The organism is Mojavia sp. (genome assembly GCF_059505145.1).
This window is the reverse complement of record NZ_JCACKA010000089.1, coordinates 1-48,203: the sequence shown is the minus strand read 5'-3', so window position 1 is coordinate 48,203 and position 48,203 is coordinate 1. Positions and strand designations below refer to the sequence as shown.

The window sequence follows — 48,203 nt, the reverse complement described above, 5'->3', positions numbered from 1 at the left end:
ATCAGGCTGATGCTCAAACGGCTGGCACATTTATAGATCCCAAATGGGTTCTATATTCTGGATTATATTGATCAAAGCAAAACTCTGGTGATTAACAGCCCCAGTGGTATCCGAGGAGCAAACGAAAAAATGTATGCTCTGCAATTTCCCAAAGCAATTCCAGAAACGATTGTCAGTGCTGATAAGCAGTTTATTCGGCAATTTGTCGAAGCAAAAGGGGCAGCAGTTATCAAACCACTTGGTAATAAAGCTGGGGAAGGAATTTTATTTTTACAATCAGGCGATCGCAACTTCAACTCCATAGTTGAACTTAGTACTCTCCAAGGTCGAGTACCAGTTATGGTACAAACCTATTTACTAGAGGCAAAACAAGGAGACAAACGAATTATCCTGCTTAATGGCGAACCGATTGGTGCTTTAAATCGTCTTTCTAGTGGGAATGATTTTCGCAATAATATGGCAGCAGGTGGTACAGTCGCTCAAACTGAAATTACTCCAAGAGAGCATGAAATTTGCGCTCAATTAGCTGAAAGATTACGCAAAGACGGTTTAATTTTTGTTGGTATTGACGTAATTGGTGGCTACCTTACCGAAGTCAACGTCACTAGTCCAACCGGAGTTCGTGAAATAGAACGATTAGATAATACTCGCCTTGGACATCAGATTATTCAATGGGTCGAACAGGTAACTGTTTAAGCGGGTTTAATTAGTAGAAAACACTTTTGCTCAATCAATAGACTTCTTGCAAAAGTTAATTTAATGAAAATTAAAACATTGTCTTGGAAAGTTATGTTTGGAGAAAACCTTTTTTACAAAGTTCAAATTTCTGACGAAAAGCTGCTTTGCGTTTAAGAGGATGTTTTAAAAGTCCTCTTGTTGGTAGCAAAACGTTTCAGATCCCCCTAAATACCCCTTAAAAAGGGGTATTTTAAGAATTTTTCCTCCTTTTTAAGGGGGGCTAGGGGGGATCAACAAGTGTTTAAAATCACAGCCAAATACTTTTCAAACAACCTCTAAGGAGGAAGCCTCCACTCTGACTTTTCGCAGATAAATGCAAATGAACACCAATAAATTATCTGTGTTTATCGGTGTTTATTTGTGATTCTAAATAAAAAACTAGGATTTTTGCAAGACATCCAATCTAATAATGAAGCAAAAAGTGAAGTAGCAATTACTAGTTATTGCTCAGGATCATCACAGGAGACAGCAACTTTTGGAATTAAACAAGGAGCAGATTTACGAGAGGGTGCATTACTAATAGCTGTTTTCATAAATTTCAGGACATTACGTTGCTGATACTTAAGGGTTGTTAGCACGGTTAGTATCCGAGCAACAAAAGCACTTCCCGGTTAAGTCTAAGAACTAAAAATCTTCCATCCGCAAAATTTACTCAGCATTTATCTAGAAAATGCACCACTATTCTTTAAGCCACGGCTTGAGGTCGTTTTTTTGAGAGTCTGACGAATTGTTTCGTCAGAAATCGAATCAACCACACCAGTATTCACTAAATGATCTGCCAACAGTTGCATTGTCCAACGCACACACCCAGAGGGTGGGTCAGAACAGGCTGTGGCAATTAAAAATGCTTCTTGTTTGTTTTCAAGTTTGTGAGGTTTCGGTGGATGAGGGCGTTCGTTCAGTGCAAAGCCTAACCCACCTATGACAAATTTTTCTCGCGTCCGCTCCACTGTTGAGATATGAACTCGAACAGTGGAGGCGATTAGTTGATCTGTTTTTCCTTCAGAAGCCATCAGAAGAATATAAGCGCGGGTCATGGTTCGTGCTTTATGTTTACCTTTTTTAATTAGCGCTTGTAATTGATAAACTTCATCTTCAGTTAAATCAACAATGTACTTCTTTGCCATACTCTTTTCTGATTTTTAAGTAGCTTATCAGTAACACACTACCTAGCAATGTCCTTTGCCAAACTATTAGTCTCGTCGTCTCAGCAAGGATTATGAATGTCTTACTGAAACGAATGAAGCTTATCTAAATTTGAAAAATTGGTTTTGATGAAAGTGTATCTCGTTATTTAAATCAAGCTGTTATACCGCTGTGAACAACATCAAAAACCCAGAAAAATTCGTCTTAAACCAGCTGTAATCATAAACAATGGCATATTGTCCTGCTGAATTGCTGCCTTAAAACTAGGGCGATCTTTAAGATTTTGAAAATATCTTGCAATTTCAGATTGCGAATTGTCTTCCCATAGATAGCCAAAATTTAATTCATTTAAGCGATTGAGAACAGCTGTCCATACAACATCAGCTAGGGAATAAGTTTCACCGCGCAACCATTCAGTTTCACTCAATTGGTGTTCTAGTTGCTTCAACAAAGGCTGAATTTGTGCATTGATATCAGCAATTTTCTTGGAATCCTGAATTGTTTGGTTCCACTGTTTCACATCCTGCAACTTAGTAGCATATCTTTCTTTCAATTCAGGATTCGCTTGCATGAGTTGAGGAATAAGCTTTTCTTTAATTTGAACTGAGCGTCGTAACACGATGCCATCAATTCCTCTGTAGTTGCCGTACATCACTTCTCGCATAGGAAAACGATTCTGGAGATCAACCCATGCATCCATTCTTTTTCGCAAAACTAATTCATTCGGAATCAAACTCGGATTAGGAAATTGTTCATCTAAGTAACGAATAATCATTGCTGAATCACAAATTACTTTGCCATCATGGACTAGAGTTGGAACAACACCTTTGGGATTGAGACGGATGTAGTTAGGCTTCAAGTTTTCAAAGGTCAGAAGATTAATCAGGCGATCGCTCCATTTGAGATTTTTCTCCGCCAAAACTAGCTTCACCTTTTGAGAGCAGAGTGAACCCGGAAAGTAGTAGAGTTCAAGCATTTTAATTTACTTCTCCTCTCATGCTCGTGACATCAGGTTTAGATGACAACAGTTGTTATGTTAGATAAGATAACAACTGTTGTGATAACATGTCAACAGATTTAATTTTATTTTTTACTGACTCTTGGAACACGAGCAAAACAATGAGTTATAGCGATCGCCGTCTGGAAGTGACTGAAGCAACATGGCGCGTAATTATTCGTGAAGGACTTGATCGCGCCAGTATGCGTGCGATTGCTCAAGAACTTGGCTGTACTACAGGTGTTCTTACCCACTATTTTCGAGATAAAGACGAACTGACGCTTTTTGTACTGGAACGAGTGTTTGAAAACCTATTTAGGGACATGAAAGCTTGTACAGAAGGACTACACGGAATTGAGCGGTTTGAGCAAATGATTTTCGCAGCGCTACCTTTTGAACTTAGTGGTGGCCAAGGTTGGCAAATTTGGATTGCCTTTCTAGGGTATGCAATTGGGCGTGAAAAGCTAATTCAGGAACATCGAAAACGCTATGAGTTACTACATCAGTTTATTTGCAAAGAGTTTACTGATTTGCAAACCACAAAGCTGATTCGAGAAGATATTGACTTAACGCTTGAAGCAAATGCACTGATAGCACTCGTCGATGGTATTGGGACAGGGTTTGTCATTAATCCTGAACAGTTTCATCCAGACCAGCAGCGATATCTTGTGCGACGATATATTAAAACTTTACTCGCAGTCTCTTAAGACACCATTTAACTTTAAATACTAAGCTCGGCTTTATCCAATTAAGCCGCATAAACCGCTGTGACTCCACACTTAGTGATACCAAGTTGCGAGCGAAACAAAGTGGAGCGAAGCAATCTCCCCTAACGAAAGATTACTACAACAGAACGCAACTTGTATGAGCCAATCTGCCAAGCTATTTAGGTCAGATGTGAATGTCGAAAACACTCTTACTGATGACTCATCTCTTCCTTAAGGAACGCACACGTAAATTTCTTGTGCCCCCATATCTAGCCCTGCTGCATTCAGATTAAGCTGCACAACGACCCAGCATTGAATGCTACTCTGGCTATACTTTTTGGATTTTCAGCAGAAAAATTCTAAGAAGCTACATCTGATTCCTCAGTTTCTAGCTGTTGCTTTGCAGCTACAGCATCCAGTTCCTCAATAAAAGCATCAATTGCTTTGGCTGCGGACTGCTTGCCTACTTTGAATTTAGAAAGAATGCTTGAACGTATTGCTTCATAGTCTGGTATGACTTGCTGTTCAACAGAAACAGCCTCTTGTGTAGGTAGGGCAACTCCACCCAAACGCTCATCTATTAAACCCTTGATCTGGGCTATTGCATCTGTTAGTTCCTGTCTTAGTATCTGTTTTATGTCTTCATCACCAGCTGGTGTAGATGAAGTTAAAGCAATCACTTGTTGTCTAACTATCTCCTGAATCTCATCACCACCGGATAATGTCAGCCCAGCTTTAGATTGACCCAGAATTCCCTTGAGCAACCTTGTCGCTGTTTGATTTAATGATTCATTTTCGGAAATCTGCATTGCTGAGAGTGCTTTGATTTCAGCATCATTTAACTGGATTGAAATTGTCACCTTAGCCATACTCTCAACTCCTGTAAAGTTTCATATTTAACAATGAATTCTTGCCTACTAACATTTGTATATAGTTTCTTTGACAGTAGTTTGCTTGCTTGTATATAGGCTATGTAGACAAATTATTTACTAATACAACTACTAATACAACTACAAATACAATTACAAAAACTTCTTGATCTCAACAACTTTTATTGCAGATTCTTTAGTTTAACTTAATTATAACGCACCTTTACCTGACCTCTATGCTTGAAATAGGGGCACAGGTATTAAGCCCCTATTTCAACTTTTTATTCTCGAATCATTTTTAGTTCTGCAATAGAGCGGTTTTACATGAAAATAGGTGTATTGCTTCTGTTGCTAGTTGACATCATCACTAGCTTGAAGTTTTTACCATCCATCACAGTAATTATCTACTCGAATGTCCCGCCAAATATCTGATACGTCCCACCCGGAGTTTTCTATTGATTTAACTTCCAGCCTCTCAAACATTGGAGAATAGCGATAGTTAGGAGTATACTCAGGCTTTTTATTATTCTCTAGTTTTTGCTGAACCTCTGTTACTGGTTTTGGAGCCTCAATAATTTGAGCTTCCGGCTCTAGCTTTTGGGTTAACCCTGTTGTAACCGTCTTTTTTAGGATGGGTTTTTCTAATTTCCTGATGACTTTCATATTTCTCTAAAATTGACAAATCTACGACTGTAAAAAAGCAAATGAATAAAAATCCAGGAGTCAAATGTCAGAAATTTAATAGTGGGGAGTTTAATTACCGCCACTAATTTAATACAGCTAAATTTTTGATAGCTACATAATGTTTAGCTATTAGATTCATTCACTATTCAGACTTAAATTATGACTTCTGAATTTTTGATAAGCTTTCTTTGGGAATCTGAAGAGTTCAGAAATTTGTAAAAAGAATTAACATTGATACCTTAATTTATAATGAACTACTTTTACACTGCTCACAAGTCGTTAAAACTAGAACTTGTTTGTTCGGTTCGCTGCACTGTCAAGTACTCCTACCTCAATTACAAATCCCTCCTGCTGCTCTCCCATAGCACCTCACCTTACCCTAACCTTTGGACAGCAGAGCTACGCACAATAACCTCCGGCATCACCAGCCAGCATAAGGTTATGCGTTTATCCCCGCAAAATCCTAAATCTACAGGTTTAGAACATTACCTAAAAATTCTTACCTGAGATGGGTTTAAAGAGCCTGCAAATACCTTATTGTGAGTAATTTCTAAATTTTGAGGAAGCTGAAATGACCTACTCAGATAATCAGAAATTAACGACTGAGGATGTCGAAGTTACCAACGAACTATTTAAAAATAGTTCTGAGTACCAAGATTTGAGTGAACAGGGGCAGCAAGATGATTATTTTGATGCTGATCTCAATCGGGCACGTAACGCAAAGCAAAAAGACACTGCTAAGAGTTTGCCCAATGATTTGACACAGCCTCCAACATCGTAAATTTACTGTTTCTATCAATACCTTCAGAAATTTATCAACAAATGACAAACCAAAAAGTCGTGCTAGTTACAGGCGCATCATCCGGGTTTGGACAGTTAATCGCTCAAAAGCTTGCTTGTGGTTACTGTGTCTTTGGTACTAGTCGCAAAGAACATCCAACTTCACAGGGCGTGGAAATGTTGACGCTGGATGTTACGTCTGACTCTTCAGTAGAATCGTGTATTAATCAGTTGCTTACACAGACTAACCGCATTGATTTACTTGTGAATAATGCTGGACAAATTCATGCCAGCATGATTGAGGAAACTTCTTTAGAACAAGCCAAGGAGATTTTTGAGACGAACTTTTGGGGTGTTGTACGTGTTACTAATGCTGTCTTGCCCGTCATGAGACAGCAGCGTAGTGGGCATATTATCAATATGAGTTCAGTGGCAGGATTGATCGGCGCGCCTGGCCAAGGTTTTTACTCTGCAAGCAAATTTGCACTTGAAGGTTATAGTGAAGCATTAAGCGTGGAACTAGACCCATTCAATATTAAAGTGTCTTTAGTTGAGCCTGGTTACTTTAAGACCAACTTCAACCAAGCCATGTTACAGCCTACCGCAATTCATAGTGATTATGACACTGTACGCGATGTAATTCGCTCATCTGTCGATCAAGCAATTGCACAAGGTGACAATCCTGACAAGGTTGCACAAGCGATTGCTCGTATTGCTTCGAGCTCCTCACCACGATTACGCTACCGTGTTGGCAATGAGGCACAATGGTTGCCTAGACTGAGAGCAATACTACCTGATAAGTTGTTTCGATTTAGTGCGCGCAAACGCTTGAACCTGCCTTAAACCATAGCACTATTTAACTTGGTAACTACATTCGGAACTACAGTTGCGCCCCACAGTAGTAATGTATGACATTTTGTGGAGGGCTTTCACTCGACTGTAATTGTTTACACTGGTTTAATTGACTTGGAAGTGGCTTGGTAAGACAGTAATTTATGTTTGTTAAAATTCAGGGTTCAAACTTAGTCAGTTGGCGTCTCAAACGATTGCACTCATCAAGCAGTGTATTAAGTTCCGCTCTTGCGTTTGTTTAGTTAGTTCCGGCAATGAATGAGATAGCTGGTCGGCTGTACTTAACCTTTCAATTGCCGCTCCAATTAGATAGATAAGCTATAGGTTTTCACGCTAACACGCACACTGCACTGCACCCCTAACATTTCCTTGTTGCTGTCGAAAGCAAATACTCCCGCATCAGGGCTGCTGTTGAAACTGTTGTTTATCTTTTTTGGGAAGCGATCGCATCGCGCCATAACCAAAATAGTAAAAATCCCCGCACTCAAGGCAGGGAAATATGGCTTACTCTAAGCAGTTTTTAATACAAATGTATTATGCATAGTTGCTCAAGGCAAGCGATTGCTCTGGTCAAGAAAGGGATGGAGGGACAACGAGGTAGAGGGACGACGAGTTGGGGAGTAATCACAAATTGCAACTATGCCCCAAGGCTTCTGTTTGCAGAACAGCAGAGGTCGTTCAATAGACTTTCGACTGTTGACGGTACATAACATCTGAGCGTAAAACGTACTTTCGCCTTGCGTCAGGAAAACTATAAAACTCAAACTTGGTTACCATACTAATAAGGTTGCGATCGCCACAAACTTGATCACAAGGGTTCTCTCGCGTCAGGTAAGGCACTTGCCAATAATAAAATGCACTCGTCCGTATTAACAATATTGTTGCCAGAGCCGAGATATCTTGGTGCTTTCAACCGAAGGTCGCGCATCGACGGCCATTGCATTTTATTTCTTGGATCTCCCTGATCAGGTGATCCCCAAAGTTAAAATACGCTCTATGCTTTTGCAAGACTTCGCCTTTCCATATTTGGGAAATGCTAAAGGTGGCCCTACCAGCCGCGGCACTGATTACTCTGCCAGTGAAGACAGCCGTTGCATTATTCAGGGCAACTTGTGGTGACGGGAATTCTAGACATCGGCAAGCATATGCTGGTTTATTAGTAGTGACTAAGATAGTGAACAACAAAGAAACTGCCAGCAGTAAAACGATTGCTTGCTTGAGTATTCGATTCACAAAGCGCCTTGTATTTCTGCCCATTTCTATAATTGACAATTAATATGTTATGGGCATTATAACTGCTAGCTGTTTGCTGTTTATTTTTTACTAGTTTATTTATATAAAAGTCAATAAGTTTACTTAAAATTGCGATTGCAGCGTTATCTGGAGGTCACACTAGAGCAGAAGCGAAAAGCCGATTCGGTAATTGGGTTTTAGTCGAATGGTACGAAGAGCGCGCGTAATTTGTGCAAAGCTTGCTCTTTAAGCAGGGACGAACAAATAAGTGTATAAAAAAACTGAAATAGTCAGAGATACTAACAATTACTCTTTGCTCCCCCAGCTTATCTTCGTCTTCATGACATTCCCCATAGAGCTGATGTTAGCCTGGGATTAAAGTAGTGCTTAGGGTTAACCAACAATCACTATTCAAAGCCTCCCGCATCGCTGTTTCATCACTAAAAGCCTGCCGCACAAGTCGTCCCTCATATACCAGCTTGATTTCGCTTTGCTGAAATGCCCAAGGAGACATGATCAGTGTAAAATGATTATCTTTGTTTTCTACCAAAGTTAACTTTAACGTCGTTGTGCCATTGTTAGTTGGTACTTGAGTGATATGTTGTTCCCCTACTTTCGCTACACATAAGATTATCGAAAGCGCATCCCATGTTGCCACCAACTTTTGATTGCGTTCAATCACCTCTGGCGTTGCGTAAGGTGCGTAATATTTATCTTTTTGAAGAGTATCAATAATTTGTTTTTGAAAAGCGTATTCGTTGTTCAAAAAATCTTGCACAATTTGAGCAGATTTAGGTGAGTTTTGCCAGCTTGTAAATCTTTCATACAATCCTGTACCATGAAGTGAAACCAGGAGCGTTGCATATCTACCTAAAGGCAATGCTAGCTGTTTCGCAGTTGACCAAATATCTATATGTACTTCGGTTGGAAGTTCTGTGAATTTATAAGGGTAGCCAGTTTCTGGGTTAAGTGTAGGTTTTTGTTCCCATTGCAGCCAACCAATATCGTGTTGTTCTGCGGCAAAACAAACTTCTTGTTTGGGGACAAACTCACCAAATTGTTCGTTTCCCCAAGCTCGTGCTAATTGACCTGAAAGCCATGCATGATGTGGTTGAGTAATACAAATTAGTCCATACTTGGATGAGCGATGCAGCATAAGTTAAAATCTGAAGATATTTCTTGCCTTTCAAATTACACCTGTCTTAGGGTCATTCGCTATTACCTAAAGGTTAAATCTTCAAACAAACATCTACTAAACGAATTGGTTGGTTATTAACTCAAGAGCAAAGCTACCATTCGTTTTAGCACCAACAATCCCATCTGCCACAAGCTCGTTATGACTTTTCACAGCAGCAAACTTATGTTTCAATTCCTGATCGGGATTAAGTGAAATTTCTATGTAACAGTTCTAATGAATAGCATGAGTATCCTTGTTCAGCCGCCCGAAAGACAAATAACGATGCGACTGCATGATAATCGTAGGCTTGCATGGTATGAATGGGGGCTAGCCCTGTCAAGGTGACATTAAAGCATCTCTAAAAATGTCAAAAACTGCTCCCTTGCTATCAAAGCAATGGGATATTTTTTTTTAAGTCCCTTACTTGTGAGCGTGAGGAATATTGCAAGCTATAGCGTTTTGCCATGAACCACGAGCTTTTGCAGTGGATGCATTAGCTGTGAGTACCACTTCTCCCTTTTTATTCACCGACCAGCCGCTTGCTTCTACAATACGTTCTGGCATATTGCTAATTGGCTTACTAATAACCGATGAACTGTTACGTAGGCGTAGCCCGTCGAAGACATCACCTTTTGGCTTGAGCGATACCCAACTTACCTCCACTCCATCAGGAGCAGCTACATCCTTCGTAGGATTGGAAGGTAAACCACCGCGTCCGGTGATGATAAAACTACTTTGAGCATAATCCGGAGTATCGCAGACTTGGGCTATTTCAGTGTCTACGCCTATTGTGGGTAACTCTACTAAACCACTATTAGGGTCAATATCAAGTGTGTTGAGTTCTATTGTGCCGTCTACACCAAGCTCAGAACTGGCAGTAATGTCGCTTAAAGGAGTTTTTTGGTCACGGGGTCGAATACCAAAGATACCAAAAGCTTCAATATCGACTCTCCCACCTTTGCCTGTATAAGCATTAGCGGTGATATCACTGTCTTCTGAGGGGATAGCAATGATGAAAGGAGCTTTGATAGTGATATTACCGCCATTACCGGCTTTTTTTTGCTCACCTGCGTTAGTAGATATTTTACTGCCGCGGCGCAACATCAACATATTTTGCACTTGTAGCGTAATGTTGCCGCCTTCACCCGATGAGGCTGTTGCCTCTAGTGATCCTTCCTTGTCCAAACGAATCGAGTTGGCTTCAATTTCTAGGTTGCCTGCATTCCCTGTGCCTGCACTAAGCACACTTATTTTAGCCCCATCTTGAACAATTAAATTCCCAGTTTTAATCTTGACTGTTCCTCCCTGACCATCGCTCCCCTCACTAGCGTTAGCATTCAAGGTGCTGTAACTGTTGTTAGGCGATCTGCCACTTAATTCTAATGATTCAAAGGCGGTCACTCTAACATCTCCACCCGGTGCTTTACCCCTAGTACCAGCTGATATGGATGCCCCATTATAAAGAGTTAATCGCGCAGTTGTAACTTCTAAGTTTCCAGAAGCATCCGCATTGGAGGAAATGCTAAATAATCCAGTATTAAATAATACGTCTGGTGTTTGAAATGGCAAGGTTCCAGACTTTAATCCTTCGCTGCCATTTAATTGCACAGATTGTGAGGCATCTATATTCAGATTACCCGTCTGGCCTGCTCCAAGGCTTAATGCTGTTACTACCGCATAATCACTCAAAGTTAAACGCTTACTTTTGAGTATTACATTTCCTGCTTTTCCAGTTGCACCAGCCCCACTTAGCGTTCCTAAAACGGATGTACTCAGTTCCACAATGCCAGAATTGAGCGTAATAGTCCCTCCTTGACCTCGATCAAATGTAGGAGAAAGAACGAATATGCCATTATTGGCGCTAAATTTTGGAGTTTTAATTATTATGTCCCCCGCACCACCAGAATCAAAACTTGCAGTAAAGATACCGTAGGGAAGTAGAGAGGGATTTGTTATATTAGCGACCGGATTGCCCTTATCGTCCTTGGCTTTTATGCCGGCAAATCTTGTTATGTCCAAAATATACTCTTTTAGACTTTGATTCTGACTTCCACTTAAGTTTAAAGACTCGGAGGCTTTCAGCGTTACTGTCCCTCCTGGCTGTGAGCCGAAAGTAAAAGACACAATGCGTGACCTATCAGTAAGGCTCACCTTTTTGCCTTGGACTTGAATAGCACCACCTCCTGCCCCACTTGCATTGACTATACTTTCTTGAGAGATTTGAATATCTTTGAAGTTGTGTACACCTTGATAATTTAAAATCCAGCCTTTGTCTGTTGAGTCAAGCTTGACCAGACTATCGCCAGCCACACTGCCTAGTTCAATTCGTCCCGCTGTTGCCGTTGGAGTATCTCCGGCTGTTAGAATGCTTCCTAAGAGCGTTACATCTCCGCCTATAAGTGCCAGAGTGTTACCGGGCTTTACCTGCAAACCAATTTTATTATTACTAGTAGCTTGGGATTGATGGACAATACTTCCTGGATTTGCCCCATACTGTAAACCTATTGGTAGATTGACACTCAGCAAGGGTGCAGACTGAGGATTAGTAGCACTAAACTCCAAGTTATCTGGAAACTTTAAGCTACTAGCAGTACTTGCTAAAAATGAACCGCCAATTTCTAAACGAGCATTTTGACCAAAGATAATACCATTTGGATTAATCAAAAACAGGTTAGCAGTACCATTAGCTTTGATTAAACCATTGATGTTAGAAACTGAGCCACCCGTAACTCTACTAATAATGTTTTGAATATCTGTACTATTGTTAAATAAAGCAGTATGTCCAATCGGAACAGAGAACTCTTTAAAACTGTGAAACAAGTTACCACCACGCTGTGTTCCTTCCAGAATATTAAAGGTATTATTCTCTTGTATAACCTTTGAGTTATTAGGTAAATTCTCATCTGAGCTAATTTGGGCAATTGCACATTTGCCAGATAAAATACTAGCTCCGCTTACGGCAATACTCAACAAAGCAACCCAATAAGTCAATCTCAATTTAATCAAAACTATACCTCTACCTTAATAATAAATATTTTTGAAAAGAGGATTTTAAAAATCTTCGTAATTTAATTAGTATCTTGTTTGTTACTTAATAATGCTATTTATAACTGAAATTTAGTTGGTATTTAATCATAAAAATACTAAAGGTTAAATAACGAAATTCAAAGATTTGCCACAGCGACACTTCCTTGTTGATTTAATAGATATATTGCTAATAGTTTTGCAAGAAGTTATTTCAATAATACAGCTATTTGATTGATAGTAAACTATTTATTAAGTAAATTTCAAGTAAAGAAATTAGGTTGAGTACCAACAATAAGATTAATCTCTTCGCTTACGTGCGAAATGTGGGCTGATTTATTACTTGGGATCGCGGCTACTATGATTTCAACCCAACGCTCAACTTTTTCGCTAAAAATTAAAATTTTTACATAACCTTTATATTGAGCCGATATTTTTAAGTTACTGCGATCGCTACCCCCCTCTTATTACGGGTGTTCCTAAATACAAACTAACTTTAGACTGTTCATAAACACGAGCTTTCAACAATGCCTGGATTCTTCGCTCTACTGCCATTTCTAAGAAAAGTCTAATTAATAGGTCTGAGCTATTAGTATTCAAAAGAAGCTTACTGTTACTTTAGGGAACTAGAATATTTACCGAATATACAGCTGCACTCCTTACAAAAATAACTTGCTCTTTTATTAAGATTATAAAGTTTTATAATTACTTTTAATTTCTGCGAAAACTTTGATTTTTAAAACGATATCACAACAGAAGCAGTAAGTAAGGTAAACAGTAAAAGTTCATCAATAAGTTGCCAAAGCATTAGTCTAACTATGCTGTACCTAGAAATTTGAAAAATATGCCTTTGCTCTAATAAAGTTAGCTCATAGCTTACTTTTATTGGCCATATTCTCATCACTCTAGGCAATCTAATGTTCAATCTTTAAGTTCCAAAAGTTGATTTTAGGACTTATTAGATTGTCTCTAAATAGCTCCACCTGAAAAAACAGCCAACCGGAAGTTATCTGTTTGCCTCAAAGACTTTCAGTGTGGGTGGCATAGTCCTAAAACAGCTTTGCCAAGGTTGGCTGCTTTTAATGTCCATGTACTTATCTGCTATCGGTCTATCACATCATTACTTTGAGTTAAAAGGAAAAATATATGGCTGTAAATCCAATATCAATTCAGGAAGACGTACTTCCAGGTCTAAATGCTAATGTCCTGGCAAATGACATCCCTGTTAGGGTAGTTAGAAATGTGCAAGATAATCTTCTCAGGTCTGGCACTATTTCAACTACTATAGTTCGGCAATTGGAAACAGCTATTCTAGAGTCAGATCCTCGTTCTGGGGCTGGTCGAATTGTTGGTAAACCTGAGGACGATTTCCTCGCAGGTACGCCTGAGAGCGACCAAATTTTTGGGCAAGCTGGCAACGATATTATCATAGCTTTGTCCGGTGATGACCAAATCTTTGGTGGCAATGGGGCTGACTTAATAGTTGCTGGAGCCGGAATTGACAACATTGAAGGCGGGAGTGGTGATGACCAAATCTTTGGTGATGCCGGGAATGACGTTATTAATGGCGGCGATGGTGTTGATGTAATCAATGGAGGTGATGGCAATGACCGTATTATCGGTGGCAATGGAGGAGACCGAATTTTCGGTGATGCGGGAAATGATTGGATCAATGGTAATGCAGGAGCTGACAATATTAATGGCGGGGATGGCGCAGACATAATTTATGGTGATGCGGGGAATGATCGAGTTTTTGGGGGCACTGGAAATGACGACATCTATGGTGGCAGCGGTAACGACGCACTCAACGGTGATGCTGGAAATGATGTTGTCGAAGGCGGGATTGGCAACGATACACTTTTTGGTGGAACCGGGATTGGAAATGACACCCTTAGTGGTGGAGATGGTAGAGATTTACTGATTGGTGGAGTTGGCAACGATTCCCTATTAGGTGGGAATGGCAATGATCGCTTGATTGGTGTTGAACCTTTTGCCCCAGGATTTGGATTTGGTAATGGCGAACTTGATACTTTAGCTGGCGGGGTAGGAAGTGATACCTTTGTTCTGGGAGCAGGTAGTGAAGTTTTTTATGATGGTAATGGTCAAAGCGACTTTGCCTTGATAACAGATTTCAATATCAACGAAGATATTATCGAATTACCATCAGTCACTGTTAATGTGGCAGAGAGCGGGGAAGCAGGGCAGTCTGTTTTTGATAATCAAGTAATTCCAGCAGGAGCGGGGAAGCTTGGCTCTATTACTGGTACAATCTCTGATGTTAATGATGTTGACTTGTTTCAAATCACGCTGAATGGTAATGAAACTTTTTCTGCTACAACAGTCGGCGGAGCTAACTTTGACACGCAGTTGTTCCTGTTCGACTCCAATGGCTTGTTAGTGGGACAAAACGACGACTCTAACGGCACTCTTCAATCCACGCTTGAGGCATCATTACTTACAGGTAACTACTTTTTAGCCATCTCTAGCTTTAATAACGATTCAGTTGGCTCGTTACAAGGCGGTTTCACAGGTAGTGGCTCTTCAAGTGGAGGCTATACGATTAACCTAAATGGTGTGGCGACTTCTCCCTTTAGTTTAGGTGCTTCGCCTACTAATCTAGGATCAGGAACGGCAATATCTTTTCAAAACGACATCATTGCGGTTGTTCAAGGGGTTTCGATTTCAGATTTTAGTAGTGGCTTTGATTTCGTTCAAGTACCTCAAAATCAAGTTATTACCTAACTTGGCACTTAGTTTTTACTAGGATTAGGGAAAACATACACACGCATTAAAAAGCTTTCTCTACAACTATCTAGTAAAAATGCCATTCGTCGGTTGAATGGTAAGCTCAGGCTGCAATGGCACGCTCGGAAGCAGGCAGCGGGAGCAGAGGCAGGCAAATAAATAAGTGTATTCAAGGTTATTGCAGTAGTAAGAGTTACTAGTAATTACTCTTTACTCCCCCAGCCTCCAGCCCGCTGCTTATCCTCGTGACATTCATATCAGCCTGACAATGTATCTGTAAAAACGATACTGCCAACAACTGATACCGTTGTTACCTCTATGTTGCGGGTGCTTCAATATGCAGTTAATGGCGTTTTTGACTGACTTGAGAAAAACCAGTTAGTTAAAAATGCCTTTCACCTAATTAGCAAATGAGCTGTTTTAATTCTCTAATCGAGATTGCATTTATTGATTAACCCAATTGCATCTTAGCCTTTCTTATAGAAGCTTCAAGTACCTGTTGTATAGATCCCAAATGGGTTCTATAAATAATTGGGCAAGAAGTATCAGGGTAAACCTGTTTTAAATCTAATGTATGAATCAGTTTAGCATTTGACTAAAATTTAAAATTTTGGCGATGGGGAGATACCTAAGTTAATTCTTGTGTTGGTACTTATTGACCATCAAAGCTATTGGAGAAGAAAGGAGTATTGTTAACGCAGCTAATGGAGTCCAAAATATTTTCATCGATTGTACAGTTAAAATATGAAACAATTATTTTTTTGCGATGGCATATAGATTAAATGCAGATTTTTACTCTGCTGCTTTCCAAAACACATAAGGCCTTCCGGTAGCTAGTTGTTTATGAATAATTTCTCTGTAGCCATCTCCAGAAACTAAATTAACGCGAAAATAAACCTTACCATCGCGGAACTGGAAACTATACATATTCATGCTTGCTGTTCCCACACAAGAAGCATATTTAGATAATAATGGTGCTTCGTATTCCACTAATCTTTTAGTAGATTGACTAACTTTGGCATAGTTAGCAATAGGTCTAGTATCAGCTACAACAATATGATCTGCTCCTCCTTCTAAGGGAAGCAGCGACCACCATAAACCTACATTAGTAGGGCAACTTCCAGATTTACGCTCAACATTCAGCCGCACATTTGGTTTTTCTAAACCTTGAGCTACTACTGATGTCGATGTCATGATGATAGTAGCAGACATTAATCCGAAAATATTTAATAGCCGCAATTGTTTAGACTTGTTATTCTGTGTCATATTTCGATACCATAGATGATTGTTCAGTTACATTTTTTGATTGACAAAATCTTGAACTTTATTCCAAAGGTTAGTGTTGTAATTGATAGAGTTCATAACTCCTCTATTTTTCTCCTGCACTAATATTTATTTATTTGATATATACTGATTAATACTTTCTAGCCAAACTTGATTTTCCTCAATTGTGAGAATTATTCGTTTGAAAGATTCATCTTTGAGTTCTAGAGTTAAATAATGTTGGTCTTGCGTTACATACCAAAATTCTTTACCTTTGCTACTGTAGTAACTTCCTGCTTTAATTATCCCTGGAATAAAACTACCAGGGTTACGAATATCTAACCAACTACTTTCTGGTTGAGCAGTCGAAACTGCTTTTATATGATTGAGAGGAATCACAAAAGCTCCGTTAAAATTGAATGCCAATAATTGTTCATACCATTCCCATTCAATTTGTAAATTTTCATTAGCGAAAGTCAGATTCATTTGTTTTCTTCCTTAATATGGTTGTGACTGAATAATGTAAATTCTCAAGAAATTACTAAATGAGACTTGCTTCCTTGGTTCGCAACTCAAATACTAATGGTTCTTGACTAATAGGGGAAATTATTGCTCCATCTTTACTCTGTGGAATTGATGTAATTTCTTGATTTGTCAGGATAATATCTTGACCTGCAACAGTTATCCAAGCACCACCTGATAATACTTGCACTTCATCTATTAATTGTGGTATGCGAAGAGATTGGTTCTGATTAAGAGTGAGAAGTATCGGCAATGATACATTTTGCCTTGGTTTAAGTATATTAGAGAGTTTCATTGCATTAATAAAGTTTTTAGGGATAATTTTAAATTACAAGATAATAAAAGATTAGAGCTTCCTCCATTAGATTCACCCAATCGGGTGATAAATTAATGTGTATGAGCATGGACTTATTGCAAACATCACTGCGCTGAAGTTAATTCACCTGAGTTACATACTAGATTTGCTCCCAATCAATGGTTACTGTTGATATTTAGACTCATGGCTAAGAGGATAAAATTAGTGTTTTCATCTAAACGTTCTCCCGCCAAAATAAATCCACATTTTTTGTAAAATTGTTGAGCCTTGTAATTTTCTTTATAAACCTCTACTAACAGACTGCCTTTGATTGTTGATTTAGCATATTCAATTAGCTGAGTTCCGTACCCTTTGCCTTGCTTTTCTGACGACACAAACAAACCACCAACCAAGTTATCTAACAAAGCAATAAAAGCGACGATACATCCATCTTCCTCAGCAACCCACATTTCTGCCATTGGTATGTAAGTATTGACTACAACTTCTTTTTGTGAAGTTAAAGTTGCTTCTGAGATAAAACTGTGGGCAATTTTAGATGCTTCATACCAAACGTTGACTACATCATCCAAATCAGTGTCTTGATAAGCTCTAATCATAGTTTTACCAACCTTTGATTACAGATATAGTTATCTAGTGATGCTGCTATGGTTGAGTAATTTTGAAACCTTCAAAAGCAACTAAAAAACCTTCTCCCTGCGGTGAAGCACACATTAGTCCTACCTGTACAGTTTCAGTATGGGTGAGATATGCGAGTCGCAGCATTTGATTATTTTCACCATCTAGAGAATATTGCACTTCTACAGTTTCTGAGCGACGCTGTACCCGCATCCATAGTGCAATTGGTGGTTGTGATAGGGGGATTACTGACCAATCTGAATAATCTCGCGTCACTACAGCGCTGACGTTTTGCACACCTTCAACATACTCAATCCCGCATTTGAGCCAAGTTTTTTCATTCTCCCGAATCATCAATCCTGCTTGGTCATATAAAGCTTGATACTGTCCTATAACTTTTACCTCAACCGTAAAATTACCCGTTACTTCCTGATAGTAAAAGTTGCCGTTATCGCGCATGAAGTTATAGTGAGTCTTTTGCCAAAAATCGGTCTTTGCATCTGCGTTAACGTAAATAACTTCTGCTTGCTCGTTCCAAGTTGAAGGTTGGTTGTACCACTTCATTTGAGTCATAAATTTTGGATTAACAGTAACAACAGAATACAAATATATGTTAGTCCCCACTAACTTTGCCCAAAACGTATGGCAGGTTGATTTTTGAAATAATAGCCATTGGGTGTTGTACTTTTGTGGCTTGCTTTCTGATACCCAGAACGGATGTTTCTGCTGTTGGGTGGGTTGGTGTTGATGCCGTCTCAAATCATCGCCACCTTGCGAGGAAAAGCGAGTTTTGATGGAGATATGTGGATTTTATTTTATGCGATTCAAGCCATTTTAATTCCTGTGCATTGGCGATCGCATCTTCTATCGCAAGTGACTGTAATTGGATATTTTGCGATCGCGCTGCTGTTCGGTTGGCGCGATCCGAATGTGATTGTCTCTGCTACTTATGCCTTGGGTAGATTTTATACATTCTTAATTTGCTTAGTAGCCGATATTGGCGTATTTTTATATGAGCGATCGCTGCAACGTGAATTTGAATTACGTCAACAATTACTGGTTTTCTCCATGCGGTATCTCACGATTTACGCAATCCAGTCATTGGTATGGTGATGACTTTAAAGACTTTTTGGCATCCTGAGCAACACCGCAAGAACTACTCAAACAAATGATTGATTCCCCTTTGAAAATGGCTAGTACACATTGTCTAATGGTAGGCGGTAAAACTCTCAGCCATTTTTTGAACAATTTTGTTAACTTTTACGACAAGGTGGCATGAAAATTTAGATAAAAATAGAGATGTAAGTGTTTTCTATCTCACCTTGACTCAAGCCAACCCAGTGCGTAATTTGCAAGAAACTCATTTAAACCGTGCCCGTGCTAGTCTCCGACAAGCTGTATCTTGGTATGGATATCTTCGTAAATCAGGACAGCTATCATCAAATCCAGAATTGGCAGGTTCGGTGAAGCCGGAATTGGAAGCTTTGAATTCCATGCTCAACAAGCTAGACTCTAATGTGATTAGAATTGCGGCTTTTGGTTTGGTCAGCCGTGGAAAGTCGGCAGTGTTGAATGCCTTGCTGGGAGATAAAATTCTCCAAACTGGCCCCTTAAATGGTGTAACTCAATGGCCCCGTTCTGTGCGGTGGCAACCAGGAGGTAAGGTACAGGTAGAATTAATTGATACGCCTGGATTAGATGAAATTGAGGGTGATTCACGGGCACAAATGGCGCGAGAAGTAGCCCGGCAAGCTGATTTAATTTTATTTGTAGTATCTGGTGATATCACCCGCACAGAGTATCAAGCTTTACTAGAATTGCGTCAGTCACAAAAACCGCTGATTTTGGTATTTAACAAGATAGACCTTTACCCAGATACAGATAGAGCAGCAATTTATCAGAATTTGCAACAATTGGGTGCAGGAAACCCTCAAGCCAAGCCTTTACTACCTGATGAAATTGTCATGGTGGCGGCGGAACCTGCACCAATGGAAGTGCGGGTTGAGTGGCCTGATGGTCGTGTTAGTTACGAATGGGAGACTCCACCTACTCAAGTCGATGAACTAAAACAAACAATTCTGAATATTCTCAATCGTGAAGGGCGATCGCTTCTGGCTTTAAATGCACTCATCCAAGCACGACAAGCAGAAACGGCGATCGCTCAAAAAACTCTTGATGTCCGCGAACAAGAAGCTGAAGAAATTATTTGGCAATTTACAAAATATAAAGCTTTGGCAGTAGGACTAAATCCTATCGCTTTCTTAGATATTCTTGGCGGTACTGTTGCTGATTTAGTATTAATTCGTTCTCTAGCACGGTTGTATGGTTTGCCTGTTACTAACTATGAAGCCGGAAAGATTTTAAAAACCATTTTATTGAGTTCTGGTGGCTTATTACTTAGTGAATTAGGTAGTAGTTTTCTATTAGGATTAGGCAAAAGTACTGCGGCTTTAACTAGTGGTGATAATCCGACAAATATTACTGCTTATGCTGGTAGTGCGATCGCCCAAGCTGGAATTGCTGGTTATGGAGCCTACGCTGTAGGTAAAGCTGCACAAGTATATCTCGAAAAAGGTTGCACTTGGGGGCAATTAGGCGCTAGCACTGTAATTCAAGAAATCCTCTCTCAAGTGGAACCGAACACAATTGTTTATCGTTTACGCCAAGAGTTAGGCGGAAATTTTGGAGAGTTTTGAGCAACTCGCAAATAATTAAATAACGTTATGTAACACTGAGTTAATATATTTGAAAAAGTTGAGATTTACTTTATGAAGTAACTTTCACTTTTTTAAATTACTAATTATGAATTACGAATTAGTATATTTGCCACCATAAAATCATGCTCAATTAAAAAAAGTATCAAGAGTAACTAAAAACTAACTTCCCATTTGTTACCCTAATAATCAACTTCTAGAGAATTTTTCTACACTCTCAATCTGAAATGCAAAATTGAAAACATGATTAGTCTTAGCTAGCAATTGCCACTAGCAAAACTTTCATAGTCTTTTGCATCGAAGATAACAAGAGGGAGATTCCCGCTCAAATTGTGCCAGTCAAATGACGGTCTTTACCACCGCATTCTTGAGAAAGCTTATCTACACTAAAAGTATAAGCTCCTGACTCAGATGAAGCTGGTAATGAAGAGCGCTGAGTACTAAGTTAAACGGGTTATGTAGCGAGTGCTAAGACAGTTATGAGTAACGAGTATCGAGCAAAAGATTCATTACTCTACTCACTCACAACTCAGCACTGAGTTAGGTCTAATGTCGATATCAGTACAAAAAGGTAAAACTATCATGCAGACAAGCTTAGAAGTAGTTCATCAGGCTGCTGTTACTAATGGACAGAATGGAACTAAAACTATTGAGCAAGCTATTTTAGAAGCGATCGCAGAAGCTCGCACTACCTGTGACACAAGCGGTAGTAATTCTGCTAACTGTGCTGTAGCCTGGGACATTGTAGAAGAATTGCAAGCCGAGAAAGCACATCAAAAGCAGGCTAAACAAAGAAAAAACTCTTTGGAAACTTACTGCGATCAAAATCCAGAAGCCGTTGAGTGTCTAATCTACGACGTTTAACTCTCCCGTAAATCGGCTGTTGCTGATTTAGTGATTTGCTTAATTAGTTCCAAATCTGGCGATGGTGTTTCACTTTCCATTTTCAACCATAAAAGATATTCGATATTTCCAGCTGGCCCAGTAATTGGCGACCAAGTTAAGCCTTTGTATTGCCATCCTAATGCTTGAGCCGCTTGTAACACCTGGAAAATCGCGTCTGCTTGGTCGTTAGAATCGCGCACCACGCCTTTTTTCCCCACACGAGATTTGCCAACTTCAAACTGTGGTTTCACTAGCAATACTGCTTCTCGTGGAGGTTGAGTTAGCTGCCACAAAGCTGGCAAAATCTTGCTTAAGGAAATAAACGACACATCCACCACTGCCAAATCAGGCATAGGAGCAGCCTCAGCATACAACTGTTGAGGCTGTAGTTGTCGTAAATTAGTACGTTCTCGCAAAATTACCCGCGGATCATTCCGCAACCGCCAATCAACTTGTCCGTAACCAACATCAATACCGTAAACTTTTTTAGCTCCAGCTTGTAGCAGACAATCAGTAAAGCCACCTGTAGAAATCCCACCATCTAAACAAATACGTTCGGTTACGGGAATTGCAAAAATTTCTAAAGCTTTAGCGAGTTTTTCCCCACCTCTGGAAACAAACCGCGATCGCTCCTTAATCTGAATTTGAGATAAAATATCAACTTCTGTACCAGGCTTATCAACAACCTGCTGATTAACGGTCACTTCTCCCGCCTGGATGAGCCTTTGCGCTAAGGCGCGAGAAGAACACAAATTTCTTTCTACTAAAAGTGTGTCGAGTCGTTGTTTAGCCAATTAACTTGCTTTTGCAGTGGCGTTACAGCCAAATGATCGTGAGCAACTTCTATTGTGCCGGATTTGAGGCGATCGCAGTTGGTTTCATCTTATCCAATTCTGCCAAAATTTAGTACTGCGACCATAAATGTAAATATAATTGCAAAGTTAATATATGGGAACAGAACATGGCTAAAACACAATCTTTTGCGATTCTCGCAGCTGTTCCGGAAATGCACTTAATTTCGGCAGTCGAGACAATAGCCAAGCTAGAAGATGAATCAAGCGATGAAGAAATAATAAAAGTCGCTTTCGGTAGCATGGCTTTTGAGGTATTTCGCAAAGCAGATGAATTACGAGGAGGTAAAGCTGTAGAAGTATTAATTTATGCTTCGCACTCAGATGGCGACCAACCTCTACACTCAGAAGTATCTTGGCAGGGTTTATACATTGGTCATGTAAATTCTCGTAATGGCAGATATCCAGGTAAAGCTAAGTTTCGTCCGCCAGCTACTGCAACTGACAAACCTACTTGGGCAATTTTTTGGGAATTACAAGAGTTGAAACAGCTAAAAACTCCTATTGCGATCGCCTCTTTGAAAGCTTTAGGTAAAAAGTCGAATTATACTTCCAGATTCATTCCTGAAGAGCCATCAATAATCGAATATCACTAATTTATAAATAAGTAATCTTGCTTAAAACTACCATAAATTTGTTATGACAGTAACAATTTTGGCAGATTTTTGTAACATAATCTAACACTTATTGACCCTTACACAAAAAAGTGATATATCAGATTATTTTACTTTCTGCAAAGTTTTTAAGCATAATTACTTCTTGACAAATGCAGACTTATTTTAGAATACTATAAATATTTAAATTTTTTCTTCAAAGTGTATTACATATAATCGAGAAGCGGTATAATTCGGCAAAATTAGAAGCTCTACTAAAGTACCTATTTACGATTGGCTTCTACTGTCGGAGACGCAACGCAAACACCAGTGCTGTAGGCGATCGCGTCTTTGTAGAAAAAAGACTTGTCGTTAGACAATAATTCTTGGCAAAACATTTCAAGTGCATTAGCGAAGCGTGCCCAAAGGAGGGCGCGCTTTTGATATTTTTATAGGGGTAGAAATCTTGCCTGCCCCTAATGTCTAAATATCGGTTTCACTTAACTCACGAGTGATATGGTCAAACGGTTCATCCACAAAGGCAGCATTAGCCACACCTGCGGCTGCAACTTGTTCTTTGACAATATCCTTCATAATTTGAACTCCGCGAACCGTGGGGCCAATAGGCACGCCTAAAGAATTGTAAGTTTCCCGCAGCCCTTGTAGTACCCGCTCATCTAACACATTGGTGTTGCCAGCAACCAGCGCATAGGTAGCATAGCGCAAGTAGTAATCCATATCCCGCAGACAAGCTGCATAACGACGAGTCGTGTAAGCATTTCCGCCTGGGCGAATCAACTCTGGCTGTTCTTCAAATAATTTGGAACCAGCCTGCTTGACAATTGCAGCTGCATTAGAATTGATTGCTCCTGCTGCTTGTACTCGTGATGTACCACTTTCAAAGTATGATTTAAGGCTATCGATCGCATTGCGATCAAAATACCGTCCAGCTACGTCATAATTCTTAATTAAGCTTGTTACTGCATCGCGCATTCCTTTTTCTCCCAATCATTACTATCTATGGTTTGATATTAATTTGGCTGCTTTCATGCACCAGTAATTTTTTGTGCCAATTACAATATAGATTCGGCACAAAACAATCTATCCGCTACTTAAGGATTCTATGCCAAAGTTGCCCCCTCTGAGATGATATGTTCGAGTTTTGTACAGATGTTAGGGAAAGGTTAATATAAGCTGTAAACCAGACGATCTGTAACAAAAACTACAAATTTCTCTAATCTCCTATCCTTAGGATATTCCAGGTGTGTCACAATTGGGTTCAGCTCAGCAGGGTCAGCAGGCGTTGAAGATTCTAGTTTGAGTTTATTTAATTGGCAGAGAAGGAGTAACAATGACAACCCCACAAGAAGTCTTGAAACTGATTCAAGACCAAAAAATTCAGATGATTGATCTGAAATTCATCGATACACCAGGGACATGGCAACATCTCACCATGTACTACAACCAAATCGATGAAAGTTCATTCACTGAGGGCGTACCTTTCGACGGTTCCAGTATTCGGGGTTGGAAAGGCATCGAAGAATCAGACATGACAATGGTGCTTGATCCAAACACTGCCTGGATCGACCCGTTCATGAAAGAGCCAACGCTAAGTATAATTTGTAGCATTAAAGAACCCCGCACAGGCGAGTGGTATAGCCGTTGTCCTCGCGTGATTGCCCAAAAAGCCGTAGATTACTTAGTTTCTACTGGTCTTGGTGACACAGCATTTTTTGGCCCAGAAGCCGAGTTTTTCATCTTCGATGATGCGCGCTTTGACCAAACCGCCAACGCAGGCTACTACTACGTAGACTCTGTAGAAGGTCGTTGGAATTCTGGTAAAGATGAAGGCCCCAACCTAGCTTACAAGCCACGCTTTAAAGAAGGTTACTTCCCAGTTGCACCAACGGATACCTTCCAAGATATGCGTACAGAAATGCTGCTGACAATGGCGGCTTGCGGCGTACCCATTGAAAAACAACACCACGAAGTTGCCACTGGTGGTCAGTGTGAACTAGGTTTCCGCTTTGGTAAGCTAATCGAAGCTGCTGACTGGTTGATGACTTACAAATATGTCATCAAGAACGTTGCCAAGAAATACAGCAAAACCGTTACCTTCATGCCCAAACCACTGTTTGGCGATAACGGTTCTGGGATGCACACTCACCAGTCTATCTGGAAGGATGGCAAACCTCTATTTGCAGGCGATAAGTATGCTGGTTTGAGCGAAATGGCGCTGTACTACATTGGCGGTATCCTCAAACACGCGCCAGCACTGTTAGCAATCACCAACCCCACTACCAACTCTTACAAGCGCCTAGTGCCTGGTTATGAAGCACCTGTTAACTTGGCTTACTCCCAAGGTAACCGTTCTGCTTCTGTTCGGATTCCTCTTTCTGGCACAAACCCCAAAGCTAAACGGTTAGAGTTCCGTTGTCCAGACGCTACATCTAACCCCTACTTGGCATTTGCTGCCATGCTTTGTGCTGGTCTCGATGGCATCAAGAACAAAATCCATCCCGGTGAACCCTTAGATAGAAATATCTATGAACTCTCTCCGGAAGAACTGGCAAAAGTTCCTTCCACTCCAGGCTCTCTAGATAAAGCATTGGGAGCATTAGAAAATGACCACGCTTTCTTGACAGAAACAGGCGTGTTCACGGAAGACTTCATCGAAAACTGGATTGACTACAAGTTGGCTAACGAAGTTGAGCAATTACAACTGCGTCCTCATCCCTATGAGTTTTACCTTTATTACGATTGCTAATTGCCATAACTAGTGCCAGAAGGGACTGGGGATTGGGTACAGGGGACTGGGAACTGGGAACTAATATTTTTACTCTCAACTCAGAACTCTCAACTCAGCACTCTTTCAATTCAGAGGGCAGAAGGAAAGAAAGCTTATAAGTTAAGTTTTCCACCTATTGTTGCAACTTGATAATTCTTGCTGTCACGCTTTACTTGTAATTTTTTTTGCCACCCTATAGGGTGGCTTTTTTTTAGAGTTCATTACTGGACTGATGCAAAACCCCCTTTGTGGAAGGGGGAGTTTATCCATGTATTAAGGCTGAAACACCTGATTTCTCATTCATGGTGTATAAGTTCTAACTTAAAAAAATTCAGTTAAGATTTCTTACAGCCTAACTCATAGCAGCGTGGCTGCTGCCATAAATTACCCGTGTGGTAGGGTCAATCTTACCTTGAATGGGGTTCCAGTAATGGGATACTTCTTCAGGAAGACCTAGCTCCTGTGCGCTACGCATCAGCATCGATTGTTGACGATTCTTGACTTCTTGATATTGACGCGCCATGATTGCACGAGATTTCTCTTGAATAGACATACTATGGTTCTCCCTAAGCTTTTAGTTATAGATGATTGATTTACTCTTTCGATAATTAATATAGCATGAAATTCTGTAGCTAAAGTTACAAAATGCTTTTTAGTAACAAAACTTAATCTTTTCTAATTTTGATATTTTCCTTCAACACAAAGCGACGAAGAACTCCTTTGACTTAGCTCACCTAGCAATTGAATTAGACATCTTTCTTCAGGTTGGTATCAGTTGGAGAGATACACCTACCACTAGATTGATTATTTATTAGTTACGCTTATTTAGATTTGAGGAATCAGAGACCATAAACCTCCCTCATACTTATGCAAAATGCTTACATTCAGGTGATTTGAGCGATTTACCTAAATTCTAAAAATGACTTTTTGGGTGAGCCAGCGCTAGCGCTGTAGTAGAGAGAAATTAAGTTACCATCAAAAATAGCGAAAACAAACTTTATAAAACTTCATAAAACTATGACAGTTACTTACCCACGGAAATTTCAGAATGCGATGAGTGCGAGGGATATCCTCAAACAGGTAGTACGCGATCGCGAACTTCATCTGATTACCCTCAACCGTTACCGCTACAGCGAGCAACGCAGTTGCAAAGACCTGACTGAGGTAATTGAAAAACTCAATGGACAGCCACGGGAACTAGTGCGGGATTTGTCTCACCATGTCTCGGATGAAGCTCGTCATGCCATGTGGCTAACTGATTTGCTGGTAGATTTGGGAGCTGATGTCGGAACTCCCCCTGGGTCTTCCTATATCGATGAATTTGATCGTCTTTTAGATAAAGAATATTTGGATGCAAAAAATAACCTAGAGGACGGTATTATTGCAGCGTTGGCAGCGATTAACATTACCGAAAAAAGAGGCTGTGAGTATTTCTCAGCCCACATTTACGCCCTCAAGCAAGCACCGCAAACAGAAGAAAATATTAAAATCCGCGAAACCATTGAAAAAATTCTGCCAGAGGAAGCAGGACACGTCCGCTGGGGTAACCGTTGGTTAGCACAAATAGCAGATAAAAGTCCAGAACATCGGCAAAAAGTTGAGCAAGCCAAGCAAAAGTATGCGGCAATTGAACAAGCGGCATTTGAATCGGGAATGGATATCACTCTAGGTGCAGAACTGCGGCGGGTTGCCAAACTGGTAGAAGTGGCAAATACCATGCCCGTTTGGCAACGTCCCCAGTATCTAATGGAGCGCTTACCACAAACCTTATTAGCGCCAGAGTTGCAGTTTACTAGGATTCAGGTAGCACAAAAAGCTTGGCAGCGCGATCCTCAAGCATTTATGGAGAAGTTTGTGCCAATGTTCCTCAACGGTATTAAGGGCAAAGAAAATAACAGCAAAAAAACCACAGCTTGAAGAGGACGGGAGGAAATTTAATTTTCTGGTTCTCCGTGTCTATTAGTTTCTACGGCTTTGTGTCGGTCTACACTCATTAATTTTGATTTAGCAGACTACTAGGTAGGGCATATGCCTTACCTATTTTTTTTGCCGAAATTAATATCTGACGCAAAATGCAATTTGTAACAAAATCTGTAACAACAATAATATTTCAGCCTGTACGCGTCTAGATTGGTGAAAAATCTCAGGGTAATCCCTGAATAGACGGGTAATGTGCTTAAGGATATTCGAGATTATCAAATTCTATTTCTCTCCTTGTTCCTAGTTTTGGGAATTGGTACAAGGGACTGGACACTGCGACCGGAGTTGATTGGGGTGGCGATCGCTACTTGTCTATCAACTCAATGGATTTTTTCATTAATCATTGGCAAAGAACAAATGATTAATGTTCGTAGTGCCTTAATTACCTCATTGGGACTCAGCTTATTATTGCGGGCTGATAACTGGACAACGATGGCCTTGGCAGCAGCAAGTGCGATCACCAGCAAATTTATCTTCCGATTCGGTGATAAACATTTCTTCAATCCTGCTAATTTTGGCATCATTACCGCCTTGCTACTCACATCAGATGCCTGGGTTTCACCAGGACAGTGGGGTGAGGATTGGTGGTATGGGCTGTTATTTGTTGGGACTGGCGGCATGATTTTACAGCGCGTTGGTCGCTGGGACACTACAGCCACCTTTTTGGGTGCTTATTCACTGCTAGAAGCAATACGTAATCTCTGGTTGGGCTGGACTTGGGATGTTTACTGCCATCGTTTGATGAGCGGATCTTTGCTCTTATTTGCTCTGTTTATGGTCACAGATCCTCGCTCAATTCCCAATGCCCGAATTGGGCGTATAGTTTGGGCGTTGTGCATAGCCATAGTTACTTTTATCCTGCGGAATTATTTCTTTATCTCCACAGCAGTTTTTTGGGCATTATTTATTTTGGCTCCATTGACCATACTGCTAGATGCCCTTTGGTTAGCTCCCGAATATTCCTGGTCACAGGAAGACGAGGAAGTGGGGGCTGGGGACTGGGGACTAGAGACTGGGGACTAGGGATTAGGGACTGGGCAATTTACCTAATCCCCAATGCCCCATGCCTAATACCCAATACCCAATACCCAATACCCAAATTTTTAAAATCCTTGAGGAATAAAATGAAACCTTTAAAATTTTTTATCCCAATACTGGTGATATTGATAGCTGTCTTCTGCTTTGTGCCCACAGCTTGGGCATTCTGCGGATTTTATGTTTCCAAAGCTGATACAAAGCTTTATAACAAAGCTTCTCAAGTAATCATTGCACGGGATGGCGATCGCACCGTCCTCACAATGGCAAACGATTTTCAAGGAGAAGTTAAAGATTTTGCGATCGTTGTCCCTGTACCAACCGTGCTGCAAAAAGAGCAAGTTCGCGTTGCCGAACCCAAGATTATCGAGCGTCTAGACGCTTTTAGTGCGCCGCGATTAGTAGAATATTTCGACTCAGATCCCTGTGCCCAACTTTATGAATATGACAAACCGCAAGCAGCAGCAGCACCATCAGCCAGAAATGAAGCAGGGGGTAGGAGGAGGGGTGCTGATAGTTTAGGTGTAACTGTCGAGGCGCGTTTCAACGTTGGCGAATACGACATTGTAATCTTGAGTGCTAAAGAATCTGGCGGATTGGAAACCTGGCTAAATCGCAATGGTTACAAAATTCCCAAAGGAGCGAAAGATTTGCTTAAGCCCTACATTCGCTCCTCCATGAAATTCTTTGTTGCCAAAGTCAACCTAGATAAATTTGAGGAATCTGGTTACCAGTTACTCCGTCCCCTACAAATTTCCTACAAGTCACCCAAGTTCATGCTGCCAATTCGTTTAGGCATGATCAACGCCACCACTGAGCAGGATGTAATTGTCTACATTCTATCGCCTAAAGGACAAGCAGAAACCACCAACTACCGGACGGTAAAAATCCCCTCTGACACTAACATTCCTTTATTTGTTAAAGATGAATTTGGCGAATTCTATAAGTCCATGTTCCAAACTGCCTACACTAAAGAAGACCGGAAAGTTGCCTTTTTGGAATATGCATGGGATATGGGCAGTTGCGATCCTTGTTCTGCCGAACCTTTATCTTTAGAGGAACTCAAACAAGCAGGTGTATTTTGGCTGGATAATAATTCTTCTAGTAATATGCCTACACCAGCAGGCTTTCGTCGTCCCCTTCCTAGCAGTAACGTCTACATCAGTCGTCTGCATATTCGCTACACGCGCAACAAATTTCCTGAAGATTTGATGTTTCACGAAACTTCCAACCGGGAATCTTTCCAAGGGCGTTACATCTTACAACATCCGTTCACGGGCGAAGCTAAGTGCCAAGCTGGTCGAGAATATAAGCGGTCATTGCCTAAGCGTTTTGAACAAGAAGCGCAAACTCTAGCCAAGCTAACCAACTGGAATATTCAAGAAATCCGCCAAAAGATGAAGTTGACTGTAGGACATCTTACAAGTTCTTGGTGGGAAAACTTCTTTTCCTGGCTGGGGTTATAGATAGATAGGAAGCAGGGGAGAGATTTGTATAAGGAACTCCAAAAAATAAATTATCCAAATTTTTGGACTCAACACGACTGTTCCTCCCCCTGTTCCCCTGCCCTAAACGCGATGGGATATTTTTTTATTTGGAAGCCCCGCCAAGATTGACAAAAAAACATAGGCAAGAGACTTAATCACGACAAAGGGTAATACTCTAGAACATTTTTATACGCAATACTAAGATATTCTTGCTTTTTTCGCCCAGATTGTCATGGTTGAATTGGATGAACAGCTACGCTCCTTAGTTGCCCAAGCCTGTGAAAACCCACCTGGAAGTCCTCAGCGTCAGAAGCTGCTCACGCAAATCATTCGCTTGACTGCAAGTAGACTCTGGAGGGAAAGTACTCCCTACTATCAAGACGCACTACAACAAACTTGGTTGTATTTCTGTCGCAACATTTGCAAAGCTACAACAGGCCAAGCTTATGACCCGACTTATGGTACTGTCGTAACCTGGCTAAATGCCTACTTGAAACGCAGACTACAAGATTTTTACCTCAACCAGCAACGGGAACAAGTTATCAAAGTGCCTCTAAAGTTATACCAGTCTGGTTCTGGCAATAATAGTAATACTATTGATCCTGTAGATAATCTGGCTGCTACTCCTGAAGCACCTCCTATTTTAGAGAACGTCCGGGTATGGGCTGAAACAGATTCTCAAGGAGAACTACGCAACACTTTTATTAAAGGGCGTCCAGACGTAAATTGTCAGGTATTAATTTTAAAACGTTTACCCCCAGAAGCTAGTTGGAAAGAATTGTCTAAGGAATTCGGTTTGGCAATTCCTACATTAAGCAGCTTTTATCAGCGCCAGTGTTTACCACGCTTGCGTAAATTTGCAGAAGCCGAGGGGTATTTATGAAGATAGAAAAAGTCAAAGTAATTAGTAATTGATAATACCCTGCGGGAAGCTGCGCTAGCCTACGGCAAGCCGCTACGCGACTACGTAATCCGTAGTTCAATCAGTGGTTCAAGAACAAATATTGCAACCATATTCTACAAATCATCTCCCCAGCCCAGTCACAACATACTGTTAAGACGCATCATCTCCCTTGTTGAGATGCGATCGCTATCGACCTAACTATAAACTGCTGTTTCTGGCAATAGGTTACTTTGATATCTGCTTTAGCTGGAAGTTAAAAGCTAAAAGCAGGAGGTTGACAATGACCAAACAATCTTTAAGTTTTTTTAAATCAGTAATTTTACCTTTACGTCTACATATTTATACTACTAAAATCGATTAGCTTAGAAACTTCATCTAGTAAATCCTGGTAATTGCTATGTTACCCATAGCACTGTCAGATATAGAATTAAGCGATCGCCTATCTGAGACAAAAAATGGCGATTGCACTAGTTTTTGAGAGAAATACATGATTAGTGCTGTGATTCATATTTAGCAAGTTTAAGGAAACACGCTTCTAATGAAAGTTAATTATGTAACTGAATCTTCTATATCACCTGTCAGTTCTTGGACAAACATAGCCAATAGCATTGTTTTTATTGATACTAAAGTTCCAGACTTTGAGCAATTAGCCGCAGGTGTAATCGCTGGGGTGGAGGTAGTTGTACTAGACTCCCTCGACGATGGCATTGCTCAAATTAGCTGGGAACTGTCACAACGGCAAGGTGTAACGAGTGTACATCTGGTGGCGCACGGACAACCAGGCCAAATCCAACTGGGTCGCTCAACTTTAAGTCTGTCTACTCTAGACTTCTACAGCAGTGCTTTGCAGGAATGGACAAAATCCTTGGCATGGGGCGCTGAAATTTTGCTTTATGGTTGTGAAGTCGGTGCTGGAAATGCAGGAGCTACATTTGTCTACAGGTTGGGGTTATTGCTGGATACTGCCATCGCGGCATCTTCCACCAAAGTCGGTAATCTTGCCTTGGGTGGCAATTGGGAACTAGATGTGACCACAGGAAAAGTAGTCTCTCCCCTAGCTTTTAAGCCGGAAGCGATGGCAGTTTATGCCCATGTGTTACCAGACCTGTTCTACGATTCCTTCGCTAATAATACTGGATGGACACTGGGCCCAGAATGGCAGATTGGCTCTGCAACAGCTTCTAGTGGGCAGAACTACGGTAATCCAGACCCTACATTTGACAATACACCCACCTCTGATAACGGCGTAGCAGGAGTTGTCATTGGAGGTAATGCTTCTACCTCATTGCATGGCTATCAGTACATCCTTAGCCCTGTTATCAATACCAACATTTCTGGCAGTGTCTTCTTTGACTACTACCGTTGGCTGAACAGCGACTACACCCCCTACATGCAGAATACCGTTGAAATTTACAATGGTAGCAGTTGGGTAACACTCTGGAGTTCAGGAGGAAGCCCTGGTATTCAAGATAATTCCTGGACGCTGCAAAACTTTGACATTACTGCTTACAAGAGCGCAGCCACACAAATTCGCTTTGGTTTCAATGTTGGGAGTACGGGTGTTTATTCAGTTAGCTCTTGGAATATTGATGATGTCAGGATCTACACTGATTCGGTTATTCCAGTTAATAACGCACCTACAGACCTGAGCTTAAGTGCCACCAGCGTTAACGAAAATATTCCTGCTAACACGGTCATCGGCATATTCAACACAGTTGATCCAGATGCAGGTAACACCCACACCTACACCCTAGTCTCCGGTACAGGCAGTACAGATAATGCCAACTTCAGTATCGTCAATGGCAACCAGTTAAGTATCAACCTCTCCCCCGACTACGAAACTAAGAAAAGCTACAGCATTCGGGTACGCACGACCGATCAAGGGGGACTGAGCTACGAGGAAGTATTGACCATCAACGTCAATAACCTCAATGAAGCACCTGTTGTTTCAGCAAGTAGTGGAAATACCTTCAAAATTACAAGTTTGTTGGCAACTGGAGTCAATGCGATCGAACACAATACCGTTACAGGCGACGACCGGGGTGGTATTGCGATTTCCAATTCTCAAGTCTTTTATACAGGAGACTACCAAACAGGTAGGTTTGCGCTGACTGACCTTTCTGGAGGCACTAGTATTGGACAACAGTATGATGCCATTTTCAGCAATCTCGCAACGGGCGATGTATACACCTTTGCCAATAATTTAATACCCTTAGGCCCCAACGGCGGTACCATCACCAGCTTACGAGGAATCGATGGCAGCACTGGTACACTTTCAGGAACGAATATCTCCTTATCAACCCCAATTAATACATCAGGCCCAACAGGAATCTTTTCCGGCTACAACCGTGCCGTCATTTATACAAATTCACGGGTCTATAATATTGACTTGCCTTTTGGAACAGTAACTGATTTGGGAGTAATGAATCAGCCTCTTTGGAGAGGTAGCGAAAATTGGGCAATTTGGGGTGTCGCTGAGTATTTTGATAATACTGTCCATCTAGTTTATGTAGATGAATCTCCTACCAATACAATTAAACGGATACGGGTTCCTGATGGCGTCACCGAAACAGTAGCGACATTCAACAGTTTGGCTGATATGGCTGCCTTTACGGTTTCGCCCTCTAATAATCGCTGGTATTTCCATCATGAAGGAACATCTCAGTTCCGATCGGGAGATGAAACTATTGGGTATGCTGATGCTTCTTTCTTAGTCGGAGGTGGTAGTGGTGTTGTTCTAAGTGATGATTTTGATCCGGGTGTAGATAACACGAAATGGCTATCGATCAGCAGTGGCGCTGCAAACACTAACTTCCCTGGTAACGGTAACTCCCTTTGGTTCAATGGTAATGGCGATCGCTCGGCAACTACCCAATCACTAAATATCTCGAACGGTGGCACAATTTCCTTTGATTTGATTATTGGTTCTGACAGTTTTCCTCGAGAAAATGCAGATTTTGGAGAAGATGTTGTTCTGGAATACTCAACTAATGCCGGAGCAAGCTGGAGTATACTAGCAACCTACGATCAAGACCTTTATACTAGTTGGTCAACCCAAACCTTAACTATCCCAGTTGCAGCCCAAAGCAATGCAACTCAGTTTCGCTGGCGGCAAATTTCTCACAGTGGTGATTCATTCGATAACTGGGCAATTGATAACATCTCTATTACTGGAGGAGGCGCTGGAGGAGGTTCTGGACTAGCCGATCAGACGGCAACTGCTAATAGTTTATTCAACTTCTCATTTGCATCTAATGTCTTTACCGATCCAGATGGCGATCCACTGGCTTACATGGTTACACGCAGTGATGGTTCACCTCTGCCTGGTTGGTTGAGCTTTAACCCCTCTACTCGTACTTTCAGCGGTACACCTACTAATGCAGATGTCGGAACGCTCAACGTCCGGGTAACAGCTTTTGATCCGAGTGGATTATCTACTAATGATGTCTTTGAGATTGCGATCGCTTCTGCAACTCCACCTAATATCGTCACCAATACCAATGATAGTGGTGCAGGTAGCTTACGGGCTGCGATTGAGTGGGCTAATAGCAATCCTGGTACGGACACAATTACCTTTAATATTGCAGGGTCTGGAGCACAAACGATTAAGCTCTTCTCTGCCTTACCTACAATTACAGACTCCATAATTATTGATGGCACTACCCAAGCTAATCCTTATACTGGTTATTTTGGTGGCCCACCTATCGAACTCCATGGAGCCAATGCTGGTAGTGGTGTTAGTGGTTTGGTGTTAGCTGCCGGTAACAGCACAATTAGAGGATTAGTCATTAACCGCTTTAGTGACTTTGGCATATATATATGGGGCGGTGGTAATAACGTCATTGAAGGCAACTACATCGGCACTGATATCAGCGGCTTTTATGAGGAAGGAAATGGCAATTCTGGAATTTACATTGAGTCTGCAAACAATCGCATTGGTGGCAGTTCTTTAGGATCACGTAACGTTATCTCTGGGAATAACAATGGTGGTATCAATATCTCCTTTACCGGTGCTTCTTATAACCAGGTCATTGGTAACTACATTGGATTGAGATCTGATGGATATAGCACCATTGGTAACTCTGGTTGGGTCGGTGGTGTCACCATTGGTTATGGCGCAAGCTCTAACGCGATCGCTAACAATGTCATTTCTGGTAACGGACTGACAGGCGCTAATGGAGCTATTTTCATTCATGGCGAAAATACTACAAACAACCAAGTTATCAGTAACTTCATTGGTACAAATGCTTTTGGAACCTCTGATTTAGGTAACTTTAGCCCAGGCATTAACATTTCTGCTGCATCAAATACTTACGCTTCCATGAATGTAATCGCTGGCAATGATGGTGGTGGCATCAGCATTTATGGCAGCACAGCAACGGGAAATTACATTGGTAACAACCAAATTGGAACGAATTACAATAACGATCCTTTAGGCAATAGCTCTGATGGCATCTTTATCAATGATGCTACCAACAACATTATTAGCAATAACACCATTGCTTATAATACACGCGGGGTTGTAGTTGCCGCCTTTAGTGGGACTGCAACAGGAAATAACATTACAGGTAATTCGATTTTCGCCAACACAGCTTTAGGTATTGACCTTAACTATGATGGTGTTACCCTTAATGACGTTGGCGATGGGGATACAGGCGCTAACAATCGGCAAAACTTTCCTATTCTGACTTCTGCAACTTCTAGTAGCGGCACAACTACTAAAAGCAGTACAACTGCGATCGCAGGTATCCTTAACAGCAAACCCAACAGCATCTTTAGAATTGAGTTCTTTGCTAACAGCAGTCTACATCCTACAGGCTATGGCGAAGGGCAGACTTATCTGGGTTCTGTGGATGTTACCACTAACGATCTTGGCAATGCCAGCTTTACAGCAAATCTAACGACATCTGTACCGTTGGGACACTTCATCACAGCTACAGCAACGGATGCGAATAACAACACTTCAGAATTTTCGCAGGGAGTGACAGTTACAAAGCCTTATAACGCACCTATAGACCTAAGCTTAAGTGCCACCAGCGTTAACGAAAACATTCCTGCTAACACGATCGTCGGCACGTTTAATACCACTGACCCTGATGCAGGTAACACCCATACCTACACCCTGGTTTCTGGTACAGGCAGTACGGATAATGCCAGTTTCAGCATTGTTCAGGGTAACCAGTTAAGTATCAACCTCTCCCCCGACTACGAAACTAAGAACAGCTACAGCATTCGGGTACGCACTACAGATCAGGATGGATTAAGCTATGAGGAAGCCTTGACCATCAGTGTCAATAACCTCAACGATGCTCCAGTGCTGGTGAATAATGCGACGATTCCGGTGAATCAGGGCAGCATAGTCACAATTACCTCAGCATTACTGCAAACCACAGATCAGGACAATACCCCAACCCAATTAACTTATACTCTGACAAACTTACCTACTGCCGGCACCTTGCAACTCAATGGCAACACTTTAGCAGTTGGAGGCAAGTTTACCCAAGATGACATTAACAACGGTCACGTCACCTACTTACAAAACGGCAGCAAAACTACCAGTGATAGCTTTGGCTTCACTGTATTCGATGCTATACCCTCAACCATTACCCGCATCTCCACCAGTGCCAGTGGTACTCAGGGCAATAGTGACTCCTCCTTTCCAAGAATTTCAGCGAATGGTCGTTATGTGGCGTTCTCTTCCTATGCCAGCAACTTGGTGGATGGCGATACCAATGGTAAAGAGGATGTGTTTGTTAAAGACCTGGTGAGTGGCAGCATTACCCGGATTTCGACCAGTGCCATTGGCACTCAGGGCAATAGTGGCTCCTCCTTTGCAAGCATTTCTGCGGATGGACGCTATGTGGCGTTCTACTCCGGTGCCAGCAACTTAGTGAGTGGAGATACCAATAGCACCACCGATGTGTTTGTCAAAGACCTAGTGAGTAACAACATTACACGCATCTCCACTGATGTCAACGGCACTCAAGGCAATACTTTCTCCTACTATCCCAGTATTTCAGCAGATGGGCGCTATGTAGCGTTCTATTCCGAGGCCAGCAACTTAGTGAGTGGAGATACCAATAACACAGTAGATGTATTTGTCAAAGACTTGATGAGTGGCAGCATCACCCGCATCTCCACTGATGTCAATGGCACCCAAGGCAACAATTTTTCTGCCGATCCCAGCATTTCAGCAGATGGGCGCTATGTAGCGTTTTATTCCGAGGCCAGCAACCTAGTCAGCAACGATACTAATAACACAGGAGATGTATTTGTTAAAGACTTAGTGAGTGGCAGCATCATCCGCATCTCCACTGATGTCAATGGCACCCAAGGCAACAACTTATCTGGTGCCCCCAAAATTTCAGCAGATGGACGCTATGTAGCGTTCTCTTCCGATGCTAGCAACCTAGTTAGTGGCGATACCAATGGCACAAGGGATGTGTTTGTCAAAGACTTAGTGAATGGCAGCATTACCCGAATTTCCACCGATGCTAGTGGCACCCAGAGCAATGGTAGCTCCTACAGTTCCAGCATTTCAGCGGATGGGCGCTATGTGTCGTTCTATTCCGATGCTAGTAACCTAGTTAGCGGCGATACCAACGGCACAGCAGATGTGTTTGTTAAAGACTTGGTGAGTGGCAGCATCACCCGCATTACCACCAATGATAGTGGTATCCAGGGCAATGATTTCTCACAGGTTTCCAGCATTTCAGCGGATGGGCGTTATGTAGTATTCCACTCCAATGCTAATAACCTAGTTAGTGACGATACCAATAGTACAAGGGATGTGTTTGTACGTGACTTGGGCCGGATTGGTACAACCATTTCAGGCAGCAGTTCTATTACAATTACACCAGTCAATCATGCACCAGTGTTGGTAACTGCGATCGCCGATCAATCAGCTATCCAAGGCAATGCTTTCTCGTTCACTGTTCCGGCTAACACAATTGGCGATCCAGATAATGACCCAATCACCTACAGCGCTCAACTCGCCACTGGTGATTCCTTACCTGGTTGGTTAACGTTCGATGCAGCTACCCTTACATTTAACGCCACACCCACCAATGCCAACGTTGGAACGCTCAGTATCCGGGTAATTGGGGCTGATCCATCTGGCGCTTCGGCGGCAGATGTCTTTGACTTAACTGTTTTACCAACATTAAGTGCCAGCAATATTACAATCACTGAGGGCGATAGCAGTACACCTAATGCTGTATTGACTGTTACCTTATCCGCACCTGTAACTCAAACTGTTACCCTAAACTATGCTACCGCAGATGACACTGCCTACAAAAACTATGACTACACTGCAACTGCTGGAATACTCACCTTTGCGGCTGGAGAAACCCAGAAAACAATTTCTGTTCCAGTGATTAATGATACTTATAATGAAGCGAATGAAACTTTCAAATTACTACTGACCAATGCCACGAATGCGGCGATCGCTACTTCTGAGGTAACTGCAACCATCCAGGATGATGACTTGCTGCCAACCATCAGCGTTTATAGCATTAGCTTGGCAGAAGGAGACAGTGGCACTCGCAATGCTACCTTTAGCGTCAAATTATCCTCTGCTAGTGGTCAACCTGTAACAGTGAACTATGCCACAGCAGATAACACAGCCACCGTCGCTAATGCTGATTACACCCCCACCAGTGGCACTCTCACCTTTGCTCCTGGTAACACTTTACTCAGCGTTAATGTTGCTATCACTGGCGATACAACTATAGAACCAGATGAAACCTTCTATCTAAATCTGAGTAATCCCAGTGGGGCAACCCTTGCTACTAGTCAAGGTACGGCCACTATTCTCAATGATGATACCGTGAGCGGCCCTGTAGGCCTAACTATAATCGGCACTAGTGGTAACGACACCCTTGCAGACGGGAGCGGTGACGACACCCTCTTGGGGTTAGAAGGTAACGACACCCTCAATGGCAGTAGTGGTAACGACAGCCTTACGGGTGGAGCCGGAGCGGATGTACTCACCGGTGGGTTAGGTGCAGACCGTTTCATTTATCCCACCTTCAGCGAATCGCTTTTCGCTGTGCGCGATCGCATTCGTGATTTTAACCCGAATCAAGGCGATCGCATTGTCCTTGGTAGTGTCCCCACTAATACTTTCAATGCAAGTATCGTCACCGCAGCCGATTTAAATGCTGCTGTAACCGCTGCCTACAACGATGCTGACACCACTGTTGCTGGGTCGCAACCATTAGCAGCAAATCAGGCGGTGTTCTTTAGCTATGGTGCTACTGCCGCGACACGACGCACCTATGTGTCGGTTAACGACAGCAATGCTGCCTTTAATGCCAGCAGCGACCTCTTCATTGAGGTCACAGGGATGGTGGGTACCCTACCCGCTGGGGCATTGACATCGAGTAACTACTTTACTGTTTAAGTCAGTCCTATTGAGACAGCCTGTTTCTTACTGAGGCTGTCTCCGTCTCGACTTACTAGACTAGCTTCGCAATGCAGATACTTTGATTTAACTTCCCAACTTCTACAATACAAAACTAACTATGATTCGTTTAATTAGCGATCGCCGCATCCTTAACCTAAGCTTAGCAACCTGTGTCACTCTTGGCATCACTGCCTGCCTCCCTTCCAAGGTGATGGCTTTAATCACCGGCTTTACAGATGTTTATAGCACTAGCAACTGGACATTAACTAACAGTAATGCTGACGGCACTATTGATGATAGCAATGCAACCACCGTATACCTAAGCGGCGGTAACAATGGAAGCGGTTCTAACGGCACTACAGATTGGACTATATCTATTGATTCAACCAGGGCAGGTATGTTGGCCTTTGATTGGATTTATTCCACCTTAGACACTGAGGGCGACGATACAGCAGGTTATCTGCTCAATAATATTTTTTATCAATTAGCCGCATCAGAAGGGGAAGCCAGTACCTCACCCGTTACAGTTGCGGTAAACTCCGGTGACATCTTCGGCTTTCGAGTGCAAACGCTACAAAATAACGGTGGAGCAGGAGTATTTAACGTTAACAACTTCCAGGCGCAACCAGTACCTTATGAGTTCTCGCCAACTTTGGGGTTAGTGATGATTTTTGGTTTAAATGGAGTGTATTGGCAGTGGCGCAAGCTGCAAAGTAAATCTAGAGTAAATGAAGTTTTGAAGTAGTTAGATTCTACTCTCAGTTTTTCTTCTATTTTTTGCTATTCCATTCAATATATAGCAGTCCTTAATCATTCGTGAATAACAAGAACCCCAACTTTTTAAAAAAGTCGGGGTTCTTGTTTATGACTTACAACCGCATTCTAAAAGTTGGTAAAAATTAGACTTTTAGCCAATCAGTGGCGATGGTGCAAGCGCCCACTGTAGACGATCGCTATTTCAACAAATTGGTGGAAATTCCATCCCAGTCGGTACTTTACAAGCGAAAGCGAAACAGAACTGCGCCATAAGAGAGTATTGTGAAAGCTATAGTGTCCTGACAAATCGCTCTCAAGTTATACGTCACTTCTGTGCTGTGGCAGAAGATTCTCTGGTTGCACCCAAGTATCTTAGTCAGTTAGCGAGCCACTAGCCAAAAGTAGGAAGAAAAAGCAACGCTCATGGATAACACAGATAAAGTTGATTCCTCTGCAAATAATTCAAATCAGAATACAACAACTACCGAAGCAAACATCGGTTCACTGACATTATCTAACGAACCGAAGCAAATTTCTAAAACAATAGACATAGATGGTCACCGTCCGGTTGAGCCAAGTGATTTAGAAATTAAGGATACTCTCGACATCGATGGTCAACGTCCAATCGCTAAGAGCGATATTCAATCAAGCCAAACAATAGATGTAGATGGTCAGCGTCCGATCGCTAAAAGCGATTTTGAGGGTTGTGAGATGCTCGCTATAGATGGCTTGCGTCCGGTTGACCCAAGTGATTTAGAAGTTAAAGATACTTTCGACATCGACGGTCAACGTCCGATTGCTAAAAGTAATTATGTCGTTAAGGATACCCTTGACATTGATGGTCACCGTCCAATCACTTCAAATAATACTCAAAAGCCTGAAATTACAACAGATTTTGTAGATTAAAATCATCCGCAGGCATTTACTATTAATCTACTATTAAAAAGATAGAAGAAAAGCGCTCTGTACTGTCTCAATCTGCTTACTCTGATTCGGTACTTTAAACGCACAAGTATCTCTGGAAGTTGGTAATGAAGAAATTAATTAAAGGTCTACGTGAATTTAAAGCTAGCTATGTTTCAAAGCATCAAGAACTGCTTGAGCAACTTTCTCATCATCAAAAGCCTAGAGTATTGTTTATTACCTGTTCGGATTCGCGTGTAGATCCAAATCTAATTACACAAGCCCAGCTGGGTGAATTGTTTGTCATCCGCAATGCCGGCAATATCATTCCACCATTTGGGGCAACTAATGGCGGTGAAGGTGCCACAATTGAATATGCTGTCGAAGCCTTAGATATCCGGCAAATTATTGTCTGCGGCCACTCTCATTGTGGCGCAATGAAAGGACTAATCAAGTTAAACAGTCTGCAAGAGAAAATGCCGCTTGTGTTTGATTGGCTCAAATATGCACAGGCAACCCGAAGGCTGGTTTTAGACCACTACAGTCAGTACCAGGAGGAGGAACTCCTTGAAATCATGATTGCCGAAAATGTCCTTACCCAAATAGAGAATTTGCGGACGTATCCAGTAATTCACTCTAAGCTCTACCAAGGGCAACTAAGCATATATGCTTGGATTTATCACATTGAGACAGGAGAAGTTTTAGCATACGATCACCATAAGCACGCTTATGTTTTGCCCCAAAGCCAGCTTCTAGAATTAGAGATGGATGAGAAGCGTCTAGACCAGTTTCCATCTGGCGACGTAGCAATCCGTTCTGCTCAAACCCAGCAAGGCGAAATTAAACCTCCTCAAAAACTCACAACTTATGGACATGAGCGGTTTCCCATGACACGCCTTTCTCCAGAACAGATAGAGCGAATTTATCGAGGAACGAATTAGGCTAATTGAGTGGTGAGTGCTAAGAATAATTTCTCCCCTTCCGCGTCGCCCTTCAGGTATCTGCTAGTAGACACCCGCAGGGTGGCTTAAGGCAGGGTAGGAACTGTCCGTTGGAAACCCTCCCGCAGCAGCGCTGTCTGACCAATCACTAATACCCAATCCCTTAAAATCCTTGAGGGATAAAATAAAACCTTTAAAATTTTTATCTCATAAGTCCACGCAATAATCTTCTCAGGTGAATCCAGTTCTAAGGGAGTATCAGATGTAAATTTGCCGCGTCTATCTTTAATCTCAGGTATAGTTAAACACGTTAATAAATTTATATCAAATTCTTAAACAAATCTAAATAAACTTATTACCAATTTAATAGGTAACGGCTTTTACAGCACTTAAATAAATGAATCATTTATTAATAAATTAAATGCAATATAAAGCAATTAGGAAAATGCTTTGAACAAGAATTTAATAGCTTTTGCAGCTAGTTTAATCTTTAGCATTGGAGCAGTAATTATGTTAAAAGCTTTAGTCAAAAAATTTAATATACCTACATTTACAACTTTAAGTACGGCTATTTTTAGTAGTTATATTTTGATGATGTTTAGTATAGTACAAAATTTTATGACTAAATATAAGAGAGCAAAATAAACTTACTTGCAAGTTTAATACTGTGCTAGGTTTTACAAAACATTATTTCTCATAAAAATGCCACTCCAAGGAGTGTTTGGAGTGGTTTAAAGCCCTAAGATGATGTATTACACATAAATTATTATGTGGGAAACACGAGTATTATTTTATCTACCGTAAGGTGGTAAGTTATAATAATAACCTCTATCAAAAGTAATAAGTAAAACTTGTTAATTGATAAAATAAAATCTTTGTTACGATTAATACAAAGTTGGTTTGATTTTTTCCTGTGAACGAAGCGATCGCTATTAGACTTTCCCGTAGGCTATAATTTCGTTAAATAGTTTACATATATTAGGTTTTATTCAATGTCAAACAAATATTTTTTATCCTTATTTGGTATAAAATACCACTCCAAAAATTATTGGAGTGGTCACGCCTAACAAGATAAATAACACAGAAATTATGCAGTCATTATTAATACTAGTCTATCTGTCTAAAGGTAGTAGATTTTGAATATTTTATCAGTCACAAGTAGTAGACTTAAGCACCATAGACAATATTAGACCAAGTATAATTGCCTGTTGCGGTTATTTACATCTTTCCCACTCGAAGAATAGTTGAATTTTATTTCACTGATGAAACAGCAAAAATCCCGGACTAAACAACTTCTTTATTCGTAGCGGTTATTATAGAGTACTCATTTAGATAGTACGTTTAATGTGGATTAAGTCCTAAAACCCTTGTAATTTCGTAGGTTTCCAAAACAATGATTTTGAACGAATCTAGAAAGCCTGATGAAATAAGAGGCTCTAATTCACATCAGGCGTATAGTGCTATTCATTGGTAGAAAACGGGTTCTTGCAGCGTATAACGCCAAGGATACAAAGAAAAGTCTGAGTTAATAAGCTGTTACACATTTAAATTGCATAATCAAGGCGGGCAAGATGCCCACCTTATAAGATTTATTGAAATTTCTGGGATGCAAACTAGATGTGGTTTAGCTTACTGCTCATATCAAACTTAATTCCCCCAATAACCTTGAAAACGGGCAATCGGGGAATATTGGAAAGATAAATATTGCTAACTAAACTGTATACAGAATTAAGAGGTTATCAGCGTAAAAACGTTTGGATCGCACCTACTACTGAGTTTAACTGTATGGTGTACAGATACTTAAGAGTAAAGCAGGCGATCGCTCAATACCTTTTTAGAGCTAACTTACCAGGGATAAGGGTATTATTAGTTCAATGTGGCAGAAACAAACTTACTAGACAAAAAACAGCTTAGAAAACAAGCTCTTTGAATTTTGTAGACACCAAAAGGGTGGCTTCGTATAGCGTTACTAGGCTATACGCGCCTGAGCTAAGTCCCGAATTAGCGGAGTTCTAGCGTAAATATAAGCTCTGACACTATCGATTTCTTCGCCACTGAGCAGTTGTTTATTATTGATCTGCGCCAGTATTTGCTTAATTAGCTCTGTATCATTTAAACCCAACAAAATACTGGTTTGGGTTTCCTCAATGACTGACCAAAGCAACCGTAATGTTGTAGATCCCATATCGCAGCCTCATACTCTACTAAATCTAAAAATTTAATAATTTCTTTAGATTTTGTTCATTCTTAGATTGTACCTTCATTACTCCATAAATTCAAAGCCCATCCTCAGAATAAAATTTCCCCTTGTCGTGCCTGCCAGTTATCACATGGTTAAAAGTGTGATTTAATGCAATGCAGGCATCCATTTTTCAATGAAGCAAAATAAAATCCCCACTTCGGAAGTGGGGAAGATGAACCAAAGGCGATCTGATAGTACATTTATACTATATATATTCAGAGATGTCATCTGGCCATACTGATAATGTTTTGCTTTAAAAGTCCCTAAAATTGATTCCAACTGTTGGTCTAAACGTTGCAAGCGTTCAAAATCTGTAAATTGTTGGGCAATTTCCAAAATGCGATCGCCTGTGGCACTTTGCGGGAAAGCGATCGCACTCTTGGCCAAGAGAAACTAAGATACTTTCGGTTGATGCCACACACTCAGCTTCAACTTAGAGCAGTAGCAATCCCCATCGCTAATTTCTTGCTCGCGATCAGCTATCCAGTCATAAATTTGTGCAGCTAGTGCTAATGCTGCCTGTTGTGAACGATAAAGCCGAGGACTAGGACAGAAGGCTTCACCATTGATGTGTATGGCTGCAATCTGCCAATAGTCGCTTCCTTCACCCTCCGGTACAACTTCTAAAAATCCACTACTGTAAGGCTCGATTATTCCTAGATTCATCTGCAAACCAATCGAACTTTAAAACTATTCTCCCTGATAGTTGAGCAAATATCCTGCGGCGAGGGACTGATAGTCTGCAATTTGCTGTTGCTCCCAAGTTGTGTCTAACCCTAGTTCATCAGCCAAAATTGCTGCAACACGACCAGATGCTTCTATGCTGGCGATCGCATCCAACAACAGCGATCGCGTTCGTCGTGCTAGTATATCCTCCACCGTGCGCGCCAGTTCGTAACGCGCAGCCCATCGCACCTCTGCCTCTAAGTAGGGTAACCGGGGATGCAGCAGTGTGTTTGCACCAGGCAAATCTCGGATGCTAGCTGCATCAGCGCCATAAACATTTAAGGGTTCTGCTGCTGGGGTTTGAGTCCAGCCGTGTAAATGTAAGCTAGAGGTGATTGAAGGACGGGGGGAGAGATTTACAAGTTGCATTGCTTGATTTACCACGTCCTCGCCCATCTTGCGGTAAGTTGTCCATTTGCCACCAGTAATCGTCAGTAATCCTGAAGCAGAAATGCAAATCACGTGTTCGCGGGACAGGGCCGCAGTTGACTCAGAGTGCTGAGTCACCGAAGTTTGCCCGGAGGGAAACCCTCCTTGCAACTTCTCGCTGAGTTCTGAGTTCTGAGTAAAAATTTCTCCCCGTGTCCCCTTGTCCCCGTGTCCCCTTGTCCCCTTGTCCCCTTGTCCCCGTGTCCCCTTTCCCCCTACCTTCACTAACGGGCGCTGTCCTACGAAAACGCTCAACGCATCCTGACGGCTGGGTGCAGGTGTGAGATATTGAGCAGCTGTACGCAGAATAAAGTCAATTTCTTCCTCAAGGGGACGAGGTTCGTAGGATGTATGCTCAACAGGGGTGTCAGTTGTACCAATTACTACTTTGCCATGCCAGGGGACTGCAAACAACACCCGTCCATCCTCAGTTTTGGGAATCATCATCGCACTGTCGTTAGGTAAAAATCGCTTGTCTACGACGATATGCACCCCTTGGCTAGGAGATAGCATTGCCGATGCTGTGGGATCATCCATGCGCCGCACGTCATCCACGAATACGCCTGTGGCATTCACCACGACTTTTCCCTTAAGTTCAAAAGCTTCCCTTGTTTCAGCATCACGGGCACAAACACCTCTTACCCGCTCTCCTTGCTTGAGTAAACCAACTACTGGCAGATAATTTAAAGCAACGCCGTTGTAATCTAGTAATGTTTGCAGCAGGGTAATGGCAAGGCGAGCATCATCAAACTGTCCATCATGGTAAACAACTCCTCCCCTGAGTCCGTCAGTTTTTAAAGTTGGTAAGCGTAAGAGTGTATCTTGTTCACTCAAAAACCCGCTATGACCTAAGCTCAAACTACCTGACAGCAAATCGTAAAGCTTTAAACCCGCGCCGTAAAAAAGCTGCGACCACCACGTATATCCCGGCACTACAAACGTCAAATCGTTCACAAGATGAGGCGCATTCCGGCGCAACAGTCCCCTTTCGTGCAGTGCTTCTCTTACCAAAGCGATGTTTCCTTGTGCCAAATACCGCACTCCTCCATGCACCAGCTTAGTTGAGCGGCTGGAGGTTCCTTTGGCAAAGTCATATTTTTCTAACAACAGTGTTCGGTAGCCCCGCGTGGCTGCTTCAACAGCACATCCCAAACCCGTTGCGCCACCGCCAATCACAATAAAATCCCACTCATCAGACTGGCGAAGCTTGGCAATGAGGTCTTGACGAGTTATCGGTGCGTTCACAATCATTCTTCTATGTTACTGACTGTTTCCCCAGCTTCGTCAGTGTCGAGTCTGAGCGATCGCCCGCCGCCATGACGAGCGCAATGTCTCCCGATGATCAACGCTCATCGACGGCTCAAATCGCTTGTCAAGTTGCCACTGCTGCACAATTTCCTCTTCGCTTTCCCAGTAGCCAACGGCTAAACCTGCCAAATAAGCAGCGCCTAAAGCAGTGGTTTCGGTGATTTTTGGACGGACAACGGGTACACCTAGAATATCTGCCTGGAATTGCATAAGTAAATCGTTGCGAGATGCACCGCCATCTACTCGCAGTTCACTGAGGTTAAGCTGAGAATCTTGATGCATGGCATCAATCACGTCAGCCGTTTGATAGGCAATGCTTTCTAGTGCTGCACGGGCGATATGGGCGCTAGTTGAACCACGAGTTAAGCCAGCGATCGTGCCGCGAGCATAGCTATCCCAATACGGTGCGCCCAAGCCAACGAAGGCAGGTACAAAATACACACCGCCGTTATCAGTAACACTGCAAGCAAGCTGTTCAACATCTGCACTATGCTTAATAATGCCGAGTCCGTCGCGTAGCCATTGCACAACTGCCCCGGCTACAAATACGCTACCTTCCAAAGCATAATTAGTGCGTCCATTAATACGCCAGGCGATCGTGGTCAGTAGCTTATGGTAGGATGGCATGGGCTGATCACCTGTATTTAGCAGCAAAAAACACCCTGTGCCGTAAGTGTTTTTCGCCATGCCACTTTGCAGAGATGCTTGCCCAAAGGTTGCAGCCTGCTGGTCTCCAGCAATTCCAGCAATAGGAAGACGGCTACCAAAAAGGCCTTCGGAGGTGTATCCATAAACTTCTGATGAACTCCGTACTTCGGGGAGAAGCGAACGGGGAATATCGAGAATTGACAGCAATTCATCATCCCAATCTTGAGTATGAATATTGAACAGTAGAGTTCGGCAGGCATTGGTCACATCCGTGATGTGGAGTTCGCCCTGAGTCAACTTCCAGATTAACCAGCTATCGACGGTTCCAAAAGCCAGTTCTCCACGCTCGGCTTTTTCACGAGCGCTGGGCACATGATCGAGCAACCACTTAAGTTTTGTGCCGCTAAAGTAGGCATCAATTACCAATCCCGTTTTCTTTTGGAATGTTGCCTCATATTCAGCTGCTTTGAGTTCATCGCAGTAAGCAGCAGTGCGACGGTCTTGCCAGACGATCGCATTGTAAACCGGCTTGCCCGTTTTTCGATCCCAGGCGATCGTGGTTTCTCGTTGATTGGTAATACCAATGGCAGCAATATCACTAGCACGGATACCAATACGAGCTAGGGCTTCGTTAGCAACACCAACTTGCGAAGACCAAATTTCGTCAGCATCATGCTCAACCCAACCGAGCTGCGGAAAGATTTGTTGAAATTCTTTTTGAGCAACACTCAGCAGCTCGCCATTACGGTTAAATACAATGGCGCGGGAGCTAGTAGTGCCTTGGTCGAATGCCAAAATGTATTTAGTCATAGGATACAAGTAGCCAACGTATATATTAATGCATTGGCTTGTTATGTTAACCCAAGTTGCTAGTTAAAAAATGCGGCATTGCTGAATGAAAGGATGAATTGATTTATATAGGTACAATTTGATACTTT

Annotated in this window: 37 protein-coding genes and 1 pseudogene; 18 read left to right on the top strand and 20 right to left on the bottom strand. The window is 41.7% G+C overall.

Annotated features, from left to right (window positions below; genetic code table 11):
* Positions 1 to 51 precede the first annotated feature (51 nt).
* Positions 52 to 696, top strand: a pseudogene (gene gshB, locus AC5JL8_RS26170) (glutathione synthase); the annotation flags it as partial.
* Between the two features lie 701 nt (positions 697 to 1,397).
* On the opposite strand, the gene AC5JL8_RS26165 reads toward gshB, so the two are convergent.
* Together AC5JL8_RS26165 and AC5JL8_RS26160 are read right to left on the bottom strand one after the other, a co-directional pair.
* A complete protein-coding gene (locus AC5JL8_RS26165; protein ID WP_495882599.1) occupies positions 1,398 to 1,865 on the bottom strand; it encodes a helix-turn-helix domain-containing protein in 468 nt (155 codons plus the stop codon).
* A gap of 200 nt (positions 1,866 to 2,065) precedes the next feature.
* On the bottom strand, positions 2,066 to 2,860 hold the full coding sequence (locus AC5JL8_RS26160; RefSeq protein ID WP_495882598.1) for a glutathione S-transferase family protein: 795 nt from the start codon (positions 2,858 to 2,860) through the stop codon (positions 2,066 to 2,068).
* 89 nt (positions 2,861 to 2,949) lie between these two features.
* Between AC5JL8_RS26160 and AC5JL8_RS26155 the strand changes: the two genes are divergently transcribed.
* Complete coding sequence (locus AC5JL8_RS26155; RefSeq protein WP_495882597.1) at positions 2,950 to 3,588, top strand: TetR/AcrR family transcriptional regulator; 639 nt, start codon at positions 2,950 to 2,952, stop codon at positions 3,586 to 3,588.
* Positions 3,589 to 3,947: 359 nt separating this feature from the next.
* Here the strand turns inward: AC5JL8_RS26155 and AC5JL8_RS26150 are convergent, their stop codons facing one another.
* Together AC5JL8_RS26150 and AC5JL8_RS26145 are read right to left on the bottom strand one after the other, a co-directional pair.
* Positions 3,948 to 4,457 carry a hypothetical protein gene (locus tag AC5JL8_RS26150; protein WP_495882596.1) on the bottom strand — a complete coding sequence of 170 codons (510 nt, stop codon included), beginning with the start codon at positions 4,455 to 4,457 and terminating at the stop codon, positions 3,948 to 3,950.
* 381 nt (positions 4,458 to 4,838) lie between these two features.
* A complete protein-coding gene (locus tag AC5JL8_RS26145; RefSeq protein ID WP_495882595.1) occupies positions 4,839 to 5,120 on the bottom strand; it encodes a hypothetical protein in 282 nt (93 codons plus the stop codon).
* Positions 5,121 to 5,712: 592 nt separating this feature from the next.
* Between AC5JL8_RS26145 and AC5JL8_RS26140 the strand changes: the two genes are divergently transcribed.
* Together AC5JL8_RS26140 and AC5JL8_RS26135 are read left to right on the top strand one after the other, a co-directional pair.
* On the top strand, positions 5,713 to 5,922 hold the full coding sequence (locus AC5JL8_RS26140; RefSeq protein WP_495882594.1) for a hypothetical protein: 210 nt from the start codon (positions 5,713 to 5,715) through the stop codon (positions 5,920 to 5,922).
* Positions 5,923 to 5,963: 41 nt separating this feature from the next.
* Positions 5,964 to 6,764 (top strand): SDR family NAD(P)-dependent oxidoreductase, encoded by an 801-nt coding sequence (locus AC5JL8_RS26135; RefSeq protein ID WP_495882593.1) that lies wholly within the window; start codon positions 5,964 to 5,966, stop codon positions 6,762 to 6,764.
* Positions 6,765 to 7,682: 918 nt separating this feature from the next.
* On the opposite strand, the gene AC5JL8_RS26130 is transcribed toward AC5JL8_RS26135, so the two are convergent.
* The 3 genes from AC5JL8_RS26130 to AC5JL8_RS26120 all read right to left on the bottom strand — a co-directional run bounded on the left by AC5JL8_RS26130 (position 7,683) and on the right by AC5JL8_RS26120 (position 12,189).
* Positions 7,683 to 8,006, bottom strand: coding sequence for a hypothetical protein (locus tag AC5JL8_RS26130; RefSeq protein ID WP_495882592.1), 324 nt, complete (start codon positions 8,004 to 8,006; stop codon positions 7,683 to 7,685).
* A 364-nt stretch (positions 8,007 to 8,370) separates the two neighbouring features.
* A complete protein-coding gene (locus AC5JL8_RS26125; RefSeq protein WP_495882591.1) occupies positions 8,371 to 9,162 on the bottom strand; it encodes a DUF3891 family protein in 792 nt (263 codons plus the stop codon).
* Positions 9,163 to 9,603: 441 nt separating this feature from the next.
* Entirely contained in the window at positions 9,604 to 12,189 is a 2,586-nt protein-coding gene (locus tag AC5JL8_RS26120; RefSeq protein WP_495882590.1) for a two-partner secretion domain-containing protein, read from the bottom strand.
* A gap of 1,164 nt (positions 12,190 to 13,353) precedes the next feature.
* Here AC5JL8_RS26120 and AC5JL8_RS26115 point away from each other — a divergent pair.
* Positions 13,354 to 14,949 carry a DVUA0089 family protein gene (locus AC5JL8_RS26115; RefSeq protein WP_495882589.1) on the top strand — a complete coding sequence of 532 codons (1,596 nt, stop codon included), beginning with the start codon at positions 13,354 to 13,356 and terminating at the stop codon, positions 14,947 to 14,949.
* Positions 14,950 to 15,744: 795 nt separating this feature from the next.
* Here the strand turns inward: AC5JL8_RS26115 and AC5JL8_RS26110 are convergent.
* The 5 genes from AC5JL8_RS26110 to AC5JL8_RS26090 form a co-directional block, all read right to left on the bottom strand.
* Positions 15,745 to 16,218 (bottom strand): hypothetical protein, encoded by a 474-nt coding sequence (locus AC5JL8_RS26110; protein WP_495882588.1) that lies wholly within the window; start codon positions 16,216 to 16,218, stop codon positions 15,745 to 15,747.
* A 126-nt stretch (positions 16,219 to 16,344) separates the two neighbouring features.
* The gene (locus AC5JL8_RS26105; protein WP_495882587.1) at positions 16,345 to 16,701 is read right to left on the bottom strand and encodes a hypothetical protein; all 357 of its coding nucleotides are present in this window, start codon (positions 16,699 to 16,701) and stop codon (positions 16,345 to 16,347) included.
* A 55-nt stretch (positions 16,702 to 16,756) separates the two neighbouring features.
* Positions 16,757 to 17,032 (bottom strand): hypothetical protein, encoded by a 276-nt coding sequence (locus AC5JL8_RS26100; RefSeq protein WP_495882586.1) that lies wholly within the window; start codon positions 17,030 to 17,032, stop codon positions 16,757 to 16,759.
* 176 nt (positions 17,033 to 17,208) lie between these two features.
* Positions 17,209 to 17,649, bottom strand: coding sequence for a GNAT family N-acetyltransferase (locus AC5JL8_RS26095; RefSeq protein ID WP_495882585.1), 441 nt, complete (start codon positions 17,647 to 17,649; stop codon positions 17,209 to 17,211).
* 46 nt (positions 17,650 to 17,695) lie between these two features.
* Positions 17,696 to 18,241, bottom strand: coding sequence for a DUF1349 domain-containing protein (locus tag AC5JL8_RS26090; RefSeq protein ID WP_495882584.1), 546 nt, complete (start codon positions 18,239 to 18,241; stop codon positions 17,696 to 17,698).
* Positions 18,242 to 18,385: 144 nt separating this feature from the next.
* Between AC5JL8_RS26090 and AC5JL8_RS26085 the strand changes: the two genes are divergently transcribed.
* The 3 genes from AC5JL8_RS26085 to AC5JL8_RS26075 all read left to right on the top strand — a co-directional run bounded on the left by AC5JL8_RS26085 (position 18,386) and on the right by AC5JL8_RS26075 (position 21,246).
* Entirely contained in the window at positions 18,386 to 18,781 is a 396-nt protein-coding gene (locus AC5JL8_RS26085) for a hypothetical protein (protein ID WP_495882583.1), read from the top strand.
* Positions 18,782 to 19,008: 227 nt separating this feature from the next.
* The gene (locus tag AC5JL8_RS26080; protein WP_495882601.1) at positions 19,009 to 20,364 is read left to right on the top strand and encodes a GTP-binding protein; all 1,356 of its coding nucleotides are present in this window, start codon (positions 19,009 to 19,011) and stop codon (positions 20,362 to 20,364) included.
* A 600-nt stretch (positions 20,365 to 20,964) separates the two neighbouring features.
* Positions 20,965 to 21,246, top strand: a complete 282-nt coding sequence (locus AC5JL8_RS26075; protein WP_495882600.1) for a Calvin cycle protein CP12 — start codon at positions 20,965 to 20,967, stop codon at positions 21,244 to 21,246.
* Here AC5JL8_RS26075 and AC5JL8_RS26070 read toward each other — a convergent pair.
* Positions 21,243 to 22,061: a TlyA family RNA methyltransferase gene (locus AC5JL8_RS26070; protein ID WP_495882582.1), complete on the bottom strand. Its 819-nt coding sequence runs from the start codon at positions 22,059 to 22,061 to the stop codon at positions 21,243 to 21,245. The two genes, AC5JL8_RS26075 and AC5JL8_RS26070, sit on opposite strands and share 4 nt — an antisense overlap.
* A gap of 167 nt (positions 22,062 to 22,228) precedes the next feature.
* Here AC5JL8_RS26070 and AC5JL8_RS26065 point away from each other — a divergent pair, with 167 nt between their 5' ends.
* A complete protein-coding gene (locus AC5JL8_RS26065) occupies positions 22,229 to 22,714 on the top strand; it encodes a hypothetical protein (RefSeq protein WP_495882581.1) in 486 nt (161 codons plus the stop codon).
* 480 nt (positions 22,715 to 23,194) lie between these two features.
* On the opposite strand, the gene apcB is transcribed toward AC5JL8_RS26065, so the two are convergent.
* Positions 23,195 to 23,704 carry an allophycocyanin subunit beta gene (gene apcB, locus AC5JL8_RS26060; RefSeq protein WP_495882580.1) on the bottom strand — a complete coding sequence of 170 codons (510 nt, stop codon included), beginning with the start codon at positions 23,702 to 23,704 and terminating at the stop codon, positions 23,195 to 23,197.
* A 358-nt stretch (positions 23,705 to 24,062) separates the two neighbouring features.
* On the opposite strand from apcB, the gene glnA reads away from it, so the two are divergent.
* The gene (gene glnA / locus AC5JL8_RS26055) at positions 24,063 to 25,478 is read left to right on the top strand and encodes a type I glutamate--ammonia ligase (RefSeq protein ID WP_495882579.1); all 1,416 of its coding nucleotides are present in this window, start codon (positions 24,063 to 24,065) and stop codon (positions 25,476 to 25,478) included.
* A 373-nt stretch (positions 25,479 to 25,851) separates the two neighbouring features.
* On the opposite strand, the gene gifA is transcribed toward glnA, so the two are convergent.
* On the bottom strand, positions 25,852 to 26,052 hold the full coding sequence (gene gifA / locus AC5JL8_RS26050) for a glutamine synthetase inactivation factor IF7A (RefSeq protein WP_495882578.1): 201 nt from the start codon (positions 26,050 to 26,052) through the stop codon (positions 25,852 to 25,854).
* 464 nt (positions 26,053 to 26,516) lie between these two features.
* Here gifA and AC5JL8_RS26045 point away from each other — a divergent pair, with 464 nt between their 5' ends.
* From AC5JL8_RS26045 to AC5JL8_RS26010, 8 genes are all read left to right on the top strand, one after another.
* Entirely contained in the window at positions 26,517 to 27,416 is a 900-nt protein-coding gene (locus tag AC5JL8_RS26045; protein WP_495882577.1) for a ferritin-like domain-containing protein, read from the top strand.
* A gap of 255 nt (positions 27,417 to 27,671) precedes the next feature.
* Positions 27,672 to 28,502 (top strand): RnfABCDGE type electron transport complex subunit D, encoded by an 831-nt coding sequence (locus tag AC5JL8_RS26040; protein ID WP_495882576.1) that lies wholly within the window; start codon positions 27,672 to 27,674, stop codon positions 28,500 to 28,502.
* A gap of 101 nt (positions 28,503 to 28,603) precedes the next feature.
* A complete protein-coding gene (locus AC5JL8_RS26035) occupies positions 28,604 to 29,980 on the top strand; it encodes a DUF2330 domain-containing protein (protein ID WP_495882575.1) in 1,377 nt (458 codons plus the stop codon).
* A gap of 253 nt (positions 29,981 to 30,233) precedes the next feature.
* Positions 30,234 to 30,884, top strand: a complete 651-nt coding sequence (locus AC5JL8_RS26030) for a sigma-70 family RNA polymerase sigma factor (protein WP_495882574.1) — start codon at positions 30,234 to 30,236, stop codon at positions 30,882 to 30,884.
* A gap of 559 nt (positions 30,885 to 31,443) precedes the next feature.
* Positions 31,444 to 39,309: a DUF4347 domain-containing protein gene (locus AC5JL8_RS26025; protein WP_495882573.1), complete on the top strand. Its 7,866-nt coding sequence runs from the start codon at positions 31,444 to 31,446 to the stop codon at positions 39,307 to 39,309.
* Between the two features lie 121 nt (positions 39,310 to 39,430).
* Positions 39,431 to 40,057: a PFE-CTERM domain-containing protein gene (locus tag AC5JL8_RS26020; RefSeq protein ID WP_495882572.1), complete on the top strand. Its 627-nt coding sequence runs from the start codon at positions 39,431 to 39,433 to the stop codon at positions 40,055 to 40,057.
* Positions 40,058 to 40,491: 434 nt separating this feature from the next.
* Positions 40,492 to 40,974 carry a hypothetical protein gene (locus tag AC5JL8_RS26015; RefSeq protein WP_495882571.1) on the top strand — a complete coding sequence of 161 codons (483 nt, stop codon included), beginning with the start codon at positions 40,492 to 40,494 and terminating at the stop codon, positions 40,972 to 40,974.
* 125 nt (positions 40,975 to 41,099) lie between these two features.
* Positions 41,100 to 41,912: a carbonic anhydrase gene (locus tag AC5JL8_RS26010; protein WP_495882570.1), complete on the top strand. Its 813-nt coding sequence runs from the start codon at positions 41,100 to 41,102 to the stop codon at positions 41,910 to 41,912.
* Positions 41,913 to 43,881: 1,969 nt separating this feature from the next.
* On the opposite strand, the gene AC5JL8_RS26005 is transcribed toward AC5JL8_RS26010, so the two are convergent.
* From AC5JL8_RS26005 to glpK, 5 genes are all read right to left on the bottom strand, one after another.
* A complete protein-coding gene (locus AC5JL8_RS26005) occupies positions 43,882 to 44,097 on the bottom strand; it encodes a hypothetical protein (protein ID WP_495882569.1) in 216 nt (71 codons plus the stop codon).
* Positions 44,098 to 44,259: 162 nt separating this feature from the next.
* Positions 44,260 to 44,541, bottom strand: a complete 282-nt coding sequence (locus tag AC5JL8_RS26000; protein ID WP_495882568.1) for a hypothetical protein — start codon at positions 44,539 to 44,541, stop codon at positions 44,260 to 44,262.
* Positions 44,542 to 44,547: 6 nt separating this feature from the next.
* Positions 44,548 to 44,820 carry a hypothetical protein gene (locus tag AC5JL8_RS25995; RefSeq protein WP_495882567.1) on the bottom strand — a complete coding sequence of 91 codons (273 nt, stop codon included), beginning with the start codon at positions 44,818 to 44,820 and terminating at the stop codon, positions 44,548 to 44,550.
* Positions 44,821 to 44,844: 24 nt separating this feature from the next.
* Positions 44,845 to 46,554: a glycerol-3-phosphate dehydrogenase/oxidase gene (locus AC5JL8_RS25990; RefSeq protein WP_495882566.1), complete on the bottom strand. Its 1,710-nt coding sequence runs from the start codon at positions 46,552 to 46,554 to the stop codon at positions 44,845 to 44,847.
* 39 nt (positions 46,555 to 46,593) lie between these two features.
* Positions 46,594 to 48,075 (bottom strand): glycerol kinase GlpK, encoded by a 1,482-nt coding sequence (gene glpK / locus AC5JL8_RS25985; RefSeq protein ID WP_495882565.1) that lies wholly within the window; start codon positions 48,073 to 48,075, stop codon positions 46,594 to 46,596.
* Positions 48,076 to 48,203: the final 128 nt, after the last annotated feature.

Bases quoted from the DNA above. Each gene is read 5' to 3' on its own strand.
- AC5JL8_RS26165 (WP_495882599.1), bottom strand. From the start codon at position 1,865: ATGGCAAAGAAGTACATTGTTGATTTAACTGAAGATGAAGTTTATCAA.
- AC5JL8_RS26160 (WP_495882598.1), bottom strand. From the start codon at position 2,860: ATGCTTGAACTCTACTACTTTCCGGGTTCACTCTGCTCTCAAAAGGTG.
- AC5JL8_RS26155 (WP_495882597.1), top strand. From the start codon at position 2,950: ATGTCAACAGATTTAATTTTATTTTTTACTGACTCTTGGAACACGAGC.
- AC5JL8_RS26150 (WP_495882596.1), bottom strand. From the start codon at position 4,457: ATGGCTAAGGTGACAATTTCAATCCAGTTAAATGATGCTGAAATCAAA.
- AC5JL8_RS26145 (WP_495882595.1), bottom strand. From the start codon at position 5,120: ATGAAAGTCATCAGGAAATTAGAAAAACCCATCCTAAAAAAGACGGTT.
- AC5JL8_RS26140 (WP_495882594.1), top strand. From the start codon at position 5,713: ATGACCTACTCAGATAATCAGAAATTAACGACTGAGGATGTCGAAGTT.
- AC5JL8_RS26135 (WP_495882593.1), top strand. From the start codon at position 5,964: ATGACAAACCAAAAAGTCGTGCTAGTTACAGGCGCATCATCCGGGTTT.
- AC5JL8_RS26125 (WP_495882591.1), bottom strand. From the start codon at position 9,162: ATGCTGCATCGCTCATCCAAGTATGGACTAATTTGTATTACTCAACCA.
- AC5JL8_RS26115 (WP_495882589.1), top strand. From the start codon at position 13,354: ATGGCTGTAAATCCAATATCAATTCAGGAAGACGTACTTCCAGGTCTA.
- AC5JL8_RS26110 (WP_495882588.1), bottom strand. From the start codon at position 16,218: ATGACACAGAATAACAAGTCTAAACAATTGCGGCTATTAAATATTTTC.
- AC5JL8_RS26105 (WP_495882587.1), bottom strand. From the start codon at position 16,701: ATGAATCTGACTTTCGCTAATGAAAATTTACAAATTGAATGGGAATGG.
- AC5JL8_RS26100 (WP_495882586.1), bottom strand. From the start codon at position 17,032: ATGAAACTCTCTAATATACTTAAACCAAGGCAAAATGTATCATTGCCG.
- AC5JL8_RS26095 (WP_495882585.1), bottom strand. From the start codon at position 17,649: ATGATTAGAGCTTATCAAGACACTGATTTGGATGATGTAGTCAACGTT.
- AC5JL8_RS26090 (WP_495882584.1), bottom strand. From the start codon at position 18,241: ATGACTCAAATGAAGTGGTACAACCAACCTTCAACTTGGAACGAGCAA.
- AC5JL8_RS26085 (WP_495882583.1), top strand. From the start codon at position 18,386: ATGTTTCTGCTGTTGGGTGGGTTGGTGTTGATGCCGTCTCAAATCATC.
- AC5JL8_RS26075 (WP_495882600.1), top strand. From the start codon at position 20,965: ATGCAGACAAGCTTAGAAGTAGTTCATCAGGCTGCTGTTACTAATGGA.
- AC5JL8_RS26065 (WP_495882581.1), top strand. From the start codon at position 22,229: ATGGCTAAAACACAATCTTTTGCGATTCTCGCAGCTGTTCCGGAAATG.
- apcB (WP_495882580.1), bottom strand. From the start codon at position 23,704: ATGCGCGATGCAGTAACAAGCTTAATTAAGAATTATGACGTAGCTGGA.
- glnA (WP_495882579.1), top strand. From the start codon at position 24,063: ATGACAACCCCACAAGAAGTCTTGAAACTGATTCAAGACCAAAAAATT.
- gifA (WP_495882578.1), bottom strand. From the start codon at position 26,052: ATGTCTATTCAAGAGAAATCTCGTGCAATCATGGCGCGTCAATATCAA.
- AC5JL8_RS26045 (WP_495882577.1), top strand. From the start codon at position 26,517: ATGACAGTTACTTACCCACGGAAATTTCAGAATGCGATGAGTGCGAGG.
- AC5JL8_RS26035 (WP_495882575.1), top strand. From the start codon at position 28,604: ATGAAACCTTTAAAATTTTTTATCCCAATACTGGTGATATTGATAGCT.
- AC5JL8_RS26030 (WP_495882574.1), top strand. From the start codon at position 30,234: ATGGTTGAATTGGATGAACAGCTACGCTCCTTAGTTGCCCAAGCCTGT.
- AC5JL8_RS26025 (WP_495882573.1), top strand. From the start codon at position 31,444: ATGAAAGTTAATTATGTAACTGAATCTTCTATATCACCTGTCAGTTCT.
- AC5JL8_RS26020 (WP_495882572.1), top strand. From the start codon at position 39,431: ATGATTCGTTTAATTAGCGATCGCCGCATCCTTAACCTAAGCTTAGCA.
- AC5JL8_RS26015 (WP_495882571.1), top strand. From the start codon at position 40,492: ATGGATAACACAGATAAAGTTGATTCCTCTGCAAATAATTCAAATCAG.
- AC5JL8_RS26010 (WP_495882570.1), top strand. From the start codon at position 41,100: ATGAAGAAATTAATTAAAGGTCTACGTGAATTTAAAGCTAGCTATGTT.
- AC5JL8_RS26005 (WP_495882569.1), bottom strand. From the start codon at position 44,097: ATGGGATCTACAACATTACGGTTGCTTTGGTCAGTCATTGAGGAAACC.
- AC5JL8_RS25995 (WP_495882567.1), bottom strand. From the start codon at position 44,820: ATGAATCTAGGAATAATCGAGCCTTACAGTAGTGGATTTTTAGAAGTT.
- glpK (WP_495882565.1), bottom strand. From the start codon at position 48,075: ATGACTAAATACATTTTGGCATTCGACCAAGGCACTACTAGCTCCCGC.